Source organism: Kribbella sp. C-35 (assembly GCF_046549195.1).
Lineage (GTDB): Bacteria > Actinomycetota > Actinomycetes > Propionibacteriales > Kribbellaceae > Kribbella.
The window spans coordinates 1-56,345 of the sequence record NZ_JAJPWG010000001.1; the positions used below are offsets into that span (position 1 = coordinate 1).

At 68.8% G+C, this 56,345-nt stretch carries 53 protein-coding genes and 1 rRNA gene (1 of these 54 running past the window's edge); 15 read left to right on the plus strand and 39 right to left on the minus strand.

The genetic code is table 11. The features are described from left to right. The 3 genes from ACLJOO_RS00005 to ACLJOO_RS00015 form a co-directional block, all read right to left on the minus strand. A 16S ribosomal RNA gene (locus ACLJOO_RS00005) occupies positions 1-125 on the minus strand; the annotation flags it as partial. 576 nt (positions 126-701) lie between these two features. Continuing rightward, the gene (gene tyrS / locus ACLJOO_RS00010; RefSeq protein ID WP_410784655.1) at positions 702-1,994 is read right to left on the minus strand and encodes a tyrosine--tRNA ligase; all 1,293 of its coding nucleotides are present in this window, start codon (positions 1,992-1,994) and stop codon (positions 702-704) included. A 60-nt stretch (positions 1,995-2,054) separates the two neighbouring features. Beyond that, the gene (locus ACLJOO_RS00015; protein WP_410784656.1) at positions 2,055-3,092 is read right to left on the minus strand and encodes an App1 family protein; all 1,038 of its coding nucleotides are present in this window, start codon (positions 3,090-3,092) and stop codon (positions 2,055-2,057) included. A gap of 109 nt (positions 3,093-3,201) precedes the next feature. On the opposite strand from ACLJOO_RS00015, the gene ACLJOO_RS00020 reads away from it, so the two are divergent. Then, entirely contained in the window at positions 3,202-4,149 is a 948-nt protein-coding gene (locus ACLJOO_RS00020; protein ID WP_410784657.1) for an LLM class flavin-dependent oxidoreductase, read from the plus strand. A gap of 17 nt (positions 4,150-4,166) precedes the next feature. Here the strand turns inward: ACLJOO_RS00020 and ACLJOO_RS00025 are convergent, their stop codons facing one another. Genes ACLJOO_RS00025 through argC form a run of 8 tightly spaced genes read right to left on the minus strand, consistent with a single transcriptional unit; the run spans position 4,167 to position 11,972 of the window. Next, positions 4,167-4,787 carry a DNA-3-methyladenine glycosylase gene (locus ACLJOO_RS00025; protein ID WP_410784658.1) on the minus strand — a complete coding sequence of 207 codons (621 nt, stop codon included), beginning with the start codon at positions 4,785-4,787 and terminating at the stop codon, positions 4,167-4,169. Positions 4,788-4,797: 10 nt separating this feature from the next. Then, a complete protein-coding gene (argH, locus tag ACLJOO_RS00030) occupies positions 4,798-6,225 on the minus strand; it encodes an argininosuccinate lyase (protein WP_410784659.1) in 1,428 nt (475 codons plus the stop codon). A gap of 10 nt (positions 6,226-6,235) precedes the next feature. Next, positions 6,236-6,745, minus strand: a complete 510-nt coding sequence (locus ACLJOO_RS00035; RefSeq protein ID WP_131296260.1) for an arginine repressor — start codon at positions 6,743-6,745, stop codon at positions 6,236-6,238. After that, positions 6,742-7,674, minus strand: a complete 933-nt coding sequence (gene argF, locus ACLJOO_RS00040) for an ornithine carbamoyltransferase (protein WP_410784660.1) — start codon at positions 7,672-7,674, stop codon at positions 6,742-6,744. Before argF ends, ACLJOO_RS00035 begins: the two co-directional genes overlap by 4 nt. Then, positions 7,674-8,873 (minus strand): acetylornithine transaminase, encoded by a 1,200-nt coding sequence (locus tag ACLJOO_RS00045; RefSeq protein WP_410784661.1) that lies wholly within the window; start codon positions 8,871-8,873, stop codon positions 7,674-7,676. Before ACLJOO_RS00045 ends, argF begins: the two co-directional genes overlap by 1 nt. Continuing rightward, the gene (gene argB / locus ACLJOO_RS00050) at positions 8,870-9,745 is read right to left on the minus strand and encodes an acetylglutamate kinase (RefSeq protein WP_410784662.1); all 876 of its coding nucleotides are present in this window, start codon (positions 9,743-9,745) and stop codon (positions 8,870-8,872) included. The genes ACLJOO_RS00045 and argB overlap by 4 nt, the downstream gene beginning before the upstream one ends. Then, complete coding sequence (gene argJ / locus ACLJOO_RS00055) at positions 9,742-10,944, minus strand: bifunctional glutamate N-acetyltransferase/amino-acid acetyltransferase ArgJ (RefSeq protein WP_410784663.1); 1,203 nt, start codon at positions 10,942-10,944, stop codon at positions 9,742-9,744. The genes argB and argJ overlap by 4 nt, the downstream gene beginning before the upstream one ends. Continuing rightward, a complete protein-coding gene (gene argC, locus ACLJOO_RS00060) occupies positions 10,941-11,972 on the minus strand; it encodes an N-acetyl-gamma-glutamyl-phosphate reductase (protein WP_410784664.1) in 1,032 nt (343 codons plus the stop codon). The genes argJ and argC overlap by 4 nt, the downstream gene beginning before the upstream one ends. A gap of 161 nt (positions 11,973-12,133) precedes the next feature. Here argC and ACLJOO_RS00065 point away from each other — a divergent pair, with 161 nt between their 5' ends. Both ACLJOO_RS00065 and ACLJOO_RS00070 read left to right on the plus strand, forming a co-directional pair. After that, positions 12,134-12,997, plus strand: a complete 864-nt coding sequence (locus ACLJOO_RS00065; protein WP_410784665.1) for an RNA polymerase sigma-70 factor — start codon at positions 12,134-12,136, stop codon at positions 12,995-12,997. Positions 12,998-13,041: 44 nt separating this feature from the next. Then, positions 13,042-13,560, plus strand: coding sequence for a GNAT family N-acetyltransferase (locus ACLJOO_RS00070; protein ID WP_410784666.1), 519 nt, complete (start codon positions 13,042-13,044; stop codon positions 13,558-13,560). Between the two features lie 92 nt (positions 13,561-13,652). On the opposite strand, the gene ACLJOO_RS00075 is transcribed toward ACLJOO_RS00070, so the two are convergent. The 10 genes from ACLJOO_RS00075 to ACLJOO_RS00120 all read right to left on the minus strand — a co-directional run bounded on the left by ACLJOO_RS00075 (position 13,653) and on the right by ACLJOO_RS00120 (position 31,990). Continuing rightward, on the minus strand, positions 13,653-19,379 hold the full coding sequence (locus ACLJOO_RS00075) for an Ig-like domain-containing protein (protein WP_410784667.1): 5,727 nt from the start codon (positions 19,377-19,379) through the stop codon (positions 13,653-13,655). A gap of 103 nt (positions 19,380-19,482) precedes the next feature. After that, positions 19,483-21,711: a hypothetical protein gene (locus tag ACLJOO_RS00080; RefSeq protein WP_410784668.1), complete on the minus strand. Its 2,229-nt coding sequence runs from the start codon at positions 21,709-21,711 to the stop codon at positions 19,483-19,485. Further along, positions 21,708-22,694 carry a glycosyltransferase family 2 protein gene (locus tag ACLJOO_RS00085; RefSeq protein WP_410784669.1) on the minus strand — a complete coding sequence of 329 codons (987 nt, stop codon included), beginning with the start codon at positions 22,692-22,694 and terminating at the stop codon, positions 21,708-21,710. The genes ACLJOO_RS00080 and ACLJOO_RS00085 overlap by 4 nt, the downstream gene beginning before the upstream one ends. A 43-nt stretch (positions 22,695-22,737) precedes the next feature. After that, on the minus strand, positions 22,738-24,279 hold the full coding sequence (locus ACLJOO_RS00090) for a gamma-glutamyltransferase (RefSeq protein WP_410784670.1): 1,542 nt from the start codon (positions 24,277-24,279) through the stop codon (positions 22,738-22,740). A gap of 5 nt (positions 24,280-24,284) precedes the next feature. Next, positions 24,285-26,858, minus strand: coding sequence for a phenylalanine--tRNA ligase subunit beta (locus tag ACLJOO_RS00095; protein WP_410784671.1), 2,574 nt, complete (start codon positions 26,856-26,858; stop codon positions 24,285-24,287). Further along, positions 26,858-27,967 carry a phenylalanine--tRNA ligase subunit alpha gene (pheS, locus tag ACLJOO_RS00100; protein WP_410784672.1) on the minus strand — a complete coding sequence of 370 codons (1,110 nt, stop codon included), beginning with the start codon at positions 27,965-27,967 and terminating at the stop codon, positions 26,858-26,860. Before pheS ends, ACLJOO_RS00095 begins: the two co-directional genes overlap by 1 nt. Before the next feature lie 145 nt (positions 27,968-28,112). Then, positions 28,113-29,078 carry a hypothetical protein gene (locus ACLJOO_RS00105; protein ID WP_410784673.1) on the minus strand — a complete coding sequence of 322 codons (966 nt, stop codon included), beginning with the start codon at positions 29,076-29,078 and terminating at the stop codon, positions 28,113-28,115. Positions 29,079-29,195: 117 nt separating this feature from the next. Then, positions 29,196-29,537, minus strand: a complete 342-nt coding sequence (locus ACLJOO_RS00110) for a hypothetical protein (protein WP_410784674.1) — start codon at positions 29,535-29,537, stop codon at positions 29,196-29,198. Beyond that, positions 29,530-30,441, minus strand: coding sequence for a hypothetical protein (locus ACLJOO_RS00115; RefSeq protein WP_410784675.1), 912 nt, complete (start codon positions 30,439-30,441; stop codon positions 29,530-29,532). The genes ACLJOO_RS00110 and ACLJOO_RS00115 overlap by 8 nt, the downstream gene beginning before the upstream one ends. 25 nt (positions 30,442-30,466) lie before the next feature. Further along, a complete protein-coding gene (locus tag ACLJOO_RS00120) occupies positions 30,467-31,990 on the minus strand; it encodes an MFS transporter (RefSeq protein ID WP_410784676.1) in 1,524 nt (507 codons plus the stop codon). A 56-nt stretch (positions 31,991-32,046) separates the two neighbouring features. Between ACLJOO_RS00120 and ACLJOO_RS00125 the strand changes: the two genes are divergently transcribed. Then, the gene (locus tag ACLJOO_RS00125) at positions 32,047-32,751 is read left to right on the plus strand and encodes a TetR/AcrR family transcriptional regulator (protein ID WP_410784677.1); all 705 of its coding nucleotides are present in this window, start codon (positions 32,047-32,049) and stop codon (positions 32,749-32,751) included. Between the two features lie 48 nt (positions 32,752-32,799). Here the strand turns inward: ACLJOO_RS00125 and ACLJOO_RS00130 are convergent, their stop codons facing one another. The 6 genes from ACLJOO_RS00130 to infC form a co-directional block, all read right to left on the minus strand. Then, positions 32,800-33,507 (minus strand): hypothetical protein, encoded by a 708-nt coding sequence (locus tag ACLJOO_RS00130; RefSeq protein WP_410784678.1) that lies wholly within the window; start codon positions 33,505-33,507, stop codon positions 32,800-32,802. Between the two features lie 165 nt (positions 33,508-33,672). Then, entirely contained in the window at positions 33,673-34,113 is a 441-nt protein-coding gene (locus tag ACLJOO_RS00135; protein ID WP_410784679.1) for a PHP domain-containing protein, read from the minus strand. Then, positions 34,110-34,913 carry a TrmH family RNA methyltransferase gene (locus ACLJOO_RS00140; RefSeq protein ID WP_410784680.1) on the minus strand — a complete coding sequence of 268 codons (804 nt, stop codon included), beginning with the start codon at positions 34,911-34,913 and terminating at the stop codon, positions 34,110-34,112. The genes ACLJOO_RS00135 and ACLJOO_RS00140 overlap by 4 nt, the downstream gene beginning before the upstream one ends. A gap of 20 nt (positions 34,914-34,933) precedes the next feature. Continuing rightward, positions 34,934-35,323, minus strand: coding sequence for a 50S ribosomal protein L20 (rplT, locus tag ACLJOO_RS00145; protein ID WP_131296281.1), 390 nt, complete (start codon positions 35,321-35,323; stop codon positions 34,934-34,936). A gap of 82 nt (positions 35,324-35,405) precedes the next feature. Then, the gene (rpmI, locus tag ACLJOO_RS00150) at positions 35,406-35,600 is read right to left on the minus strand and encodes a 50S ribosomal protein L35 (protein ID WP_130383713.1); all 195 of its coding nucleotides are present in this window, start codon (positions 35,598-35,600) and stop codon (positions 35,406-35,408) included. A gap of 83 nt (positions 35,601-35,683) precedes the next feature. Beyond that, positions 35,684-36,361 carry a translation initiation factor IF-3 gene (gene infC / locus ACLJOO_RS00155; protein ID WP_410784681.1) on the minus strand — a complete coding sequence of 226 codons (678 nt, stop codon included), beginning with the start codon at positions 36,359-36,361 and terminating at the stop codon, positions 35,684-35,686. A 344-nt stretch (positions 36,362-36,705) separates the two neighbouring features. Here infC and ACLJOO_RS00160 point away from each other — a divergent pair, with 344 nt between their 5' ends. Continuing rightward, positions 36,706-37,080 carry a DUF1844 domain-containing protein gene (locus ACLJOO_RS00160; RefSeq protein WP_410784682.1) on the plus strand — a complete coding sequence of 125 codons (375 nt, stop codon included), beginning with the start codon at positions 36,706-36,708 and terminating at the stop codon, positions 37,078-37,080. A gap of 5 nt (positions 37,081-37,085) precedes the next feature. Here the strand turns inward: ACLJOO_RS00160 and ACLJOO_RS00165 are convergent, their stop codons facing one another. Together ACLJOO_RS00165 and ACLJOO_RS00170 are read right to left on the minus strand one after the other, a co-directional pair. Further along, positions 37,086-38,168 carry an FAD-dependent oxidoreductase gene (locus tag ACLJOO_RS00165; RefSeq protein ID WP_410784683.1) on the minus strand — a complete coding sequence of 361 codons (1,083 nt, stop codon included), beginning with the start codon at positions 38,166-38,168 and terminating at the stop codon, positions 37,086-37,088. Positions 38,169-38,170: 2 nt separating this feature from the next. After that, positions 38,171-38,845, minus strand: coding sequence for a TetR/AcrR family transcriptional regulator (locus tag ACLJOO_RS00170; protein ID WP_410784684.1), 675 nt, complete (start codon positions 38,843-38,845; stop codon positions 38,171-38,173). A gap of 88 nt (positions 38,846-38,933) precedes the next feature. On the opposite strand from ACLJOO_RS00170, the gene ACLJOO_RS00175 reads away from it, so the two are divergent. Then, entirely contained in the window at positions 38,934-39,794 is an 861-nt protein-coding gene (locus tag ACLJOO_RS00175) for a phosphotransferase enzyme family protein (RefSeq protein ID WP_410784685.1), read from the plus strand. 116 nt (positions 39,795-39,910) lie between these two features. Then, on the plus strand, positions 39,911-40,285 hold the full coding sequence (locus ACLJOO_RS00180; RefSeq protein ID WP_410784686.1) for a hypothetical protein: 375 nt from the start codon (positions 39,911-39,913) through the stop codon (positions 40,283-40,285). Between the two features lie 67 nt (positions 40,286-40,352). On the opposite strand, the gene ACLJOO_RS00185 is transcribed toward ACLJOO_RS00180, so the two are convergent. The 3 genes from ACLJOO_RS00185 to ACLJOO_RS00195 are packed head-to-tail and all read right to left on the minus strand — an operon-like array spanning position 40,353 to position 43,428. Beyond that, positions 40,353-41,258, minus strand: coding sequence for a carbohydrate ABC transporter permease (locus ACLJOO_RS00185; protein ID WP_410784687.1), 906 nt, complete (start codon positions 41,256-41,258; stop codon positions 40,353-40,355). Further along, on the minus strand, positions 41,255-42,133 hold the full coding sequence (locus ACLJOO_RS00190) for a carbohydrate ABC transporter permease (protein WP_410784688.1): 879 nt from the start codon (positions 42,131-42,133) through the stop codon (positions 41,255-41,257). Before ACLJOO_RS00190 ends, ACLJOO_RS00185 begins: the two co-directional genes overlap by 4 nt. Continuing rightward, positions 42,133-43,428, minus strand: coding sequence for an ABC transporter substrate-binding protein (locus ACLJOO_RS00195; protein WP_410784689.1), 1,296 nt, complete (start codon positions 43,426-43,428; stop codon positions 42,133-42,135). Before ACLJOO_RS00195 ends, ACLJOO_RS00190 begins: the two co-directional genes overlap by 1 nt. An 84-nt stretch (positions 43,429-43,512) precedes the next feature. Between ACLJOO_RS00195 and ACLJOO_RS00200 the strand changes: the two genes are divergently transcribed. Then, a complete protein-coding gene (locus tag ACLJOO_RS00200; protein WP_410784690.1) occupies positions 43,513-44,529 on the plus strand; it encodes a LacI family DNA-binding transcriptional regulator in 1,017 nt (338 codons plus the stop codon). Positions 44,530-44,578: 49 nt separating this feature from the next. Further along, the gene (locus tag ACLJOO_RS00205; RefSeq protein ID WP_410784691.1) at positions 44,579-45,739 is read left to right on the plus strand and encodes a glycoside hydrolase 5 family protein; all 1,161 of its coding nucleotides are present in this window, start codon (positions 44,579-44,581) and stop codon (positions 45,737-45,739) included. Here the strand turns inward: ACLJOO_RS00205 and ACLJOO_RS00210 are convergent. Next, positions 45,736-46,452: a TetR/AcrR family transcriptional regulator gene (locus ACLJOO_RS00210; RefSeq protein WP_410784692.1), complete on the minus strand. Its 717-nt coding sequence runs from the start codon at positions 46,450-46,452 to the stop codon at positions 45,736-45,738. The two genes, ACLJOO_RS00205 and ACLJOO_RS00210, sit on opposite strands and share 4 nt — an antisense overlap. A 139-nt stretch (positions 46,453-46,591) precedes the next feature. Between ACLJOO_RS00210 and ACLJOO_RS00215 the strand changes: the two genes are divergently transcribed. From ACLJOO_RS00215 to ACLJOO_RS00225, 3 genes are read left to right on the plus strand one after another with little or no spacing between them, the layout of a single operon-like run. Then, entirely contained in the window at positions 46,592-47,017 is a 426-nt protein-coding gene (locus ACLJOO_RS00215) for a DUF1707 domain-containing protein (RefSeq protein WP_410784693.1), read from the plus strand. Then, positions 47,014-47,760 (plus strand): ABC transporter ATP-binding protein, encoded by a 747-nt coding sequence (locus ACLJOO_RS00220; protein ID WP_410784694.1) that lies wholly within the window; start codon positions 47,014-47,016, stop codon positions 47,758-47,760. Before ACLJOO_RS00215 ends, ACLJOO_RS00220 begins: the two co-directional genes overlap by 4 nt. Before the next feature lie 60 nt (positions 47,761-47,820). Then, entirely contained in the window at positions 47,821-50,340 is a 2,520-nt protein-coding gene (locus tag ACLJOO_RS00225; RefSeq protein ID WP_410784695.1) for an ABC transporter permease, read from the plus strand. Between the two features lie 65 nt (positions 50,341-50,405). Here the strand turns inward: ACLJOO_RS00225 and ACLJOO_RS00230 are convergent, their stop codons facing one another. Beyond that, entirely contained in the window at positions 50,406-50,915 is a 510-nt protein-coding gene (locus ACLJOO_RS00230; protein WP_410784696.1) for an SseB family protein, read from the minus strand. A gap of 208 nt (positions 50,916-51,123) precedes the next feature. On the opposite strand from ACLJOO_RS00230, the gene ACLJOO_RS00235 reads away from it, so the two are divergent. Both ACLJOO_RS00235 and ACLJOO_RS00240 read left to right on the plus strand, forming a co-directional pair. Continuing rightward, the gene (locus ACLJOO_RS00235) at positions 51,124-51,612 is read left to right on the plus strand and encodes a hypothetical protein (RefSeq protein ID WP_410784697.1); all 489 of its coding nucleotides are present in this window, start codon (positions 51,124-51,126) and stop codon (positions 51,610-51,612) included. Beyond that, positions 51,599-52,273 (plus strand): uridine kinase, encoded by a 675-nt coding sequence (locus ACLJOO_RS00240; RefSeq protein ID WP_410784698.1) that lies wholly within the window; start codon positions 51,599-51,601, stop codon positions 52,271-52,273. Before ACLJOO_RS00235 ends, ACLJOO_RS00240 begins: the two co-directional genes overlap by 14 nt. On the opposite strand, the gene ACLJOO_RS00245 is transcribed toward ACLJOO_RS00240, so the two are convergent. From ACLJOO_RS00245 to ACLJOO_RS00260, 4 genes are read right to left on the minus strand one after another with little or no spacing between them, the layout of a single operon-like run. Further along, positions 52,227-53,021 carry a class I SAM-dependent methyltransferase gene (locus ACLJOO_RS00245; RefSeq protein WP_410784699.1) on the minus strand — a complete coding sequence of 265 codons (795 nt, stop codon included), beginning with the start codon at positions 53,019-53,021 and terminating at the stop codon, positions 52,227-52,229. The genes ACLJOO_RS00240 and ACLJOO_RS00245 overlap by 47 nt on opposite strands. Before the next feature lie 43 nt (positions 53,022-53,064). Continuing rightward, positions 53,065-53,505, minus strand: a complete 441-nt coding sequence (locus ACLJOO_RS00250) for an oxidoreductase (protein WP_410784700.1) — start codon at positions 53,503-53,505, stop codon at positions 53,065-53,067. Positions 53,506-53,551: 46 nt separating this feature from the next. Beyond that, positions 53,552-54,766: an RNA polymerase sigma factor gene (locus tag ACLJOO_RS00255; protein ID WP_410784701.1), complete on the minus strand. Its 1,215-nt coding sequence runs from the start codon at positions 54,764-54,766 to the stop codon at positions 53,552-53,554. A 2-nt stretch (positions 54,767-54,768) separates the two neighbouring features. After that, positions 54,769-55,104 carry a YciI family protein gene (locus ACLJOO_RS00260; protein ID WP_410787103.1) on the minus strand — a complete coding sequence of 112 codons (336 nt, stop codon included), beginning with the start codon at positions 55,102-55,104 and terminating at the stop codon, positions 54,769-54,771. 89 nt (positions 55,105-55,193) lie between these two features. Between ACLJOO_RS00260 and ACLJOO_RS00265 the strand changes: the two genes are divergently transcribed. Continuing rightward, complete coding sequence (locus tag ACLJOO_RS00265; RefSeq protein WP_410784702.1) at positions 55,194-56,078, plus strand: aldose 1-epimerase family protein; 885 nt, start codon at positions 55,194-55,196, stop codon at positions 56,076-56,078. Here the strand turns inward: ACLJOO_RS00265 and ACLJOO_RS00270 are convergent. Next, on the minus strand, positions 56,056-56,345 hold the 3' portion of the coding sequence (locus ACLJOO_RS00270; protein WP_410784703.1) for a PH domain-containing protein. Its footprint extends 244 nt past the window's final position; only the last 290 of its 534 coding nucleotides appear in the window; the start codon falls outside the window, past its right edge — the gene reads right to left on this strand; it ends in the stop codon at positions 56,056-56,058. The genes ACLJOO_RS00265 and ACLJOO_RS00270 overlap by 23 nt on opposite strands.

Below are 56,345 nucleotides of genomic sequence, written 5' to 3' on the forward strand. Positions count from 1 at the left end.
GGTTGCTCACGTGTTACTCACCCGTTCGCCGCTCGTGTACCCCCGAAGGGGCCTTACCGCTCGACTTGCATGTGTTAAGCACGCCGCCAGCGTTCGTCCTGAGCCAGGATCAAACTCTCCGTTGAAAAATATGACAAACCAGAAAACTGGCGAGTCGACACATCGAGTGATCCTTTGAATCAGAAACAAAACCATTACTGGCTATTGTTATCCGTATTAATTTCAAAGGAATCCGCGATAGACAACAAACAACCCCCACCAAAAACCCAGAAAGGTCCCTGGCAAGAAGTCATCCGAAGCCCATGCACGGGGTTACTTCAATTTCGGCATTGACTTTCGGCACGCTGTTGAGTTCTCAAGAATCGGACGCACACCGCAGCTTGACCTTTCGGCCAGGCTCCCGGGGCAACCTGCGTTACTTTACCGGACCAGATCCACCGAGTCAAGACCCGATTTTTCTGACCTTCCACCCGCTTCCAAGCTACCGCCCCGGATCAGACAACCCGGTTCGGCTCAGCTAGCCTTGGGGGGTTCGGAGCGGCCGGCCGCTTTCGCGTCCCGCGCTTCGCTCCAACAAGAAGAACATTACGTGGCCCGCAGGTGACCGGTCAAATCGGCTCCCGGTGGGCTGAATCACAGGCTTGTAATTTGCCTTCGGCAACCCGGTTGTGGGAGTGGAGCCCACTCCCACACCGCAGCCGTCAGCCCTGTGTCTGCGACGCCAGAACCCCTGCAAACGAACGCTTCCCACGGCGCAGCACCAGCACGCCGCCCGGCAGCAGGTCCTCCGCGGCCGGCACGTACTCCGCGTCCTTCACCTTCTCGTTGTTCAGGTACGCGCCACCTTCGGCGACCGTCCGCCGTGCGGCCGACTTACTCGCCACCAGGCCCGACTTCACCAGCAGGTCGCCGTACGTCGGCATCGGTTCGCCGGCGCCCAGCTCCACGTGCGGTGCTTCGCGTAGCGCTGCCACGAGTGTGGAGCCGTCCAGCGACCCCAGCTCCCCCTGGCCGAACAAGGCCTTCGAAGCCTCCTGCACCCGTCGAGTCTCGTCGGCACCGTGGACCAAGGTCGTCACGTCCTCAGCCAGCACCCGTTGCGCTTCTCGTGCCTGTGGCCGTTCCGCGGTCGCCTGATCGAGAGCAGCCATCTCCTCGGCCGTACGGAAGGTGTAGAACCGCACCAGCTGCATCACGTCGCGGTCGTCGCTGTTGAACCAGAACTGGTAGAAGGCGTACGGCGTCGTCAGCTCCCGGTCCAGCCACACCGTCCCGGACTCGGTCTTCCCGAACTTCGTCCCGTCCGCCTTGGTCACCAGTGGTGTCGCGAGTGCATGCGCTTTGCCGGTGTCGGCGCGACGGATGAGCTCGACACCCGCCGTCAGGTTCCCCCACTGGTCGCTGCCACCGGTCTGCAACGTGCAGTTGTGCCGCCGGTACAGCTCGAGGAAGTCCAGCGACTGCAGCAGCACGTAGCTGAACTCCGTGTAGCTGATCCCCTGCTCCAGCCGCGCCTTCACCACCTCGCGGCCGAGCATCCGGTTCACCGGGAAGTGCTTCCCGATGTCCCGCAGGAAGTCGAGCGTGTTGAGGTCCTTGGTCCAGTCGTAGTTGTTGACGATCCGGGCCGGGTTCGGCAGCGACTGGTCGAAGTCGACGAACTTCTCCACCTGGCCGCGGACCTTCTCGACCCACTCGTGGACGATGTCCTTCGGGTTCAGCACCCGCTCGGACGTCTCCTTGGGGTCACCGATCAATCCGGTGGCGCCGCCAACGAGCCCGATCGGGTTGTGGCCGGCCAGCTGGAGCCGCCGCAGCGTCAACAGCTGCAGCAGGTTGCCCATGTGCAAGCTGGGCGCGGTGGGGTCGAAGCCGACATACGAGGTGATCGGTCCCGCCGCCATCGAGGCCCGGAGGGCATCCGGATCGGTGGAGTGGGCGATCAGGCCACGGCTCTCCAGGTCGTCAAGCACCTGAGTGCGGCGTTCGGTCACTAGTTCTCTCCTCGAGTACGTCGGTCAGCACTAGTGTCCTGTACGGCGAGGTGGGGCGACTCAGGTGGGTTCGGGACGCGTCAGCACCGAGCGGAGCTGGGGACGGAGCGCGTGGCCGTCCGGTCCTTGCACTGTGACAGCAGTCGGCCGGTGTGGGTCGTGGGCACCAGGGTCCGGGTTGGGGACCGGCAGACCGTGTGACAGGACCTGCTCGGCCGGGGTGAGCTGGCGGATGCCGATGGCGAGCACGTGGTCCGGATGCGTCTGCGCGAAGTCGCCGTACAGCTGGGGGTCGTGCTGGCCGTCGTCGCCGACCAGCACCCAGCGCACGTTCGGGAACTCACGCGCCAGCCGGCGCAGGGCGGTCCGCTTGTGCTCCTGGCCGCTACGGAACCAGCCGGTGTTGGTCGGTCCCCAGTCCGTCATCAGCAACGGCCCCGGCGGGTACCCGTGCCGTGCGAGGAAGCGAGCCAGTGTCGGTGCGGTGTTCCACGCTCCAGTAGACAGGTAGAACATCGGCGCACCCGGGTGGTCCGCCAGCAACTCCTCGTACAGACCGGCCATGCCTGGTACGACGCGGCGCGCCTGTTCGTCGCGCACGAACGTGTTCCAGGCCGCGATCAACGGACGCGGCAGCATCGTCAGGATCACCGTGTCGTCGATGTCGCTGACGAGACCGAACGTGGCCTCCGGGTCCGGGACGAAGATCCGCGCCCGCGCCTGCCGGTCGCCGTGGACACCCAGCACGACCTCGTGCCAGCCCGGCGGCAGCACCACCGGCACGTTCAGGTCGATGAACCCGCCGCGATCGGTCACCGCGTCGAACGTCTGCCCGCTGACGGTGACCGTCACCGGCACCTTGGTCGCCGGCGCGGTCACGAACGCGCGCCAGCCCCGCATCACCTGGTCCTCGTCGTACCGCGGCTGGTTGCGGGGGTCGCGTCCGAGCACGACCCGGGCCAGCACCCGGACGAACTCGGTGTTGCCGTAACCGACCTGCGGGATGATCCGCTCCTGCCAGCCACGGCGCCGAAGCACCGTCGCAACCCCGACGTTGAACCAGTCCTCGAGACGGGACGAGTAGTGCGGACGGGCCATACCAGAAACCTACCCGCAGCACGGGCCGCTAGTCGTCCTCCCTCGCGGTCCGCGGACACCTTTGACCCGTCCTTCACGAACTGTCGGTCCTCTCCCCTACCGTCTCCCCATGACCGCTCTCGGAATGTGCTTCCCGCGTACCTACCCGGCTGCGCTCGTCACCGACGTGGCACGGCGGCTCGACCGTGGTGGGGCGGACGAGCTATGGATCATCGAGGACTGCTTCTTCACGGCCGGACCGTCGCTGGTGTCGGCTGCGCTGACGTCGACCGAGCAGCTGACCGTCGGGCTCGGGATCGTGCCGGCGGTCGTCCGCACAGCTGCGGTGACTGCGATGGAGTTCGCGACGCTGGAGGCGCTCGGGCCGGGGCGGTTCCTGCCCGGTATCGGTCATGGCGTTCAGTCGTGGATGGGCCAGATGGGGGTCCGGCCGAAGTCGCCGCTGACGGCGCTCGAGGAAGTGACCACCAGCGTCACCCGATTGCTCCGCGGCGAGGAGGTCAGCTTCGAAGGCAAGACGGTCTTCCTCGACAAGGTGAAGCTGGACGCGCCGCCGGCGGAAGTGCCGCCGATCCTGCTCGGTGTCCAGGGCCCGAAGTCGATGGCGCTCGCCGGGCGGGTCGCGGGCGGTGTCGTGCTGGCCGAGCCGGCGACCGCGCCGTACGTGCGTCAGTCGGTGGAGTACGCCGGATCGCCCGAGGGGTTCGTGGTCGCGGTGTTCGCGGCGATGTGCATTCGCGAAGACCGCAAGACGGCGTACGAGTGGACCGCGCCGTGGCTCGGGTGGCGGATCGGTGAGCGGCCGCCGCAGCTGACCGCGCTGCCGTTCTTCGACGAGATGAAGAAGCTGTACGACGCCTCGGGCGAGGCCGGCCTGGTGGGGATGCCGAGCGATTGGTGGACCGCTATCGGGGCGATCGGAACTCTCGACGACGCGGCCGCGCACATCGCCGGATTGGAGGCGGCCGGGGTGCACCACATCGGGCTGTTCCCGGATCCGGAGGTGGAGCACGGGTTGCCGCAGCTGGACTACGTGCTCGAGCTGGCGAACCGCTAGGGGGTGTCAGACGCCCCCTACGCGCGCGGAGGCGCGGCTTGGGCGCGTTTCTTCGGGACGTGGGGGCGGTACGGCGAGACGGTCGGGTCGTCGGGGATCCAGAAGCGCCAGGGGCGGTCGGCGGCCTCGCGCAGGCCGACGCGTGGGCCGGTGGCGGGTTCGCCGTCGAAGCCGGGGCCGTTGAGCAGCTCGACGGGTGAGTTCTTCGCCAGCAGGTCGGCGCCGTTGCCTTCACGTCCGATGCCGAGGGCAACACACAACCGAGCCGGCCCGCGCGCCAGATCGCGATCGGCTGGTTGGTTACGGCGGAGGCGAGCCAGTTCGATGCCTTCGAGCACCTCGCCGGCGCGGAGCAGGACAGCTGACGGCGTACCCTCCGGGCCGGCGACGACGTTCATGCAGAAGTGCATGCCGTAGGTGAAGTACACGTACAGGAAGCCGGCCGGGCCGAACATCACCGCGTTGCGGGGCGTTTGACCCCGATACGCGTGCGACCCCGGATCGTTCGGGCCGTCGTACGCCTCGACCTCGGTCAGCCGAACCGCGACCGTCCCCTCGGAGGTGGTACTGCGCAGCACCATGCCCAGCAACCGAGGCGCCACCTCCAGCACAGGTCCAGCCAGAAGTGAGCGCCGCATGCGCAGCACCTTAAGCGAGACGGGTGGCGTGTTCTGTGGCGCGGGTGCGGAGTTCGGTCAGTTGGGCTTCTACCTGAGGTTGGGCGGTACCGCCGCGGGTGTTGCGGGAGGCCAGTGACCCTTCGACCGTCAGGACCGAGCGGACCTCCGGCGTCAGATCCGGCGAGATGGCGGCCAGGTCCTCGTCGGTCAGGTCCCAGAGCTCGATGCCGCGCTTCTCGCACTCCTGGACGCAGGCGCCGGCCAGTTCGTGCGCGACCCGGAACGGCACCTTCTGCCGCACCAGCCACTCGGCGATGTCGGTCGCGAGCGAGAAGCCCTGCGGTGCCAGCTCCTCCAGACGGTCCGCGTTGAAGCGCAGCGTGTGGATCATCCCGGTGAACGCGGGCAGCAGCACCTCGAGGGTGTCGATGGAGTCGAAGACCGGCTCCTTGTCCTCCTGCAGGTCCCGGTTGTAGGCGAGCGGCTGCGCCTTCAGCGTCGCCAGCAGACCGCTCAGGTTCCCGATCAGCCGCCCGGCCTTGCCGCGAGCGAGCTCGGCGATGTCCGGGTTCTTCTTCTGCGGCATGATGCTCGACCCGGTCGAGAACGCGTCGTCCAGCTCGACGAACCCGAACTCCTTCGTCGCCCAGAGGATCACCTCTTCGGCCTGCCGGGACAGGTCGACGCCGATCTGCGCGGTGACGAACGCGAACTCCGCGACGAAGTCCCGCGACGACGTGCCGTCGATCGAGTTCGCCGACGAATTCGTGAAGCCCAGTTCATGAGCGACAAAGACCGGATCCAGCCCCAACGAGCTGCCGGCCAGCGCACCCGAGCCGTACGGCGAATCCTCGGCAACCCGAGCGTCCCAGTCGGCGAGCCGATCGAGGTCGCGGATCAACGGCCACGCGTGCGCGAGCAGATGATGCGACAGCAGAACCGGCTGCGCGTGCTGCAGGTGCGTCCGACCCGGCATCGCCACACCCAGATGCCGCTCGGCCTGATCCGCGAGCGTGTTGACCTGCTCCAGCAGCAACCGGCCGATGATCCGCCCGTGTTCGCGCAGGTAGCTCTTGAACAGCGTGGCGACTTGGTCGTTCCGCGACCGCCCCGCACGCAGCCGCCCACCCAGCTCGGCACCGAGCCGAACCAGCAGACCGTGCTCTAGGGCGGTGTGCACGTCCTCGTCCTCCGCAGCGGGGAGGAACTCTCCGGACAGTACGTCGGCCAGCAGCGCGTCGAGACCGGCCAGCATCGCGGCCAGGTCCTCGTCCGTCAGCAGACCCGCGCGGTGCAGCACCTTGGCGTGCGCCTTCGACCCGGCGATGTCGTACGGCGCCAGCCGCCAGTCGAAGTCCGTCGACTTGCTCAGCGCCGCCAGCGCATCGGCGGGACCGCCCGAGAACCGGGCTCCCCACAACGCCGAATCCCGGGCGCCGCTCTCTCCAGTACTCAAGACACTTCCTCTACTTCGGTTCGCGGGCGGCGAGGGACAGGAAACGGGCGGCGAGGGCTTCGCCGCCGGTGGGGTTACGGGAGACGACCATCACGGTGTCGTCGCCGGCGATGGTGCCGAGGACGTCGTCCAGCCCCACGTGGTCGATCGCCGACGCGAAGTACTGGGCCGCCCCCGGCGGGGTTCGCAGGATGACCAGGTTGGCGCTGCCCTCCGCCGACACGAGCAGCTCGGAGGCCACCCGCGCCAGCCGGGCCTCGAACGCAGCAGCCTCACCGGCACGCGGCGTACGGTCACCGCCTTCACCTGGTACGGCGTACACGAGCTGGCCGGACGAGTCGCGGACCTTCACCGCACCGATCTCGACCAGATCCCGGGACAGCGTCGCCTGCCCGACCACCAGACCGGACGCGGCGAGCAGATCAGCCAGCTCGGTCTGCGACCGCACCGGCTGCCGCCCGAGCAGGTCCACGATCCGCTGCTGGCGGGCCGTCTTGGTCGTAGGAACCGCGATACTCACGACGAGAAACTCCTTGCCAACAGCCACGACAGCAGCGCCTTCTGCGCGTGCAGCCGGTTCTCGGCCTCGTCCCAGACGACCGACTGCGGTCCGTCGATCACGGCCGCCTCGATCTCCTTGCCACGATAGGCGGGCAGGCAGTGCAGGACGATCGCATCCGGCTTCGCCTTGCCGAGCAGTTGCTCCGTCACGGCGTACGGCACGAACGGCGCCTCACGGTCGGACGCCTCGGACTCCTGTCCCATCGACACCCAGGTGTCGGTGGCAACGACATCGGCACCGTCGACGGCCGCGATCGCATCCTCCGCCCAGGCGACCGATCCGCCGGTCGTCTCGGCGATGACCGCGGCGCGCACCAGCACGTCCGGGTCTGGCTGGTAGTCCGCCGGTGACCCGATGACGACATGCATGCCGGCGGTCGCGCCGCCCAGCAGGTAGGAGTGCGCCATGTTGTTGGCGCCGTCGCCGAGGTACACCAGCTTCAGCCCGGCCGTCGACCCCTTGTGCTGCCGCACGGTCTGCAGGTCCGCGAGGATCTGGCACGGGTGGAACTCGTCGGTCAGCGCGTTCACGACCGGCACCGACGACGCGGCCGCCATCTCCTCGATCCGCGCCTGCCCGAACGTCCGCCACACGATCGCCGCGACCTGCCGGTCCAGCACCCGTGCGGTGTCCGCGATCGGCTCGCCGCGACCGAGCTGCGAGGTCTGCGCGTCGATGACCAGCGGTACGCCGCCCAGCTCCGAGATCCCGACCGCGAACGAGATCCGCGTCCGCGTCGACGTCTTGTCGAAGATCACCGCGACGGTCTTCGGCCCCTCGAGCGGCTTGTGCCCGTGCCGGTCCCCCGCCAACTGCGCGGCGAGAGTCAGTACTTCGTCCTGCTCGACGGGCGACAGGTCGTCGTCCCGCAAGAAGTGCCTGACCATCAGACCTCCACCCGATCGAGCAGCCCCGGAAGGGCCGCGACGAAACTGTCCGCATCAGCCTTGCTGAGGATGTACGGCGGTGCCAGCCGCAACGCGTTCGGAACCGGATTGTTCACCACGAACCCGGCCTCCAGCGCCAGCGCCGCGACCTGGTCCGACACCGGCTTGGTCAACTGGATCGCGAGCAGCAGCCCGCGACCGCGGACGCCCGCGATCAGCGGGTGGTCGAGCGCGATGATCGACGACGCGAGGTGGTTGCCGACGGCATTCACCTGGGCGAGCAGGCCGTCCCGCTCGATCACGGTCAGCACCGCCAGCCCGGCGATCGCCGCGACCGGGTTGCCGCCGAATGTGGTCCCGTGGTTCCCCGGCTGCAGCAGGTCCGCGGCCGCGCCGAGACCGATGCACGCACCAATCGGGATGCCGGCCCCGAGCCCCTTCGCGACGGTCACCAGGTCCGGCGTGATCCCATCGACCTCGTACGCGAACCAGGTCCCGGTCCGGCCGATCCCGGTCTGGATCTCGTCGATCCACAGCAGCGCGCCGTGCTCGGACGTGATCCGCCGGGCTGCCTGCAGGTATCCGGCCGGCGGTACGACGACGCCGTTCTCGCCCTGGATCGGCTCGAGCACCACGGCCGCGGTCTGGTCGTCGACCGCCGCGGCCAGCGCCTCTGCGTCGCCGTACGGGACGAACTCGACGTCACCTGGCAGTGGCGCGAAGGCCTCCCGGTACGCCGGCTTCCAGGTGATCGCGAGCGCGCCCATCGAGCGCCCGTGGAAGGCGCCGACGGTGGAGACGATCTTGGTCCGGCCGGTGCGCCGGGTGATCTTGAACGCGGCCTCGTTCGCCTCGGTGCCGGAGTTCGTGAAGAACACCTTGCCGGGGACGTCGAAGAGGCCGAGCAGCTTCTCGGCGAGCGCGATCTGCGGCGCGGAGGCGAAGAAGTTCGAGACGTGGCCGAGGGTGGCGAGCTGCGACGTCACCGCGGACACCACGAACGGGTGCGCGTGCCCGAGACAATTCACCGCGAGCCCGCCGAGCAGGTCGAGGTACTTGTTGCCGTCGGCATCCCACAGGTACGCGCCCTCGCCGCGGACCAGCACCCGTTTCGGCGCGCCGAACGTGTTCATCAGCGCACCCGTGTAGCGCTCGGTGAGCGCAGCCTGCGTGCCGTCGACGGTCAGCAGTTCACTCATGACGGGATCACCTGGGTTCCAACTCCGGCGTCAGTGAAGATTTCGAGTAGCAGCGAGTGCGGCACGCGGCCGTCGATGACAGTGGCTCGGGAGACACCGGATTCGACCGCGCGCAGGCAGGCTTCCATCTTCGGCACCATGCCGGACGCCAGCGACGGCAGCAACTCCGCGAGCTCATCGGTGTCGATCTGGGTGATGATCTCGTCGCTGTCCGGCCAGTTCCGGTACAGCCCGGCGACGTCGGTCAGTACGACGAGCTTCTCCGCACCGAGCGCGCTCGCCAGCGCCGCGGCCGCGGTGTCCGCGTTCACGTTGTGCGCCAACCCGTCCTCGTCCGGCGCGATCGTCGACACCACCGGGATCCGGCCCGCGTCGATCAGGTCGACCACCGCCTCAGGCCGCACCTCGACCACGTCGCCGACCAGCCCGATGTCGACCTGCTCGCCGTCGACCAGCGCCGTACGGCGTTCCGCGGTGAACAGGCCCGCGTCCTCACCGGACATCCCGACCGCGAACGGGCCGTGCGCGTTCAGCAGCCCGACCAGCTCCCGGCCCACCTTGCCGACCAGCACCATGCCGACGACGTCCATCGCCTCGGGCGTGGTGACGCGGAGCCCGCCGCGGAACTCGCTGTCGATACCGAGCCGGCCGAGCATGTCGCTGATCTGCGGTCCGCCGCCGTGCACGACGACGACGCGCACCCCGGCGTACCGGAGGAAGACGATGTCCTCAGCAAACGCTCTCTTGAGTTTCTCGTCGACCATCGCGTTCCCGCCGTACTTCACCACGACGGTCTTCCCGTGGAACTGCTTCAGCCACGGCAACGCTTCGGTCAGTACGGCGGCCTTCTCGACCGCTTCCGGGAAGATCATGACGAGTACGCCGAGTTCTCTTCGACGTACGCGTGCGAGAGGTCCGTGGTGAGGACGGTCGCCGACGCCGGGCCTGCGTGCAGGTCGATCACCACGTCGATCTCGAGGCCGCTGAGGTCCGCCTCGGAGCGGTCGACGCCCTTGCCGCCGGCGACACAGACGGCAGCGCCGTTCAGCGTGATGTCGAGCAGCGACGGGTCGAACGCGGTCGGGGCGTTGCCGACCGCCATCGCGATCCGGCCCCAGTTCGGGTCGGCGGCGAAGAACGCGGTCTTGCACAGGTTGTCCTCGGCAACGATCTTGGCGGCGGCCAGCGCCTCCGCCTCGGTCGCGGCGCCCTGCACCGTGATGCTCACGTGCTTGGTAACGCCCTCGGCGTCGGCCTGCAACTGCTTCACCAGGTCAGCAGCCAGGGCCGTGAGGGCCGTCTCGAACGCCTCGGGGGTGACCGTGACGCCGGACGCGCCCGAGCTGAGCAGCAGGACGGTGTCGTTGGTCGACGTACCGCCGTCGACGTCGAGCCGGTTGAAGGTCTTGCCGACCGCGTTCCGCAGCGCGTGGTCGAGGTGCGGCTGGTCGAGCACGGCGTCGGTGGTGATCACGCTGAGCATCGTGGCCATGTTCGGCGCGCACATCCCGGCGCCTTTCGCGAACCCGCCGATGCTCCAGCCGTCCTGGTGCTTGAGCGCAGCCTGCTTCGGCACGTTGTCGGTCGTCATCACCGCGGTCGCCGCGGACAGTCCGGCGGCGGCATCGTCGCCCAGCGCTGCGACGGCTTTGTCGATTCCAGGGATCAAAACGTCCATAGGAAGTCGTTCGCCGATCAGGCCGGTCGAGCAGACCCCGATCTCAGCTGCCCCGACGCCGAGCACCTCGGCCAGTTTCTCGGCGGTCTTGTGGGTGTCCTGGAAGCCCTCCGGTCCGGTGCAGGCGTTCGCGCCGCCGGAGTTGAGGACGACGGCCTTCAGCTTGCCGGCGGTCAGGACCTGCTGCGACCAGAGCACCGGCGCGGCCTTCACCTTGTTCGTGGTGAAGACACCGGCGGCGACGTCGGCAGGGCCTTCGTTGACCACGACGGTGAGGTCCGGCGTACCGGCTGGTTTGATCCCGGCGATCACCCCGGCCGCGCGGAAGCCGGCCGGCGCGGTGACCCCGGCGCTCCGATCGACTTGGGTAGCTGGGGTAACTGCGACGGTCACGGGGCTACTCCTACGAGGGGCAGGGCCAGGGTCTCGTCGAGACCGGTGGCCAGGTTCATGCACTGCACGGCGGCGCCGGCGGTGCCCTTGGTGAGGTTGTCCATCGCGGCCACGACGACGGCGCGGCCGGTGCGCTGGTCCAGGGCGATCTGCAACTGCACAGTGTTCGCGCCGAGGGTGGCCTGCGTCTGCGGCCATTGCCCCTCGGGCAGCAGGTGGATGAACGGCTCGTCGGCGTACGCGTCCTCGTAAGCCTTCCGGAGCGCGGCGTAGTCGGTGCCGTCGGCAACCGGTGCGCTGCAGGTCGCGAGGATGCCGCGAGCCATCGGCGCGAGCACCGGCGTGAACGAGACGCTCACCGGCCCGTCGGCGTACGGCGTGAGGTTCTGCTCGATCTCCGGCGTATGGCGATGCACGCCGCCGACGCCGTACGCCGAGGCGGATCCCATCACCTCCGCGCCGAGCAGATGCGCCTTCGGGGCCTTGCCCGCGCCCGACGTACCGCTGACGGCGACAACCACCAGCTGGGTGGCGTCGACGAGCCCGTTCTGTACGGCGGGGAGCAGTGCCAGCGTGGAGACGGTGGGATAACAGCCCGGCACGGCGACCCGGTTCGACCCGCGGAGCTTGTCCCGTTGACCCGGGAGCTCAGGGAGTCCGTACGGCCACGCGCCGGCGTGCTCGCCGCCGTAGAACTCGACCCACACCTCGGCCTCGGTCAGCCGGAAGTCCGCGCCGCAGTCGATCACGGTGACGTCATCTCCGAGCTGCTCGGCAATGACGGCGGACTGTCCGTGCGGCAGGGCCAGGAACACCACGTCGTGACCGGCGAGGTTCTCCGCCGTGGTCTCGACCAGGATGCGCCCGGCCAGCGGCACGAGGTGCGGGTGGTGCACGCCGAGCGCCGTACCGGCGTTCCCGCCGGCGGTCAGCGCGCCGATCTCCACCTCTGGGTGGCTACTCAGCAACCGGAGCAGCTCGCCCCCCGCATACCCACTGGCACCGGCCACCGCCACCGTCACACTCATGTGAATGAGTATGCCACGCCCCGGATGAATATCCAATCCCTCCCCATCGTCCTCGTACCCCAAATCCAACTTTGAGAACCCACCAACCACTTTTCCGCCCGTTTCATGGTTGGTGGGTTCTCAAAGTTGAGGCTGGCGGGGTGTGAGTGGTGGAGTGGGGTATGGACTACACCGAAGCGATGGCGCGCGAGTTCGCCGAGCACCGGTCCGTCCTGGTCGGAGCGGCGTACCGGGTTGTCGGCAGTGTGAGCGATGCCGAGGACGTGGTCCAGGAGGCGTGGTTGCGCTGGTCCGCCATCGATCACGACGACATCCGCGACCCGCGGGCGTACCTGATCCGCATCACCACGCGACTGGCGCTGAACCGGTTGCGCGAGCAGAAGTCCCGGCGGGAGCAGTACGTCGGCCCGTGGCTGCCGGAGCCGCTGGCGACCGACGACGACCCGGCGGCCGCGGTCGAGCTCGCGGACTCGGTCAGCATGGCGATGCTCGTCGTCCTTGAGACGCTCTCGCCGCTCGAACGCGCCACGTTCGTCCTCCGCGAGGTCTTCGATCTGCCGTACGACGAGATCGCGGACACCCTCGGCCGGTCCGAGGCCGCCGTCCGGCAGCTCGCGCATCGGGCCCGCGGGCATGTGCACGCGCGGCAGCCGCGGCATCACGTCGACAAGGCGCGCCACGACGAACTGACGATGCGGTTCATGCAGGCGGCCGGGTCCGGCGACTTCGACCAGGTGGTCGCGCTGCTCGCGCCGGACGCCGTACTGATCAGCGACGGCGGCGGGAAGAAGAAGGCCGCGCTCCGGCCGATCCACGGCGCGGAGAAGATCGCCCGCTGGCTGTTCGCCGTGATCGCGGAGAACCCGACCTTCGAGATCCGGATGGGAACGCTGAACGGAGAGGTCGCGTACATCGCGTACGACGGCGACACGCCGGACACGGTCGCGTTCCTCGAGACCACCGACGGCCTGATCAGCGATCTGTACCTGATCCGGAACCCGGACAAGCTCGGGCGGGTCAGCTGATCGAGCCGTAAGCTATCTGCAACTCAGTCGCAGATGGAGGTGCGGTGAAATACCTGGTGACGGAACCCGAGGAGGCGCTCGGGCCGGGGTTGCGGGCGGATCTGCTGGACACCTGGGTGGCGGCGACGAACGCGGGCGGCGCGGTCGGGTACACCGCGCCGGCGCCGGTCGAGCAGATCGCGGAGAACCTCGACGGCGCCCTCGGCCGGGTCGCGGCGGGGGTCGATCTGCTCGGCGTGCTCCACAACGGTGAGCGGTACGTCGGGATGGGCATGCTGGTGAGCCGCGGCAGCGGGCTGCAGGCGCACTGGCGGACGGTGCTGCGGGTGATGGTTCATCCGGAGTGCCAGGGCACCGGCGCCGGCCGGATCCTGATGGAGGGCCTGCGCGGGTCGGCCGTCGACCTCGGCCTTGAGCAACTGCAACTCACCATCCGCAGCCGCCTAGGCCTGGAGAAGTTCTACGGCCCCCTCGGCTACCGCGTAGTCGGCGCCCACCCCCGCGCGATCCGTGTCGCCGCCGACGACTACCGCGACGAGATCATGCTCGTGCTGGACCTCTAACCAACTTTGGGCCCTCACCAACCATTTTCGAGGCGCAGAAATGGTTGGTGGGGGCCCAAAGTGTGGTGGAAGTGGTTGGTGGGGGCTCAAGGTCACTTGCGGGTGCGAGCGAGGACTACGAGGGTGGCGCCCAGGGCGGCGAGGAGCGTGCCGAGGGTGAGGATGATGGCCGGCGGGCCGCCGGTCGGCGGGAGTTCGGCGCGGTTGAGGGTGCGCGGGTTGTCGGTGGGCTCGGCGCCGACGGTGAACTTGACCGGTGCGGTGGCCGTCTCGCCGGTCTCGTCGGTCCGCTCGTAGGTGACCTTCGCGGTCCCGGTGAAGGCGGCGACCGGCTTGAGCGTGACGGTGCCGTCGGTGCCGACCGACCAGGTGCCCGCGCCGTTCGTGACGCTCTTCGCGCAGGTGCCGTCCGGCGTACGCAGGCAGACCGAGCTCGGCTTGATCGTGCCGCTGTCGTTGAGCAGCGGGTTCACCGCGACCGGGTTGCCCGGCGTACCGGTCGCCGTATCGGGCGCCGCCTTCGCGAGCAACGGTCCTGCGACCGCGACGTCGAGAAGCGCGGTGTCCGACGTACCGTTCACGTCGGTGACGCGGTAGACCAGCGCCCGCGTCGTACCGACGAAGTCCTTCGCCGGCGTGAACGTGACCGAGGTGCCGACCACGAACGTGCCCTCGTGCGGCACCGTCACGGACTTCTTCTCGACCCCGTCCGCAGGATCCCGCAGTACGACGGAACTCGGGCGGAGCGGCGCCGACGGGTCGCCGGCCTTGTCGTTGGCCAGCACGTTCACGTCGACCGCCGTACCGAAGGCCGTCTCCGCGCTGTCGTCGGTGACGACCGGCCGCACCGGATCGACCGTCACGGTGATGGTCGCGCGGGCGGAGTTCTGGTTGCTGTCCTTGACGTCGTACGCCGCCGGTCGCGCGGTGCCCGTGAACGTCGCCTCCGGGGTGAACGTGACCTTGCCGCTCGCAACGACATACGTGCCCTGCCCGGTGATGATGACCCGGTCGACCAGTGCACCGCCAGGACCGACCAGCAGCACCGAATCCGGGTCGAGCGTCGCGCCGGGCCCAGGTTTGTCGTTGGCAAGCGGGTCGATCGTCACCGGGACGTGCTGATTCGTCCGCGCCTCGTCCGGTACGGCGACCGGACGCGCCTGCACCGTGACCGTCAGCGAACCGGACCCGATCGTGCCGTTGCGGTCGGCAACCTGATACCCGACCGGAACCGCCACCCCGGCGAACCCGTCCACCGGCGCGAACCGGATCGCGCCGGACGGCTGCACCGTGAACGTCCCCTCCCCCGGCACAGCTAGCACTGCTAGCGGATCGCCGTTGACCGGATCGATCAGCCGTACCCCGCCCAGTGGCGCGCTCACATCACCTGGCTTGTCGTTCGCCAGCACATCGACCGTGACCGCAGTCTCGTACGGCGTGGTTGCCACGTCGTCCTTGATCACCGGAACGACCGTCGCAACCGTCACCGTGACCGAAGCGCTCGCCTTGTTCCCGGTGGTGTCACTGACCCGGTACGCGACCGACACGACCCCGCGGTACGCCGGCGCCGGATCGAACGTGATCTTCCCGGCCTTCACGGTGAACACGCCCTGCCCCGGAATCACCGCCTTCGGTCCCCACGTCCCGCCGTACACCTGCACCGACGCCGGATCGAGCTGGGCGCCAGTTCCCGGCTCGTCGTTCGCCAGCGGATCGACGGTGACGGTCACGTTCTGCTTGGTTCCGATCGGATCCGCGACCGCCTTCGGTCCCTTGCCGACCGTCAACAGCAGCAGGCCTTCCGCGGTCGTCCCGTTGGCGTCGGCGATCCGGTACGTCGTCGGCGTCGTGACGCCCTGGAATCCCTTGGCCGGCGTGAACTTGACCGCGCCATAGGCATCAACCGCAAAAACCCCTTCACCGGCACGCGTCATCGTCTTGCCGTAGTGACCGGCCGCGTCCTTCACCACCACGCTCGCCGGCTTCAGCGGCGCCGACGCGTCACCGGGCGTGTCGTTCGCCGGCACGTTCACCGTGATCGCATGCCCGTACGGCGTGATCGCCGAGTCGTTGACCGCGACCGGGTTGACCGGTGTCGCGGTCATGCTCAAGGTCGAGGTCGCGTAGTTGCCGTCCGAATCGGCGACCCGATAGCTGACCGGCGTCGCCTTGCCCCGGAACGCCGGCAGCGGGTCGAACTCGATCGAACCGGTCGGCAGCACCGTGTACGTGCCCTGATGCGGCACCGTCACCTTCTTGGATGACCCGTTCAGCCCGACCGATCCCCGCACCAGAGCTGCATCGGTGCCCGGCCGGTCGTTGGACAGCACGTTCACCGTCACGGTCACGTTCTGCAGCGTCGAGGCGTTGTCGGCGATCGCGACCGGCGGCTGGCCGACGGTGACCGTCAACCGAGCGCTCGTCTTCGTCCCGTTGGAGTCGGCCACCTGGTACGTCAACGGCGTACCAGGACCGCGGAACGTCGCTCCCGGTTCCGCGCGAACCGCTCCCCCGGCCGCCGTGTAGACACCCTCGTTCGGGATTCGCACCGTTGCCTTCAGTACCCCGTCGGCCGGATCTACGAGCCGCAGACTGCCCGGCACCAGCTGCGCCGTGGGGTCCCCGGGCTTGTCGTTCGCGAGCACCGGCACCGTGAGGCTCTTGCCGTACGGCGTCCGCGCGGTGTCGTCGGCCGCGACCGGGGTGATCGGCGTGATCGTGACCGTGATCGTCGACCGCGCCGTCTGACCGAACAGGTCGGCGATCCGGTACGTCACCTTGGTCGCCGTACCGGTGAAGCCCGGCAGCGGGTCGACGATGACCGAGCCGTCCGGGTTGACCTGGTAGTCGGCCTGCCCCGGGATCTTCACGACATTCTTCAGCGAACCATCGGCCGGATCTACGAGCGTCAGGCTGTGCGGATCGAGCGCCGTACCGAGGCCTGCCTTGTCGTTGGTGAGCGGCGTCACGCGAAGCGGGAGGTTCTGTTTGCCGCCAGCGGTGTCGGGAACAGCCGTCGGAGCTGGCGGCTTGGCGACCGTGACGGTCAGCGTTGCCGTGGCCGTCGTACCGTTCACATCCGAGACGCGGTACGTGACCGGCGTCGCGGGGCCGGTGAACTTGGGCAGCGGGTCGACCTCGACCTTCCCGTCCGCCGTCGTCGTGTACTTCGCCTGCCCCGGAATCACGAGGGTCGCAGTCGGCAGCTTCGTGGTCGGGTCGATCATCCGCACGGTGCTCGGAACCAGCGGCACCGACGGGTCGCCGGCCGTGTCGTTCGCCAGCACCGGCACGCTGACGTTCGTGTCGTACGCCGTACCCGTGGTGTCGTCGGACGCGTCGGGCTGCACCTTCGTCACCCGCGCGGTCAACGTCGACTTCCCGATCGCATCGTTGCTGTCAGCAACCTGATAGCCGACCGCGGTCGCGTTTCCACTGAACGTCGGCAGCGGCTCGAACAGCACCCTGCCGTCCGCCTTCACCGAGTACTTGCCCTGGCCCGCGATGACGAGCGACAGCACGGGCTGCGTAGGCGTCAGCAGGCGCACGCTACCGGGCCTCAGCGCGGCGCCCGTCGGCCCCGGCTTGTCGTTGGCGAGGACCGCGGCCACCACGGAACGGCCCTGCAACGTGGTGATCGTGTCCGGGTTCGCGACAGGTGGCCCGGGTGCGGCGACGGAGACGGTCAGGTCGGCGCGCGCCGCCGTACCGTTCTTGTCGAGCACCTGATACGTCACCGGCGTACCGACTCCGGTGAAGCCGTGCAGCGGCTGGAAGGTCACCTGCCCGTCGGCGACCAAGTACGTGCCTTGCCGGGCGATGGTCAGCTTGTCGACGAGCTTCTTGCTGACCGGGTCGACGAGGTGCAACGTGGCGGGCACGAGCGGCGCGTCCGGCGATCCCGGAAGGTCGTTGTCGAGCACGGGTACGACGAGGTCGGTGTCGAACGCGGTCGAGACCGAGTCACCGTTGGCGGTCGGCGTCACCGGCGTGACGGTGACGGCGAGCGTGGACTCGGCGGTCTGGTGGGTGGTGTCGGTGACGCGGTAGCCGATCGACGTACCGACGCCGGTGAACTGCGGTTTCGGCACGAAGTCCACGCCGCCGTCGGGCTTCACGACGTACTCGCCCTCGCCCGCGATCACGACCTTCTTCTTGAACGCGGCGTCGGCCGGATCACGCAGTACGACGGAACCGGGCACGAGCTGCACGCCCGCGGCCGCGTGGTCGTTGGCGAGCGGCTTGACGGCGACGCTGACGTTCTGCGGCGTGGTCGCCGTGTCGGGGGTCGCCACCGGACGATCCGGGAGGGACACGGTGAGGGTCAGCTTGGCGGTGGCGGCCGTACCGTTGCTGTCGGCAACGCGATAAACAACCGGCTTGGCCGGACCGACGAAGCCAGGCACCGGCTCGACGCGGACGGTGCCGTCGGGCTTGGCGACGTACTTCGCCTGGCCGACCACGTTCACCATCTGCACGCATTTGCCGCCGTCGACGAGACAGAGGGTCGCCGGCGCGAGCGGCGTCCTCGGGTCGCCCGGCTTGTCGTTGCCGAGCACCGGTACGACGACTGCCGTGTTGAACCCGGTCGTCGCGGCGTCGTCGGTCAGGACCGGCGGTGGCGGCGGCGTGATCGCGAACGGGTAGTCCTCGACCTCGCCGGCATCGGTCGCACCGGTCGGCTTCTCGATCTGAGCATCGGTGTACCCAACCCGCACCCGCGCGTACGACGCTCCCGCCTTCGGGGCGAGCTCAGCCCAGCGCAGTGTGACTGTTGTCTGCTTGGCCGCGAACGGGGTGCAGGCCCGCTCGCCCGAGTCGAAGGTTCCGTTGCCGTTGACGTCGATCCACGCACACGCCCGCCCGGCCTTCGACGTACCGGCGAGCTGCAGGTCGGCCGTGTACGTCGTCTGATTGGTGCGAAGCGGTTTGAAGACGACACCGTCATCGGCCTGATCCGGTGTGGCCGGGCCGGTCGTGCCGTTCGCGACGCCGGCGTTGTCCTCGGTGACATCCTTACCGAGCTGTACGTCGCTCAGCACCGACCACGCCGCGCCGTACGACGCCGGTGCGTCACCGAAGTCCTCAGGGACGGACGCGACGATCGAGAACGCGTCGCCGGACGAGCCGTTGTTCAACGCGGGCAGCTTCGGATGCTTGGTGAACAACGCTGACACGTCGAAGCTGACCTTGGTGACCACGCCGTTCACGCGGACCGATCCGCAGGCAGCGGTTGCGGACGTGTCGAGGCCGGACGGGGACTTGGTGTTCACGCAGTTCGGGCCGGTGTCGTGGCTGGCGGCGGTGACCGTGTCGCTGGTGACCGCGAGATTGTTGCCTGGACCGAGCTTCGTGAGGCTGAGGCCGGCGGTGGTGAGCTTCAGGACCGAGTGCAGTTCGGACTGCGCGGTCGTCCGGCCGTTCACGGTCCGGGTGACGGATCCGCCGAGACCACCGAGGTGCAGAACCGGGTTGCGGACGGGCTGGGAGAACGCGATCGTGACCGTGCCGCGGTCGCCGCAGCCGCCGGTGGACGCGCAGTCGCCGGTGTTCACCACCACGTCCTGCGCCGGAGCGTCCTTGCCGATCGCGGGCTGGTAGGTGGTCGGCGCGACGGTGCGGAAACCGGCCGTCGTCGGGTCGCCTAGCTCGGTCAGCCCGCTCGCGGTGATCGTCTGCCTTAGCCCTGAGCCGGGCATCACGGTGGTCGCGCTGTCTGTGAAGGGTGCCGTTGGCACCTGGTAGGCGGTCGCGGTGATGGTGCTCAGGCTGAAGAGGCCGGTGGCAAGAAGAATGGCCCCCGGTCGGGTTGCCCGCATGTGTCCCGCCCTCCCGAGCAATTCAGGTACATTGCTGCGGCCGCGTGGCGGGCGGGCCTGCGTAGACGTTAACGGTCCGCGCAGACCCAATGTTACGGGACAATCACTCTCCGAGGTCGTAGATCAGGACCTTGCCGACGCTGTGTCGTCGTACGGCGAATTGGTCGAGCGCCGGTGACACGGGTCCGTTGCGGGTGTCGGCGTACAGCCAGCGAACGCCGTACTCGTCGCGCAGCCTCCGCAGCACCTCGGGGGTCGGTGCGGTGAGGGCCTGATCGGCGAGGGCGACGCGGTCCGGCCACGGCGACGGCTGCTCGGTGTAGCGGCGGCCGCCGTCGCCTTGCTTGGCCATCGCCTGGTTCGTGTACGCCCAGCCCTCGAGCAGTGTGCGGCGGCCGGCGATCCCACTGACCAGGTACCCGCGGGCGTCGCATCCTGGCGCGGGCGGGCCCGCCGGACGGCACCAGGTGTTTGTCGCCACCACATCGGTCGGTGCGGAGTTCTGCCCGAGCCAGAGCGCAGCCTCGGCCTCGTCCGGGTACACCCACCAACGCGCGGCCCGGTACGTCGGCGCTTTCTCGGTGTCACCCCGTATGGCGCTCTGTAGGAAGGAGCTGATCGGCGCGGTCGAGAGCAGCACCAGTACGACGAACATGCCGCCGCCGGCTTGTCGCAACGTGAGGCGCCATACGAGCAGGAGGAAGAGCGTGATCCCGAGGACGACGAGCAACATCCGGGTGCTCAACCACAGCTGGCGTCCGGTCGAGGCCGCCGGCACACCACGAGCCCAGACGATCAGACCGGCGTACCCGATCGACAGGACGAAGGCAGCGATTGCGATGGGGACCGGGCGACCAGAGGCGCGCGCACTGGTTGCTGCGAACCAGCCGGCTCCGGCCAGGCTGAACGGTGCCGCGGTGTAGACGAAGTACGACTCGCTCACCGACGGGTGGTCGACCAGCAGGTAGCCGGCCCAGCCCGCGATCATCGCGCCGAGCAGGAACCACGCGACCGGGTCTTTCCGGCCCACGACGCCGAATCCGGCCCAGGACATCGCCTGCAGCGTCAGCAGCAGCCCGAGCAGCAGACTGAGCGTTCCGATCACTTCGCCGTGCGCCAGCGCCGGCAGGATCAGTCCGCCGTCGCCCGGCTGCGTCTTGTCGCCAGTGGCCGCGGTGTACACGGGCAGCGACTTCAGTACGGCGAGGAACTGCAGCCGCGACCCACTGGTGCTGCCAGCCACCGTCAGAAAAGTGATCGCCCCGACGACGAGCAGGACGGCCGTCGCACCGATCAAACGCCACGGCACCCGACGCGTCGTCACGAGGAGGTAGAGCGCGGCAAGCCCCACCCCACCCACCAGCAAAGGCAGCACCGTCGGCTTCGCCCCACCGCCCACACCAGCCACGGCCACCGCCACAACCCAGCCCCACAACTCCTTACGTCCGAAGAGGGCAGTCCTTCGGAAGAGGAGGTCGATGAGGAGGGTGGCGGCTGTGACGGCGGCGACCAGGCCGAACGTCTGCGACGGACTTAGGAGGCTGACCGGAGGTGCCAGGTTCACACTCGTGTCGACCAGTAGGAACAGCTGCGGCGCAGCCAGCGCGAGTGCGGCGAGTACGCCGGTCCACCAGGTGCGGCTGACGACGCGGGCGAGTGTTGCGCAGACGAGCAGCGAAACGACCAGCCACGGCAGGACCCAGAGGCGGAACAGTACGACCATCGGAGTGAGCCGCGTGACGTCGACGGCCGCGGCCATGTCGGCGTTCGCGAACCAGTGGTACTCGAGCCGCTCGTTGACGACCTGCGGAATCTCGGGCGGCACCGTGCGGGTCAACTCCTGCACCATCGACAGGTGGTACAGGAGGTCGGGGTAGTAGGCCTCGCCGTACGGCGGCATCGGGTGGTACGCCATCACGCCGAAGGTGGCTGCCCCGACCATGACCGCCGCGGACACCGCCAACCCGACCGTCCATGCGACCGGCAGCGGTCTGGGCTCAGCGATCCGGAAGTACTGCCGACCGATCAGAGCGAAGCCGATCAGGACGAGCGCCGGCCACACGATCAACCAGCGCTGCCAGCCGAGTGCGGTGAAGATCGCCCAGCCGATCAACTGCCAGGTCGCACCGACGACCGACCCGAGTCCGAGATCCTCAGCCCAGTTGCCGGTACTGCGCCACACGGCCCGCAGCAGCAACGTACCGGGCAGCGCGATCGCTCCGGCGAAATAGACGGCGTACTTGACGAGGGGACCGACTCCGACGTCGCCGAGCGCTATGAACCCACCGACCGCCACCAGAATCGGCAGCAGCCACGGGGCAGCCCGCTTCATCTCTTGGACTGAGTGCTCTCGTGAATGGGCTCCTGGTGCCCGTGGTCCGTGAGGCTGTCGTAGCCGACGAGGAACTGCGGTCTGCGCTGGCTCGACTGGAACAAGCGGGCGACGTACTCACCCAGCAGGCCCAGGCACAACAACTGGATCGCGCCGATCACGCTGACCGCGAGGACCGTCGACGTCCAGCCGGGGATGCTCCGGCCGGTCAGCTTGATCACGAGCGCACCGACCACGAACAGCCCGGACATCCCGCCGCCGAGCAGGCCGAGCCAGGTCGCCAGCCGCAGCGGGGCGGCCGAGAACGCGGTCACGCTGTCGAACGCGAGCCGGACCATCTTGGAGACGCTGTACTTCGTCGTACCGGCGGCCCGCTCCGCCCGGACGTACTTGACCTCGGCGCTCGGGAAGCCGAGCCACGGGATCACCAGGCGGAAAACCCGGCCGTCGTCGGGGAGCGCGTTCACCGCGTCCACCACCCGGCGGGTCACCAGCCGGAAGTCGGCCGCGTCGAACGGGATGTTCTTGCCGACCAGGCGGCACATCAAGCGGTAGTACAGCCGAGCCGACGTACGTTTCGCCCAGGAATCGCTCGAGCGGTCGGAGCGTACGCCGTACACAACGTCGACGTCTTGCTCGCGGACGGCCTGCAGGAACTCGGCGATGACCTCCGGCGGATCCTGCAGGTCGGCGTCGATCGTGACGACGTACTGGCCGCGGGCGCGGCGGAAGCCGGCCGACTGCGCGGCCTGATGACCGCTGTTGCGGAGCAGGCGGACGACCCGGAGCTGCGGCCAGTCCTTGGCGGCGTCGAGGAGCAGCGCCGCGGTCCGGTCCCGGCTGCCGTCGTCGACGACCAGCAGTTCGTAGCTGATCCCCAGGCCGTCGAGCAGCGGGTGCATCCGCTCGAAGAACATCGGCAGCACCTCCTCCTCGTCGTACATCGGTACGACGACGGAGAGCTCGGGGTGGGTGTCCCGCATTAGCTGCCTTTCGGATCCTGGTGGCCTGACCTTACTAGCGGGGTCAGGGAGAGATCGCCACCGCACCGGTGCGACGCGGGTCGCCGACCGCGAGCAGGCCGTCGGCCGGGTCCCAGAGCGCAGCCGCGACGCCGCCGAAGTACATCGAGTGCGGCGGCATCGAGCGGGTCGGCAGCGCGGTCGAGCCGGAAACCGGCAGGTCGTCCTCGTAGTCGACGACCACGTCCTCGCGGACGCGGACGTGCAGCCGCGGATGCTCGACGGCCTCGCGGAGCCGCAGCCCGCCGTGGGTGTAGAGCGCGTACACCTGGGCGAGCGCGGTCGGGATGCGGTCGGATCCGGGTGAACTGATCGCGAGTACAGCGCCGTCGCTGTCGCGGCGGGCGACGCTCGGGGCCATGTTCGAGGTGAGACGAGTACCTGGCGCGAGGCTGTGCGGGCCGCCGTGCAGGAGCTCCTGCTCGCCGAGCGCATTGTTCAGCCAGATCCCGGTGCCCGGCGTGAGCACGCCGGATCCGTAGCCGGACGAGACCGTGATCGCGCACGCGTCGCCCTCGTCGTCGACGACCGAGACGGTCGCCGTACTCGGAGAGGTCAACGCGCGGAGGTCGCCGGCCGCGGCCAGGTCGAGCAGCTTCTGGCCTTCCAGCTTGCGCACGTCCTCCTGATCGAGCTCGGCGAGCCGCTGCCCGAGTACGGCGTACTGGACGTCGATCAGCCGCTCCAGCTCGGACTGCCGCCAGCTGCCGTCCGACGGTACGCCGTCGAGCAGCGCGAGCATCGCGGCGACGGCTACTCCCCCGACCGCGGGCGGCGGGTTGGTGGCGAGGCGCCAGCCGTTCTGGTTGACGATGAGCGCCGGGCGTACGACAGCCTCGTATGCGGCCAGGTCCGCGGCGGTGAGGATGCCTTCGTTCGCGGCCATGTCGTGGATGAGGAGCTCGGCGAGCTGGCCCGTGTACATGGTCTCGGCACCGTCGCGGGCGATGAGTTCGAGCGCTTCGGCCAGCTCGGGGATCACGACCGTACTGCCGGCCTTGATCACCACGCCGTCCTCGTCGTGCACAACGGCGTGGCTCGGCTGGTGCCAGCCGAAGACGATCTCGTGGGTGTAGCCGAGGTAGTAGCCCGAGGTCCGGCTCAGCGGGAAGCCGTTGCGGGCGACGTCGATCGCGGGCTGCACGACCTCGCGCCACGGTGCCTTGCCGGAGCGGCGGTGGGCGAGGTCGAGGGCCTTCATCCCGCCGGGGGTGGCGACGGAGCCGTGGCCGACGGTGGTCGTCGTACCGCCGCCGTAATCGGTAGTGATGTCCCAGACGCTGCGCCCGAACCGGTCCGTCGGCAGGCCACGGCCGGGCATCTCCACCCACCCGTCGATCGTGACTGCGTCCCCACCCGCGACCTGCAGGGTCACGAAGCCGCCCGACGCCGGCGACACGATGCCGACCTCGTTCACCATCGTGACGAGCGTGGCTGCGATCGCGGCATCGACCGCGTTCCCACCGTCGGCGGCCACCCGCACACCGGCCTCTGCGGCTGCCGCATTCGGCGCCGACACCGCCACCCTGGGGTGACCGCCGCTCATGGTTTTCAGCCGACCCGTTGGACTGCGCCGAAGCGGTCGACGGTGACCTGGACCGCGGCCTGGCGGGCGTCGGCGACCTCGTTCTCCTTCAGCGTCCGGTCCGGCGCCCGGAACCGCAGCGCGAACGCGAGCGACTTCTTGCCCTCGCCGATCTGCTCACCGGTGTACACGTCGAACAGCCGGACCGACTCCAGCAGCTCACCCGCGCCCTCGGCCAGCGCCGCCTGCACGTCGGCCGCCGCGACCTCGGCCGGGACGATCAAGGCGACGTCCTCCTTGGCCACCGGGTACGACGAGAACGGGTGTGCCGAAATCGACTCCGGACCCGCCGCGATCAGCGCGTCGAGATCCAACTCGACCGCACTCGACCGAGCCGGCAGGCCGAACGCCTGGCAGACCTTCGGGTGCAGCTCACCCGCATGACCGATCACGGTGCCGTCAACCGAGAACTCCGCGCACCGGCCCGGATGCCACGGCGCGAGCTCCACGTTCTTCACGACCGGCTCGACACCGACCACCGACGCGATCAGCCGCGCGATCTGCACCGCGTCGGCCCATCCGGCCGGGCGGCCCTTGCCCCACCAGCCGGTCGGCGCCAGCGCACCGGTCAGCACCACGCCGACGTGCAGCGGCTGGTCCGGAAGTGCGTCGTAGAGCGACTGGACCTCGGCGTCGCTCGGCCGGTGCGCGACCGACGGGAGCGGTGCGGGCTTCGTCTCCGCTTTCGGCAGGAACACCAGGCCGGTCTGGAAGATCGCCAGGTCGTTCGCGCCCCGGCCGACGTTGCGCTCGGCGGTCCGGAGCAGGGTCGCGAGCAGAGTGGTCTGCATCGACGGCTCTTCGTCGGAGATCGGGTTGACGAGCTTGACCGTCGTACGGCGGGAGTCGTCGGCCGGGAGGCCCATCGCGTCGAAGTCGGCGCCTCCGGTGAACGGGTACGAGACGACCTCGGTCAGCCCCGCACCGACGAGCGCAGTCGCCACCCGCCGCCGTCGGCGCTGCGAAACCGTCAGCCCCTGCCCACCTGGCGCGGCCGGCAGGATCGACGGCACATTGTCGAACCCGAACAACCGGATCGCCTCTTCGGCAAAGTCATTAGGATCCCGCAAATCCGGCCGCCACGACGGCGGTGTCACGGTCAGGAGATCAGCACCCTCGACGTGGGTGGACCCGACGGTGGTGGCACCCACCTCAGCCAACGCAGGAGCATGCGCACCCGCAGCCAACGGAGCCGCGACCGCATCCGCCGCAGCAGCTTCAACCGAGCAACCCACCGAAATCAGGTGCCGAACCGTCTCGTCGAGCGTGATCACCGCACCCGCGACTCGGGCGGCGTGGTCGGCGCGGATCGTGACCGGGGACGGCTTCGGGTGGGTGTCGACGACGGTTTCGTCGGGGAGGATCGTGCCGCCCGCGTACTCGGCCAGCAGGTCCGCGACGCGCTGGGCGGCGTACCGCGGCAGGTTCGGGTCGACCTCGCGCTCGAACCGTCGCGACGCCTCCGACGACAGCTTGTGCCGGCGCGACGCCCGCGCGATCACGATCGGGTCGAAGTGCGCGGCCTCGATCACCACGTCCGTGGTGGCGTCCGAGATCTCCGTCGACGCACCGCCCATCACACCCGCGACACCGATCGGCCCGGAGTCGTCGGTGATCAGCAGGTCCTCGGCGTCCAGCTCACGCGTCTGGTCGTCCAGCGTCATCAGCTTCTCGCCGGCGTTCGCCCGCCGTACGACGATGTCCCCGGACAGCCGCGCCTGGTCGTACCCGTGGATCGGCTGCCCCAGCTCGAGCATCACGTAGTTCGTGACGTCGACCCCGATCGAGATCGGCCGCATCCCACTCGCGAGCAGCCGCTTCTGCATCCACCGCGGCGACAACGCCTTCGCGTCGATCCCAGTCACGGTCCGCGTGACGAACACACTGCACGCCTCGGCGTCGTCAACGCGCACAGGGTAACCGCCCGATCCAGACCCGTTGAGCGGCAGCGCCGCCGGGTCTTTCAGCGGTACGCCGTACGCCGTCGCCGCCTCGCGCGCGACGCCCCGGATCGACAGGCAGTACCCACGATCCGGCGTCACCGCGATATCGAGTACATCGTCTCGCAGCGCCAGCAACTCGATCGCGTCGTCGCCCGGCGTACCCTCACCCGGCTCGAGTACGACGATGCCGTGCATGCCGTCGTCGCCGAGACCGAGCTCGGCGCTCGAGCAGATCATGCCGTTCGACACGTGCCCGTAGGTCTTCCGCGCCGAGATCGCGAACCCGCCCGGCAGCACCGCGCCCGGCAGCACGACCACGACGAGATCGCCGACCTCGAAGTTGTGCGCACCGCAGACGACCCACTGCGGATCGTCCTTGCCGATGTCCAGCGAGCACCAGCGGATCGTCTTGCCGTTCTTCTGCGGCTCGTTCTCGTACGTGAGCACCTTGCCGACCACGAGTGGGCCGGTCAGGTCGGACTCCTCGACGGTCTCCACCTCGAGGCCGGCCCGGATCAGCTGCTCCGCGACCTGGCGGCCGGTGACGTCGGCCGGGAGGTCGACGTACTCACGAAGCCATGACAGTGGGACCCGCATCAGATCTCCATCCCGAACTGGCGGCTGAACCGCACGTCACCCTCGACCATGTCCCGCATGTCCTCGACGCCGTTGCGGAACATCAGCGTCCGCTCCAGACCCATGCCGAAGGCGAAACCGGAGTACCGGTCGGTGTCGATGCCGTTGGCCCGCAGGACCCGCGGGTTCACGACGCCGCAGCCGCCCCACTCGATCCAGCCCTCGCTGCCGCAGGTCCGGCACGGCCGGTCCGGGTTGCCGACGGACGCGCCGCGGCAGACGAAACACTTCAGGTCCACCTCGGCCGACGGCTCGGTGAACGGGAAGAAGTTCGGCCGCAGCCGCGCCTCCAGGCCCTCACCGAACATCGACACGACGAAGTGGTCGAGCGTGCCCTTCAGGTGCGCGAGCGTGATGCCCTCGTCCACGACCAGGCCCTCGACCTGGTAGAAGACGGGCGTGTGCGTCGCGTCCAGCTCGTCGGTGCGGAACACCCGGCCCGGGCAGATCACGTAGATCGGCGGCTTCCGAGTCAGCATCGACCGCGCCTGCACCGGCGACGTGTGCGTCCTCAGGACCTTGCCGGAGCCGGCCGGCTCGACGAAGAAGGTGTCCTGCATCTGCCGCGCCGGGTGGTCGGGCTGGAAGTTCAGGGCGTCGAAGTTCAGCCACTCGGCCTCGACCTCGGGGCCTTCCGCGACATCCCAGCCGAGCGCGGTGAACACGTCCGCGACCTGCTCGGAGATCAGCGACAACGGGTGCCGCGCGCCGAGCTGCGGGGTGTGCCACGGCAGCGTCACGTCGACACGCTCGGTGTCCAGCATCCGCTCCTCGTGCTCGGCCTCGAGCACCGCGAGCCGGGACGCGAACCCCTCGTTGATCGCCTTCCGGGCCGCGCCGATCCGCTGCCCGGCCTCTTTCCGGGCCTGCGGCGGCAACGCGCCGATCTCCCGATTGGCGAGCACGATCGGCGATTTGTCGCCGAGGTGCACGGTCTTGGCCTCCTGCAAGGCAGCCAGATCAGCCGCCCCGCCGAACGCCGCCAGCGCCTCGTCGCGGGTCCGCTCCATCTCTTCAGCATGCAACGGCGTCACTTCGACCGGGTCGTAATCAGTGTTGGGACCGGACATGGCTCGCTCTCGGGTTGGTACGTCTGCGGATTGCAGTCTAGAAACCCCAGGCCCCAGACCGTGAATCGGCCGTCCACAACCGCCCGCTCCGAGAGGTTGGGGAGGGTTGTGCACCCGGATCGGCACGAAATCCTCCCCAACCCCGCTAGCTGGTCAGGGGGCAGGTGGGTGAGCAGGGGCGCGGGGAGCCGGTCCAGCCGCGGAACCGCAGGGCAGCCACCACCTGCGCCGCCGCAGCGCATGGTTCGCTGACGAGTTGGTAGCCGAAACGCAGCGTCAGATTGCCGCTCGTGGCGGCGGCGTTGTCCCGGGTCATGTCACGCCAGCGACTGGCCGAGTCCAGATGTCCCGCCTGGCCGTCCAGTTCGACGATCACGTCGTACGGCGAATACTCGGAGTCTCGGTAGACGACGGCACCCGCATCGACGGCGCGAACCTGACGCCGCGCGCGCGGCAACCCATGTGCGCGCTCGACGCGTCGGAGGTACGCCTGCTCGAGAAACGACTGAACGCCTTCGGCCGCCTCAGCCAAGATCCGCTGGAGGATCCTGCGGCCCGGCAGCTCGGGGAGCGAGTCCAGCTCCGCCAGCAACCGGGCCGGCGTCGTCCGGCGCTGCCGGCACGCATCGAACAGTACTGCGGCCCGCCGCGAAACGTCCTCGTCCGCGGCGGCGGTGACCAGTAGCGCGACCTCCAATCGCACCGTCGGCGGTTCGCGAGACGCCTGCACGAGCGAGGACAGGTGGCGATGGCGGGTGACGACGATCCCGGACTTCGGCTCGAGGCGCCGCGAATGCGGTACGGCGAGATGGATCATCTCGTCCCGCCAGATCCCGGCAACGCCGTACCTGCGGAGCGCGGTCGGTCCCGTCAACGCCGCCTCCGGACCACACGACAGCCACGCCGCCCACATTCTCGTCTCCCACGGCAGCGGCCCGGTGAAATCGACGTACACACCTCGATGGACTCGCTGCAGTTGCCGGGCCCGGCGCCGCCCGAGCAACACCTTGTCGGTGATTCCGTGTGCCCGCGCCTGGGCCCGAGTGAATGCACCCGCCTGCCGCCCGCGCAACTCCGCGAACGAACCTCGCTCTTCGTTTCTCTCCTCCACCTCCAAGAACATGCACTCGTCCCACCACCCTCCGACCGGCCTGTTCCTCCCCTGTGGACAGGCGACCTGGGGAGGGTTCCTTCCCAATTCGGGACGGGAATCCTCCCCAAGTCGGGGTTAGCCGAGGCGATGGCGGGCGCGGGTTACGCCGATGAGGACTCCGGTGGCGGCGAGGAGGGCGGCTATGCCGATGGGGAGGAAGAAGGTGGGGTAGTCGACGACTGCGGCTGGGTCGTTCCAGGGCTCGTGGCCCGGTTCGGGTTCGGCGAGGATCAGGTAGACCGCGCCGGCCACGTCGTATGCGGTCGCCAGGACGATCGTGAGGATCGCTAGGCCGCGCGCCCACTTCAGGACGAAGCGGTTCCCGCGGGACCGGCCGAACAGCATCGTGCCTAGTGCGAGCGGGAGCAGGATGAACAGCGACATCAGGACCAGGTTCGCGATCTCCTGATCAGACACGGGTCCTCCAGCGGAGCGCACGCACCGCCCAGGTCAGGGTGAGCAGGCCGATCAGCAAGGCGCCGAAGCCGATCGGGAAGAAGAACCTCGGTCCGTCGTCCCAGACATCGGCCGGCGCCTCGTAGGTGAACAGGTCGACGGCTCCGGCCAGCAGGTAGACCACCATCAGGAGCGTCATCAGCCCGCCGGCCGCGACTCCGGTGACCGGTGCGACCACTTCCGCGCGGACCCTCTCGCGCCGGACCAGCACCACCATCACCACGGTGGCCACGGCCGGGCCGGCGACCACCGCGATCCACGCCAGCCAGACGAGCAGGATGTTGTCGTCTCTGTGGATCCCGCTCGCCATGAGCACCATGTACGCCAGGTACGACAGAACTGTGCACACCGCCGCGGTCGCGATAGCCAGGCCCGCCCGCAGCGCAACGCGCTCCAGCCGGATCCGTCCGAGCAGGACGGCGAGTACGGCGAACGGGACCAGAACCAGCGCGGTCCAGAGCAGCAGGTTGAAGGCCGATTGCTCCGTGCTCGCGTACTGCGGCTGGATGCGCGCGAGCTCCCGCTGACTCAGACCGGATCGGCCGGCCCAGGCAAGATCAGCCGGGTCCATCTCGTCGATGCGGGCCAGGTTGGCGGTCGCCGCGATCCGGCGTACGGCGTCGTGCTCGCCGGACTCCCGCATCAGGTGCCCGACCGCGCAGTGCCGGCCGTCCGCGTCGACGAAGTACGGCGTACTGCGCAGGCCGGTGTCGTTGCGCGGGAAGGCACGACTCTTGCGGTAGGCCCGCAGTACGTCGAGATTCCGCAGCCGCTCGGGATCGGCAGACGAACGGTGGCGGATCTGGAACTCCGCCGACCAGAGATGGATCCGGGTCGGGAGGTCGATCAGCCACCGTCTCGTCATACCTGAATGCTGTCAGCGCACAGTGTCAGCGCAGTGCGTCATCAACCACCGGAGCGGCGTCCTGCACCTTCTTCTCGCCCTTCGGGAGGACCGCCAGCGCCACCACTGCCCCGGCGACCGCACCGATCGCGCCGACCGTCATCGCGATCCCCATGGCGTCGACGAAGGCGTGCTTGGCCGCGCCGAGGAAGTCCGGACCGAGCGCGAGGGTGTCGGCGATCGACTTCCGCGCCGCTTCCGGGACAGAGTCCGGCAGGGCCGACGAGTACGCCGCAGCGAGCACACTGCCCAGTACGGCGACCGACAGCGCGGCACCCGTCTGCTGCACGGTGTCGTTCATCGCCGAGCCGACACCGCGGTGCTCCGGCGGAACGGCCTGCATCAAGAGCGTGTACGCCGCCGGACCGGCCAGGCCACCGCCGATCCCCATCACCAGCAGGCCGATGATCAACAGCCCGTACCCGCTCGTGTCGGACACCTGGGTCAGGATGGCGAAGCTGCCCGCGATGATCAGCAGACCGATCGAGATCAGCGTCCGGTCCGCGACCTTCTTCCCGAGCGTCGCGCCGAGACCGTTGAACAGCGCCGCGGACAGGGCATACGGGATCAACGCCAGCCCGGCCTTCAGCGGCGTGTACCCGAGCGCGAACTGCAGGTACTGCGTCAACGCCAGCAGCAATCCACCCGCGGTGAACGACAGCAGCACGATCGAGAAACTCGTACCGCTGAACCGCCGGTCCTTGAACAGCGCCAGCGGCACCATCGGATGCGCACTCCGCTTCTCCCACAGCGCGAACGCGGTCAACGCGACCACACCGACCACGAGCGCGCCGATCACCCGGCCGGAACCCCAGCCGTGCAGCGGGATCGACACGATCGCCCAGACGATCGACGCCATGCCGACGATCGTCAGGACAGCGCCCGCCGGGTCGACGTCACGCGCCGGGCCCTTCGACTCCGGGATCAGCGCCAGCGTGCCGATGATCGCCAGGACCGCGATCGGCACGTTCAGCAGGAAGATCGAGCCCCACCAGAAGTGGTTCAGCAGTACGCCGCCGACCGTCGGGCCGGCCACCACGCCCACCATCGCGACCATCGACCAGCCCGCCATCGCCTTGCGCTGCTCCTCCGGCGGGAACACCGTGAACAGCAGCGACAGCGTGCTCGGCATCAGCAGCGAACCGCCGACGCCCATCAGGCCGCGGCAGGCGATCAGCTGCCACGGGTTCTCGGCCAGGGTCGCCAGCATCGACGCCAAGCCGAACACGATCAGCCCGAGCAACAGCATCTTCCGCCGGCCGAACCGGTCGGACAGGCTTCCGGCGGTCAGCAGCAGGCCCGCGAACGCCAGGATGTACGCATCGATCACCCACTGGATGTCTGCGGGAGTCGCGCCCAGATCGCGCATCAGCGACGGGATCGCCAGGTTGAGCACGGTGTTGTCGACCACCAGCACCATCAGGCTCAGACACAGGATCAACAGGATCCACCAGCGCCGGGGGTGCCCCTCGGCGGTGGCGGCTTCAGACTCGAACGGTGTACTAGTCACTCGCACACTGTACGACGAACTCGAACGCTGTGCGAGTCCTGAGTAGGATGAACCTTATGAAGGACTGGATCTGGACCCGGGAACGCAAGGCGGCACCCGCGCGGGAAACGCTCAGCCGGGAGCAGATCGTGGCCGCGGCGATGACGATCCTCGACACCGAGGGCATCTCCGGCCTGAGCATGCGCAAACTCGGCACCAAACTGGCCGCCGGCGCGACCAGCCTCTATTGGTACGTCGACACCAAGGACGACCTGATCGACCTGCTGATCGACGAGGTCTGGGGCGAGATCGACGTACCCGAGCCGGAGCTGGCCGGGTGGCGGGCGGGTGCACTGCTGTTCGGGCACAGCCTGCGGTCCGCCGTACTGCGGCACCCGTGGCTGCCCGAGGTGATGTACACCCGCCCGAGCATCGGCCCGAACGCGATGTCGATGGGCTCCCGCGGCTTGGTGCTGTTCGGGGCCGCCGGCTTCTCCGAGCACGAGATCGACCTCGCGATGGGCAGCGTGATGTCGTACGTCCTCGGCACGGTCAGCGCCGAGGTCGCCACCCGCGAGATGGTCCGCAAGTCCGGCCGCTCGGAGGAGAACTGGGTCAGCGACATCCTGGAACAGGCCCAGGCCGTCGCCGGCGACTACCCGGAGATGCAGAAATCCGTCCGCCGCCGCACCTCGGTCGACCTGGACTCCGGCCTCACCGAGAACTTCGTCTTCGGACTGGACGCCCTCCTCGACGGCCTCCAGTCCCGCGTCAAGGAGTAAGTCGGCCCGGCCTCCCCGCCCCCGATCAAGTCGGCCGGTGCCGAAGTCTCAGCTGGTCAGGCCGAACCAGGGGCCTTTGGCCAGTTCTTCTTCCAGCACTTTGCGGTCGCCTTCCTCGGCGACACGCTCGGTCAGCTCGCGGGCCCGATCCAGCTCGGCGCGTGCCGCGGCCGGCTCCCCGGTAGCTGCCAGCGCACGAGCCAGTGCCTCCCGCGCGAACGGCTCGTCCCAGTCGGCCATCTGCTCCGGGAACGCCTGCACGAGTTCGAGACAGCGGCGGGCGTGCTGCAGCCCGATCTCGGTCCTGCCGATCCGCAAAGCGACCCGCGCGATCAGGTGCTCACCCCGCGCGTGGTTTGCCTCGTTCCCGGCTTCGAGCCAGTGCAGGCAGGCGGCGTACGCGCCGTACAGCAACCGCTCCTGGTCGAGCAGCGGACTGCTCTCATCGATCTGCTCGAGCAGATCCCAGGTCTCGTTGTTGAGTTCGACGCCGAAGTAACGGTGCAGCTCCCGGCCCTCGACGAGCTCCGTGGCCACCTTCTCCATCAACTCCGGCCAACTGGCCAGCCCGTACTCACGGGCGATCGTCAACTGCGCATCCCGCAACGTGAAGCCCGCCTCGTCGTACGCCGGGTGGTGTGCGCGGGCCCGCTCGATCGCGTCCGGCCGCCCTTTGACGACCGCCTTACGGAGCTCCTTCGCCCGGGCGCGCAACTGACTGAGGCTCGCCTTCGCGGGCAGCGGCATGGTCGACATCGACAGTCCTTCCAGGACAACCCGCTCCGCTGAACCAGGCCGTCCCGAAGGGATCATCGGCCATCTTCGAAGGTCTTGCCGTTCCAGGTGCACTCGGTGCTTGCCGCGGAGAGGAGGCGCCCTGGCGCGCGCTACGCAAACGCTGACATGCCGCCCGGCCCGACGTCAACTGCGGCCGAGGTGGATCGGGTTGGTCCAGGCGCGGTGGCCGGTGGCGTCTTCGGTGGTGATTCGGCAGTGGGTGTTGCGGAACAGGTGGAGAGGGAACGTGCAGTCGGTGAGGTCGGTGCCTTGGGCTCCTTCGGCGCCGGGGTGGCCGCCGGTGAGGAGGATCTTGGTGGCGGGTGAGCAGTGGACGGCGATCTCGTCGCCTTCGATGCGTACGTCGTACAGCTCAGGCCCGGTGCTCGAGTAGAAGTGGCCGGCCCGCGTGTCCGTCATCGGGAACCCGTGCTCCGCGCGGAAATGATCGGTGATCGCCACGAAGTCGTACCCGGCGTCCCGATAGACCTGCGCGGTCTCGGCCGGCGACAACGCTCCGTCGGACAGGTTGGAGTGCGTGTGTAGATTGCCGCGCCAGAACCGTCCCGGCAGATCGAAGATCAACGCCGTTGCGCCCGGGCTGAGGCGTACAGGCAGATCGCGGCGGCGGTGGCCAGGTTGAGGGACTCGGCGCGGCCGTAGATCGGGACCTTCACCGAGTGGTCGACGAGCGCGTTGATGCCGTCCGGCAGGCCGTGGGCCTCGTTGCCGAACAGCCACACGGTCGGCTTCGCGAGCGTGCCGTCGTCGATGCACGTGTCAAGGTCGGTCGCGCCGTACCCGTCGGCGGCGAGCACCTGCAGGCCCTGCTCGCGCCAGGTCTGCACCGCCGCGACGATGTCGACGTCCGTGCTGATCGGCACGTGGAAGATGCTGCCGACGCTGGCCCGGACCGCCTTCGGGTTGTGCGGGTCGACAGACTCCGACGTGAGTACGACGGCATCGGCGCCGGCCGCGTCCGCCGTACGGATCAAGGTGCCGACGTTGCCGGGGTCGCGGACCTGGACGCCGGCGGCGACGAGCTTGAACGAGCTGTCCGGCAGCGGAACGGTCACCAGCGAGCAGACCGCGACGACCCCCTGTGAGGTGACGGTCTCGCTCAAGCTCTCGACAGCGGCACGGTCGACCTCGAACCACGGGACGCCGGCCGCCACCGCGAGGTCGTAGAGGTCACGATGCCGGCTCGCCAGCGCGGGTTCGGCGTACACCTCGATGACGAGCTCGCGATGTTCGAGGGCCTCCCGGACGGCCTGCGGGCCCTCGACCAGGAACCGTCCGGTCTTGCGCCGGAACGCACGAGTGGCGAGCCGCCGGGCCTGTTTGATCCGCGCGGATTGCGCGGTCAGCAGACCGGGACTCGCCACTTCGCAGCTACGGGTGTTGCTCAGGCCGCGTCGGTCTTCGGCGCGTTCACGTCCGCCGGCAGGGCGGCCTTGGCCACCTGCACGAGCGCGGAGAACGCGGCCGGGTCGTTGACGGCGAGGTCGGCGAGGATCTTGCGGTCCACCTCGACCTCGGCCAGGCGCAGACCCTGGATGAAGCGGTTGTAGGTCAGGTCCTCGGCGCGGACCGCGGCGTTGATGCGCTGGATCCACAGCTTCCGGAAGTCGCCCTTGCGCGCCTTGCGGTCACGGTAGGCGTAGACGAGCGAGTGGGTGACCTGCTCCTTGGCCTTGCGGTACAGCCGCGAGCGCTGGCCGCGGTAACCGCTGGCCTGCTCGAGTACGACCCGGCGCTTCTTGTGGGCGTTGACTGCCCGCTTCACGCGTGCCATGAGGTGTTACTCCTTGTATTTCTGCGCCGGAGACAGGATTGCCCACGCGGCGGGGGATGTTCGGAGGGGCGAGGCGGGGGCCTCAGATGCCGAGAAGCTTCTTGGCCTTCTTGACGTACGCCGGGGCGACCTCGACGGTGCCGGACAGGCGGCGCTTGCGCTTCGAGGACTTCGCCTCGGCGAGGTGGCGGACACCGGTCTGCTCACGGCGGATCTTGCCCGACCCGGTGACCCGGACGCGCTTCTTCATCCCCGAGTGGGTCTTCATCTTCGGCATGGCTGTTGTGCTCCTGATTTTCTTCGTTGACTCGATCGTCGGTACGACGGGCTCCGGCTGCCTCGGGCGGCCGGAGCGTTCCGTCACTCCGGGTCGAGGTTGTCGGCCGGACCCTTCGGCTTCTTGGTGACGCCGGCGGCGCGTTCGGCCTCGTGGGCCTGGGCCTGCTCGGCGCGTTCCGCGCGCTCCGCCTGCTCATCGGCCTCGCGCTCGGCCTTGCGCTGCGCCTTCTCGGCTTCCACGTCCACGCGCGCTTCGGACTTCTTCTTGTGCGGTCCGAGCACCATGATCATGTTCCGGCCGTCCTGACGCGGCGACGACTCGACGAAGCCGAGTTCGGTGACGTCTTCGGCCAGCCGCTGCAACAACCGGAAGCCGAGCTCCGGCCTGGACTGCTCACGACCGCGGAACATGATGGTGATCTTGACCTTGTCCCCAGCCTTCAGGAACCGCACCACGTGACCCTTCTTGGTCTCGTAGTCGTGCGGGTCGATCTTCGGCCGCAGCTTCATCTCTTTGATGACGGTGTTGGTCTGGTTCCGGCGGGACTCGCGCGCCTTCTGCGCGGTCTCGTACTTGTACTTGCCGAAATCCATCAACTTGCAGACCGGAGGCCGGGCGGTCGCGGCGACCTCGACCAGGTCGAGATCGGCTTCCTGGGCCAGCCGAAGTGCGTCCTCGATCCGAACGATGCCTACCTGCTCACCGTTCGGTCCGACCAGCCGCACCTCGGGAACGCGGATGCGCTCGTTGACGCGCAAATCAGTGGTGATGGGTCCTCCTGGGTTGAACTCGTACTGGGTGCCACCTCGCGATCGCCGCGGGCCCCGTGAATGTGCTTGGAAAACACGAAGGCCCTCGTGCGATCACACGAAGGCCCAATTCCCAGATGTACGACGGTCCAACCTTGCGGCTGGTACGCCGTACTGTCGCTGTGATCCTCCGGATGTCCTCCAGTGGCTCTCAGCGTGACCGGGACCCGCCGACTGTTCATCGACTGGGTGGGAGGTGGCCCTCCGCTTAGACTCGAACCACTGACTGTCCTGAACTATTCCGCTCAGGGGTCACCAATGGACCGGGTCGGTCGCCATGCAAGAGTAGCAGCATGACCGACGCAGATGCCACCTCACAGCCCGACCCCCTCTCGACCGCGTCCCGCGACATCGCCGAGGTCCCCGCCGTGGAGATCATCTCCACCGCCGCACTGCACCTGATGAGCGCCGCCGCGGTCAACCTCGGCCTGGCCGCGGACCTCCCCGACCACAAGGACCTCGACGAGGCCCGCTCGCTCATCGACTCGCTGGCCGGCCTCCTCGACGCCGCCGCCCCCTCACTCGGCCACCACCACGCGGCGCCGCTGAAGGATGGTCTCCGCTCCCTCCAACTCGCCTTCCGCGAAGCCAGCACCATCCAGGACGAGCCCGGCCAAGGCCCCGGCGAGAAGTACACCGGCGCGGTCTACCCCGCCACCCGCGCCTAGGCAGCTCAGCTCATGCCGGCGAAGAAGTTGAGGATGCCGGCGGGGGCGTCGAGAGCGAAGGAGATCTCCAGGTTCTGGGCGGATTCGGCGGCGGAGACTTCAGCTCGGGGGAAGAGCGCTGATTCGTAGGTCGCCAGCGCGGCCTCGGTGTCAGACATGGTGATGAGGGCGGCAGCAAGTTCGGCTCCGTCCTGCATCGCCAGATTGGCGCCTTCGCCGGCGAACGGCGACATCAGGTGGGCGGCGTCGCCGAGAAGGGTGACGCCGGGAACCCGGTCCCAGCGGTGTCCGATCGGCAAGGCGTGGATCGCGCGGGGCGTCAGATCGCCGTCAGCCTCGCGGACGAGCCGGAGGAACCGGTCGTCCCAGTCCTTGAACTCGGCCAGAACGGTCTCCTTCGTGACCTGGTCGGCCGACCAGTCCGCATCCATTCGTACGGCGGCGTACACATGCAGGCGGTCGGGCTCACGGTGCGCCAGGAAGCCGCGCCCGTCGCCGAGGGCCATCATCATCCCGCCACCGATCAGCACTGCGCTCTCGGGGTGCCGCGCCTCGGGATCGAGCAGATTCAGCTCGGCGAAGGAGAGACCCAGGTACGCCGGGGTTGCGTCCGAGACGAGTGGCCGGACCTTGGACCACGCACCATCCGCGCCGACGACCAGGTCGGCGGTGAACGTGCTCCCGTCAGCCAGCCGAACCTCTCGTGCGGCGGTGACCTCGACGACCTTCGAGCCCCACCGGATCATGCCGTCCGGCAGGCTGCCGATCAGCAGATCGCGCAGGTCCCGGCGATGCACCTCCGGGCGGCCCCGGCCCTCGTCGCCGTCCTCCGCGAGACGCAGTACGCCGTCGCGGTCGTAGATCCTCATCGACTCGGCGCCGGGCAGGATCAGCCGGAGGAAGTCGTCGTACAGACCGGCCGCGCGCAGCGCCTGCTGGCCGGAGTCTTCGTGGATGTCGAGCATGCCGCCCTGCGTGCGGGCGGTCGGTGACTCGTCCAGCTCGTAGACAACGGCTTCGATGCCGTTGACGTGCAGAATCCGGGCCAGCGTCAAACCGCCGAGACCGGCGCCGATGATCGCGATCATGCTCATTCTCCTTCTGTGCGTGGAGTGGTGAGCACTCCGTTGATCAGTGCGCGGACGCCCCAGGAGGTCCGGTCCGGTCCCGCTCCGCTCAGCAGGTCCTCCCCCAGGGCCGCGATCCGCGGATGCGTCTCGGGCCGGACCGCCCGCAAGGCGGCGGCCACGGCGTTCCATGCCTCCGGGTCGTCGCCACCCGCGTGCTCGGCAGCGGTCGAGGTGGCCAGTTGCAGCAGCAGGTCGATTCCCCAAGACGCCTGGCGGGGTGGCACGTCGCCCTCGTCGAGCAGCGCGAGGATCGACTCGACCAGCCTCAGATAGTTCTGGCCCGACGGCCGAGCGCTCACGGCCGACTGCGCGAGGCTCGGATACTCGAACAGCACCAGCGTGTACGACGCCAGCACCGCCTCGAGCCGATCCCGCCAGTCCCCGTCCGCGTCGACGGGTGACAGATCCACCGACCCGAGCAGCTCGTCGAGTACGGCGGCGTGCAGCTGGGCTGCGTTGCGGAAGTACACGTACAGCGAGGCAGGCCCCGTGTCGAGCTCCTTCGCCAGCCGCCGCATGGTGACCCGACCGAGCCCTTCGGCGCGCATCACGTCGACCGCCGCCGCCACGATCCCACGCCGCGTCAGCGCCCCCTTGGCCGGCCGCTCGCGTCGACTCTTCGGCTCATCCGTCATGTCCCCACAGTAACGAACATGTTCGTTACGAACAAGTTCGTCGAATGCGATGGTGGCGCGGCGGTCGTCCCGGGTACGGTCGGCAACCGTGGCTGCCGATGAGATTCCCGGTCCGGTTGCGAAGCTCGATGCGCGGCAGTTGCTGGTGGAGGTCAATCAGGCGAGCGGTGCTGGGCTGGAGTTCATCGGGCCGGCGGGCGGGGGCGAGGTCGGGGCCGCGTTCGTGCGGTGGCCGGACGGGCGGGACGGCGTACTGACGCGCGGATTCGGTTCCCTCGGCGACCTTCGGCGTACGGCGGAGGTTCTCGAGGCGGCGCGGCGCGGTGGGCTGCCTGTTCCGCAGTACCAGTTGCTCGCCGAACTGCCGGACGGCGTCGGCGTCGTGCAGGAGCGGCTGCCGGGCCGGCCGCCCGAGACCGTCGACCGAGCCTTGCTGGAGTCGATGATCAACCTGACCGAGCAATTCACCGGTCTGGCGCCCGATCTGGCCGTCCCGTCGATGTACCTGCTCGAGAGCGGTCCCGGCTTTTGCCTGCATGAGTCCCTTCAGCGGTACGACGACCGCACGCGGAGGCTCCTGAACTGGATCCACGAGGTCGGCCGGGACGAGCCGAGCGGCATGACCGGCGACGATCTCGTACACCTCGACTTCCACACCGGCAACGTGTTGACCGACGCCGGACGCATCACTGGCATCGTCGACTGGGACGGCATCGGCCGCGGCGACCGCCTGTTCGCACTCGTCACCCTGCGGTTCGACGCCCACGTCCGTCTCCCCGACGCAGACCTGACCTGGTACGACGAACTCCTGGACAACACCCTCAACCCCGCCGTACTGCGCCTCTACTGGGCCCACATGTCGCTACGTCAGGTCGACTGGTCGATCCGCCACCACACCCCCGCCGACACCACCCACTGGGTCGACTTCACCGAGACCTGGATGCGCTGACAACCCATTTCGGGCCTGGCCGAAACAGGCTCGACCGCGGTTCCGGCGACCCAGTTCGCGAACTAGCTTCGGTGGTGGGTCTTCACTCGGGGGGCCCTTAAGGTTAAGGGGAAACCATGCGCAAGTTTGCGATGACTGCCGCTGGAATCGCTGCCGCTGTGATCGGTACGGGCGTGGCACTGGCACCGACTGCCAGCGCGGCGACGGACGCGGCGGAGGCGACCGCGGGTACGACGGCGACCTGCCCGTCGGGCGCGGTGTGTCTGCGGGAGCCCAACGGCAGCATCCTGAGCAAGAACATCTGGTACAGCTACGGCGCGCACAACCTGTCGAACGTGACCGGGTACAAGACGACGATCAACAGCCAGACCGGCGGCGCGGGCTTCAAGATCTGCACGGCTACAACGGCACCAACTGCGGCCCGGTCTACCGCGACACCGGCGAGTACCTCCCGCACGACTACACGCCGATCAACTCGATCGTGCTCGTGAAGTAGCCGGACAACAACGAACCGGCTCCGACTTTGCAGGGTCGGAGCCGGTTCGCCGTACTGAAAAGCTAGCCCTTGACCGCGCCTTCCTCGACGCCCTTGAAGAAGAAGCGTTGCAGGGTGGCGAAGACGATCACGATCGGGATGAACGCGATCATCGTGCCGGCCGCGATCAGTCGCGGGTTGTTGCTGAACGTGCCGGACAGGTACTGCAGGCCGACGGTCAGTGTGTACTTGTCCGGATCGGTCAGCACGATCAGCGGCCAAAGGAAGTCGTCCCACGCGCCGATGAACGCGAAGATCGCAACGACGCTGATCGTTCCGCGCACCGACGGCAGACCGATGTACAGGAACCGTTGCCACGCGTTCGCCCCGTCCACGACCGCCGCCTGATCGACTTCGACCGGCAGCGACCGGAACGCGTTGTACATCAGCAAAACGTTCAGCGCACCGATCATCCCGGGCAGCGCGACCCCGAAGAGCGTGTTCGCCAGCCCGAACTCCCGGACCGTCACGTACTGCGAAATGATCGTGACCTCACCCGGCAGCACGAGTGTCGCCAGGAACAGGCCGAGGACGATCTTGCGGCCACGGAACTGCAACCGGGACAACGCGAACCCGGCCAGCGACGCGCCGATCACGTTGCCGCCGACAACCAGGAAGGCGACCACGAGCGAGTTCCGCGCGTAGTCCCAGACCGGGATGGTGTCGGTGACCTCCTTGTAGTGGTCGAACGTCGGTTGCGCCGGCAGCAGCCGCGGGATCCGGGTGTAGATGTCCTCCCCGGATCCCTTCAGCGACGTCGACAGCTGCCAGAGGAACGGCCCGATCGTGATCAGCAGCACGAACACCAGCAGGACGTACCGCGCGACCTTCTCCCGCGGCGACACCGAGTTGAACCCGGACGAACGACGCCGTCGTACCGGCGCTTCGGTAGCCACGGTCTGTTGCGGCCGATCGGTCACAGTCGTCATGCTTCGGCTCCCCGGCGGTTGAGACGGGCCAGCACCAGCATCGGTACGACGGTGACGAAGAACAGCACGATCGACAACGCCGACGCGTACCCGAGGTTGCCCTCGAAGCCCTGGCTGTACTGCTGGATCAGCATCACGACCGAGTTGTCCCGGCCACCCGGACCGCCCTTGCCGCCGCTGAGAATGAACAGTTCGGAGAACACCCGCAGCGCCGACACGGAGATCAGGATCGAGATCAGGATCATCGTCCCCCGTACGCCGGGAACCGTCACGTGCACGAACCGCCGCAACGGCCCCGCGCCATCGACCGCGGCCGCCTCGTGCAGCTCACGCCCGACGTTCCCGAGGGCGGCCAGGTAGATGATCATGTAGTACCCGAGCCCCTTCCAGATCGTCAGACTGATTGCGCTCAGCAACAACAACCACTGGTCGGACAGGAACGGCAGCGGCCCGGAGATGACCCCGAGCTTCTCGGCCAGTCCGTTGACCAGGCCGCGGTCGTCCAGGATCCACTGCCAGATCAGCGCCACCACGACCGCGGACGCCACCACCGGCGTGTAGAACGCCGTACGGAAGAACGTGATCCCGGGCAGCTTCTTCTCCACCAGTACGGCGAGGAACAGCGGCAGGATGGTGAGGAACGGCAGGCAGACCACCATGTAGATGACGCTGTTCAGCAGCGCCCACCGCAACTGCTCGTCGTGCAGCAGGGTCTCGAAGTTCTTCAGCCCGACGAAGTGGCCGCCGCCGATCGGCTTGGCGTTCGTGAACGACAGGATGACGGTGTTGATCGACGGCCACAGGTTGAAGATCAGTAACCACGTGAGTGCTGGAATCACCAGCACCCACGGGGTGAACCAACGGTTGTACCGCATTACTGCGTGAGGAGCTGGTTGGCCTTCGCCACCGCCGCGTCGAGGGCTGCCTGGGACGAGATCTTGCCGGAGATCGCCAGCGAGATCTGCTGCCCGATGAAGTCGTTGGTCGCGCCGCTGATCACCGGCGGCTGCAGCACCTTGGCCTTGGCCAGCGACTCGAACGCGAGCACCTTCGCGTCACTCTCCGGCGTACCGTCGGACTTCGAGAAGTACGGGTCGGAGGCGGACGCCTTGGTGGACGGGAAGATGTTCACGATCTTCGCGAACGCGGCTTGGTTCTCGGCGTTGGTGACGAACCGGGCGAGCGCGATCGCCGCGGCCTGGTTCTTGGTCTTCGCCGAGACCGACAGACCCTGCACGTACAGCGGCGGGGTGTCCAGCGCCGGCGACGGGACGACCTTGCCCTTCAGCGACGGGTTGTCCTTCATGAAGTCCTGGATCGCGTTGCCGCCGCCGGTGGTCCAGGCGACCTTGCCCTGGGTGAAGAGCTTGGAGTTGCCCAGGTACTCGTTGGTCAGGATGTCGCGCGGCATGTACCCGGCCTTGTAGGCGTCGCGGTACTTGTCCAGCAGCGCGGCGGCCTCGGGGGTGTTGAAGGTGAACTTCTTGCCGTCGTCGGAGAGGATCTTGATCCCGGCGTTGGTGAAGTCGCCGATGCCCGGCAGCCGGCTCATCAGGTATTCCTTGCCGCCGGTCTTGTCGTGCATCGTCTTCGCGGCCGCGAGCAGCTCGTCGAACGTCTTCGGCGGGTTCTTCACGTCCAGGCCGGCCGCGGCGAACTTGGTCGCGTTCCAGTAGTCGATGTCGGTGTTCAGGTACCACGGGTAGCCGAACGTGCCGTCCATGCCCTGGTACTGGTACGCCTGCACGCCGCCCTCGACGTACTCCTCGTTGATCTTCGGGTCCGCGGCGGCGACGTCGAGCAGCATGTTCTGCTTGGCCAGGCTGAGGGCGAAGTCGGGCGGCAGGTTCGTCACGTCCGGCAGCGAGCCGGCGGACGCCTGGCTCAGCACCTTCTTGTCGTAGCCGTCGCCGGGCTGGTCCAGCCAGGTGACGTGCGTGCCCGGGTACTTCGCCTCGAACGCCTTGATCACGCCTTCGACGTACGACGTGAACTTGGGCTTCAGCGCCCAGGTCTGGAAGCTGACCTCACCGGTCACCTGGGCGTTCGCGTCGACGGTCGGCTTGGCGCCGCCGCTGCTGCCGGAGTCCTCGGAACCGAGGCCGCAACCTGCGAGGGTGAGGGCGGCGGCGGCAAGACTTGCCACGAGCGCCGGACGGCGTCTACGCATGGGATCTCCTGGAATTGATAAACCGGTATAGCTCCCGAACTATCCACATCGTAGAATCCGCTGTCAAGGGCAGGAGGTATCACGATGGCGAGACCGACGATCGCTGACATCGCGACCAGGGCCGGGGTGTCCAAGGGTGCGGTGTCGTTCGCGCTGAACGGCCGGCCGGGGGTCAGCGACGCCACCCGCGAGCGGATCCTGAAGATCGCCGAGCAGATGAGCTGGCGGCCGCACAGCGCGGCGCGCGCGCTCGGGGCGTCGCGGGTCGACTCGGTCGGGATGGTGATCGCGCGGCCGGCGCGGACGCTCGGGGTCGAGCCGTTCTTCGCGCACCTGCTGTCCGGCGTGCAGTCGGGGCTGTCGGCGGAGTCGATCTCGCTGCAACTGCTGATCGTCGAGGACACCGCGGCCGAGATCGAGGTGTACCGGCGGTGGGCGTCGGAGCACCGGGTCGACGGCGTGATCCTGGTCGACCTGACCGTGAAGGACCCGCGGGTCGACGCGCTCAAGGCGCTCGAACTGCCGGCCGTGGTGATCGGCGGCCGCGGCGGCAAGGGCGCGCTGGCCTCGGTCTGGGCCGACGACCGCGACGCGATGCTGTCGATCGTCGAGTACCTGGCCGCCCTCGGTCACCGCCGGATCGCCCATGTCGCCGGTACGCCGAACTTCCAGCACACGCAGCGCCGGATCCGCGCCGTCCGCGACGCCGCGCCCCGGCTCGGACTGCTCGACGCCCCCTCGCTGACCACGGACTTCAGCGACGCTGAGGGCGCCGCGATCACCCGCAAGCTGCTGTCCCAGTCCGATCGCCCGACCGCGATCGTCTACGACAGCGACGTGATGGCGGTCGCGGGCCTCGGTGTCGCGATGGAGATGGGCGTCTCGGTGCCCGGCGACCTGTCGATCGTCGCGTTCGACGACTCGATCCTCACCCAGCTCATGCACCCCGCGCTGACGGCGCTGTCCCGCGATACCTTCGACTTCGGCCGCCAGGCCGCCGAGGTCCTCCTCGAGACCATCGCCGACCCCGCCGTCGTGGTGAACCGCCGCACCCCGGACCCGGTCCTCACGGTCCGCGAGTCCACCGCGCCTCCCAGCTGATCCGGACCGTAGTTGCTCTTGTGGCCTAAACCGATTTAGCATCCTCGGCATGGCTTCGGAGACCGTCACGCCCCGGTTCGGCGCGAACTACGTTCCCTCGGCGGGATGGTTCTACAGCTGGCTGGACTACGACGGCGACGCGGTACGGCGGGACTTCGCGGACCTGGCCGGGATGGGCCTGGACCACGTCCGGGTGTTCCCGGTCTGGCCGTGGATCCAGCCGAACCGGGCGATCATCCGCGAGCAGGCGATCGCCGACCTGCTGGACACGATCGACGCCGCCGCGGAGCACGGCCTGTCCGTCGCGGTCGACCTGATCCAGGGGCACCTGTCCAGCTTCGACTTCCTCCCGTCGTGGGTGCTGACCTGGCACAAGAGCAGCCTGTTCGAGGACAGCACGGTCCGCGACGGTCTCACGGCGTACGTCGAGGCCGTGGCGGGCGCGGTCGCGACGAAGCCGAACGTCTTCGCGATCACGCTCGGCAACGAGGTCAACAACCTCTGGCCGGACAGCTCCACCACGCCCGAGGCGTCGACCGCGTGGGCGCAGGAGTTGCTGACGACGGTGAAGAAGGCGGCACCCGACGTACTCGCCCTGCACTCGGTCTTCGACGACGCCTGGTACAAGGGCGACCATCCGTTCCACCCCGCCGACGCGGTGGACCTGGGCGACCTGACCACTGTCCACTCGTGGGTTTTCAACGGGGTCTCACGAGTGGACGGTCCCCTGGGTCCGGCCACGCTCACCCACGCCGACTACCTGATCGAGCTCGCGAAGTCCCTCGACCCGCAGCGGCCGGTCTGGCTCCAGGAGATCGGCGTACCTGGGCCGGACATCCCCGTCGACCTGCAGGCCGAGTTCACCCGGCGGACCGTCGAGACCGTCCTCCCTAACCCGGCCCTGTACGGCGTGACGTGGTGGTCCTCGCACGACATCGACCGGCGGCTGCTCGACTTCCCGGACCGCGAGTACGACCTCGGCCTGTTCACGGTCGACCACCAGCGCAAACCGGCCGCACAGGCGCTCGCGGACGTGATCGCCGAGGTGCGGGCGAACGGCGTACTGCCGCAAGAAGCCGGCACGCTGACCGGGCCGATCAACCTGCGCACCGAGCCGGAACGTCGCGCGGAAGTTGCCCCCGGCAGCGAATTCCACCTGCAGTGGGTCGATGCCCGCAGCAACGGACCGGTGCGGATCGCCTTACCCTAGGGCGTCTTCGCGATCAGTACGTCGATGCCGTCGAGGATGCGGGCGAGACCGAACTCGAGGTCGTCGTCGAGCTCGTCCTCGTACTCCTGGTTGAGATAGAGCGACACCAGTGTCGGATACCCGCCCTCCATCAGCCGCGGGACGAGGAACTGACCGACCTGCTCCGCCTGCACCGGCGCGTGATCGGCCGCCCCGAGCTGCCGCGCCAGGCCGGCGTAGTTCCGCGCGTACCCGTCCAGCAGGACCAGGCACCCGAGGTTGTCGTGCTGACTGAGCCCGGTCTCCGCTAGCGCCGCTAGCATCACCTCGACCCAGCGCAACAGGTTCGGCGTGACAGGCGCGCCGCGGATCGGTACGTCGAGCAGCCACGGGCGCTCCTCGTACAACTTGACCTGCGCGTCCACCCACGCGATCGCCGCCGCACGCCAGCCGGACGGCAGCTCCGGGGGCAGCCCGACCGCCTTGTCGTGGACCAGGACGATCAGCTCTTCCTTGGACCGGACGTAGCGGTACATCGCGTTCGTGGTGACGCCCAGGTGCGCCGCGATCCGCTGCAACGAGATCGCCTCGAACCCGTACCGGTCGCCGAACTCGATGCCGGTGGCCACGATCTGCTCGATCGACAGCGCCGGCTTCGGCCCGCGCCGCTGCACCGGCAGCACGCCCCACGAGAGGGCGAGCCCCGGCGGCAGTTCCCCGCGGTCCTCGGTCATACCTCCCATCCTGCCTGATGTACCCCCAGGAACAGGGGTGCTAGCACCACCTCGAAACGGGTCCTGAGCACCGCGCGGGGATAACTGTTCAATCCTTACGCTGTTTTGTGTCAGAACAACCCCGAAAGGACCTCCTCTCATGAACACGATCCTCGAAGCCCTGTTGACGCCGGACCAGGTCCAGCTCACCGACGCCGACCGGCGCGCCGCGATCGCCAAGCTGGACAGCGCCGTACGGCAGGCCGCACTCACCCCGTCCCAGGCGAGTGACCGGCACGAGCAGGTGCTCGCGGCCCGGACCCGCGGCGAGCTCCGGGGCATCCTGTCCGGCGTCGCGAACGCAGCACCTCCCCGCGGGCTGACGGTGGCACTCCAGGCCGTCACTGGTGTCTGGCTGGTCGCCTGTGTGGTCCAGTTCGTGGTCTGGCTGGCGCTGGCGGTCTTCGGTCACTTCGACGGCCCGTGGTGGCTCTGGTCGGACCTCGGCCTCGGTGCGATCGTGGCGATCCTGTGGTGGACCAACGAGACCTACCACCGCAAGACCGACGTACTGGTCGCACCGTGAGCGCCCCGGTGCAACTGGACGATGTCCGTAAGGTCTACGGCACCGGACCCGGCGCGGTCGACGCGCTGGCCGGTGTGACCTACGGCTTCGTCGCCGGCAGCTTCACTGCGGTGATGGGCCCGTCGGGCTCCGGCAAGAGCACACTGCTGCACTGCGCGGCCGGTCTGGACACTCCGACGGCCGGTGACGTCCAGCTGGCCGGCCGGTCGCTGCGCGGCCTCGACGAGACCTCGCTGACCGAGCTGCGCCGCGAGCACGTCGCGTTCGTCTTCCAGTCGTTCAACCTGATGCCGGCGCTGACGGTGCGGCAGAACGTCGTACTCCCGATGACGCTGGCCGGCAAGCAGCCGGACGACGCCTGGGTGACCGAGGTCATCCGGCGGGTCGGCCTCGGCGAGCGCGTCAAGCACCGGCCGAGCGAACTGTCCGGCGGTCAGCAGCAGCGGGTGGCGATCGCCCGGGCCCTCGCCGGCCGGACCGCGATCACGTTCGCCGATGAGCCGACCGGCGCACTGGACACCACCACCGCCCTCGAGGTCCTGACGCTGCTCCGCGACCAGTCCCGCGAGCTCGGCCAGACCATCGCGATGGTCACCCACGATCCCGTCGCAGCGTCGTACGCCGACCGCGTCGTGTTCCTCGTCGACGGCCAAATCGTCGCCGAAACCACCCACCCCACCCCCGAAACCGTCGCCGCCGAACTCGCCCACCTGAGCACCACCCGCCGCCCGAAGCCCGCCTGACTCACCCACCGCACCCTGCGTCTCGTCCAGCTAACCCACCGCACCGAGGGAGACCAGCTCATGTTCCGCCTCGCCGTCACCACGCTCCGGTACCGGACCGCCGCCTTTCTCGCGATCTTCGTCGCGGTCCTGCTCGGCGGGGCGCTGCTCAGCGCCGCCGGCGGGCTTCTCGAAACCGGCCTCCGCCTGAACGCCCCACCCCAACGACTGTCCGCGGCCCCGATCGTGGTCACCGGCGACGCCGCCTACCACCCACCCAACGGCAGCGGCTCCGCCCCTTTCCCGGAACGCCACCGCATCGACCCCACCCTCGTCACTAAGCTCGCCGGTACGCCAGGAGTACGAGCGACCCTCGCAGACCGCTCCTTCCCAGCCGTCGTCACCTCGACCACCCCGGGCACGCCCAGCCGATCCGGAACGCCTCGCGGAACCACCACCCCCGGCTCGGGTGGCGCGGGTGCGGTGCTTTCTGGGCACGCGTGGAGTTCGGCTGCGCTCACGCCGTACCAACTGACTACCGGGCGGGCGCCGCGGGCTGGGCAGGTAGTGCTGGACAACCGGTTGGCGGGTGCCGCGAAGCCCGGCGATCGGGTGACTGTGACCGTCGGCGGCGAGCCGCGCACCTTCACCCTCGCAGGCATCGCGGTCGCCCAGCACCAGGTCGACGTACCGTCGATCTTCTTCGCCGACGCTGACACCCCGGAGGGCGTGGATGCGATCGGGGTGTTCCCGGCGGACGATACGTCGGTACGGGAGCTCGCGAAGCGGCTCGATCTGCCGACAGGCGTGAAGGCGTACACGGGAGACGAGCGCGGCGTCGCGGAGTTCTCGGGGATCGCGACGGGTCTGCCGCTGATCATCATGTCCGGCGTCTTCGGTGGGATGGTGGCTGTGGTGATGGCGCTCGTGATCTCGGCCACGATCGGGCTGTCGGTGCGCCAGCGCCGCCGCGAGCTAGCGCTGCTCCGAGCCAGCGGCGCGACCCCGCGGCAGGTCGGCAAGATGGTGATCGCCGAGACCATGGTCGTCGGTGTGATCGGGCTCGTCCTCGGCCTGCTGTGCGGCCGGATCGCCGGTACCTGGATCTTCGGAATGCTGGCCGACGGCGGGATCGTGCCGTCACAGCTGCGGTTCGACCAGGGCCCGCTCCCGTTCGCCGGTGCCACCGTGCTCGCGTTCGCCGTACTGCGGGTGACGGTCGGTTTCGCCGCCGGACGGGCCGCCCGGATCCGCCCGATCCAGGCGCTGGCCGAGGCCGCCGTACCGAACGTGGCGCTGAGCCGGGTGCGGATCATCATCGGTCTCGTCTTCGCCGGTGCGACAGCGGCGATCGCGTTGTCCACGCCGTTCATGGGCCCGGCCAACGCTGCGGCGATCGGCGGGCCGGCCGGCCTCACCGGGTCGATCGCGGTCGCGGTCCTCGCGCCGCTGGTGATCCAGCGGGCGCTGCTCCCCCGCATCACCCGGCTGGTCGAGAAGCGCGGAACCAGCGGAACGCTCGCGGTCATCAACCTGCGGGTCCGCGCAGTGCAGTTCGGCGCGATCCTGGTCCCGATCACCATCGCGACGGCGATTGCCATCGGCAACATCTACTCGCAGACGACCCAGCAGCAGGCCGCCGTCGACGCGTTCACCAAGAACCTGTCCGGCGACGTGGTGATCACCTCCACCTCGGGCGGTATCCCAGCATCGCTGACCGACGCGGCCCGGTCGATGCCAGGAGTCACCGCAGTGTCGGAACTGGTCCGCAGCAAGGGCTGGATCGAGGAGCCGTACGACAAGTCGCACACCAGCGACGCCTGGCCGCTGCTCGGCCTGAGCGGTCCGGTGTACACGGGAAAGGTGAAGCAGGGTTCGCTGGACGACCTGACCGGTGACAGCGTGGCGCTCCCGCCGGGTACGGCGAAGAAGCTCAAGGTCGGCGTCGGCTCGGAGATCGGGGTCCGCCTGGGTGACAACGCCCTCGTCAAGGTCAAGGTTGTCGCCCTTGTCGAGGGACCGTCCGGCTACGAGTCCCTTCTGCTCCCGGCGCCACTGCTGGCCGCCCACACGACCAGCGGCCTGCCGAGCCAGCTCCTGCTGAAGACCAGCACCAAGCTGCACCCGGACCTGTCGAAGTGGCCGGGTACGACGATCGGTGGACGCGAACTGCTCGGTGAAGGCTTGGACACCGGGCTCGGCGTGGACGCCTGGATCGGCTATCTGCTCGCCGCCATCGCGGTCGCGTACACGGCGATCGCGTCGATCAACACGATCGCGGTCGCGGTGCTGGACCGGCGGCGCGAGTTCGGACTGCAACGGCTGACCGGGTCGACCCGGCGGGAGGTGTCGTGGATGCTGACGCTCGAAGGGTTGCTGATCGCGGCGCTCGGACTGGTCGCCGGGCTGGTCACCGCAGCGTTCACCGTGTTCCCGATCGCGCTGGCGACCCGCGGCTGGCCGATCCCGTCCGGACCGGTCTGGATCCTGGTCGCCTGGATCGCGGTGGTTCTGCTCCTGGTGCTTCCGACCACCGCGATTACCGGCCGGATCGCGATGCGCCCGAAGCCCATGGACGCGCTCAGCTCCCCAGTGGGCTGACCTTTCCGGAAAGAAAACGTCACCTGGCGACAGATTGTTTCCGGAAAGAGGGCGTGCCGGTCGGCTCAGGTGCTGGAGGGGTCTGAGCCGGCCGGTTCGATCCACGCGTAGCCGCCGTCTTCCAGTCGGACTACCTGGAGGCCGGCGGCCAGACGTCGTACGTCGTCGGTCTCGATCACGCTCGCGGCCGGGCCGGCGATGTCCAGCACAATCGCGGCCGCGCCTTCCTGGATCGCGGCGGTGGCGACCAGCTGCGCCTGAGCCGGCATCGGGCGCGCGTCCGGACTCCAGCGGGTCAGTGCCTCGGTGCCCGTGAACGCGAGCAGCGCGTTCCGCCCGTCCTGTCCCTGGAGCAGCGCGACGGCCATGTCCGACGTCTTGTCGTGCGCCAACCCGTTCTCGTCGTACTCGACCTCGCCGAGCATCGCGACCACCGGCACCAGCAGCCGTGCCTTGGTCAGCGCCGCCAGCACCGCTCCCCCGTCCCCGCCGGCGAGCGCGTGAGCCAGCGCCGGGTCCGCCGACCCGTCGTCGTTGTCGAACCCGGTGAACGCCAGTCGCCGCTCTGGTTGCATGCCTGCATTGTCGCCGGACCCGGACCGCCGCCACTCATCAACCCCCGGATCTCCAGGCCATCACAACTGCGCGACGCAAGCGGTTGCCGCGCTCACGCCGGGGTCCGGGCGCCGATTGTGATGGCCTGGGGATCGGCAATCCTCTTTCAGGGGTGGGTCAGGGCTGTTCCCCTCTTGGATCGCGCGCCAACTGTGCGAGCCTGGGTATGTGCCTGACTTCAACGATTTGACGCTGCTGCCGTTCTGCGTAGGCCTCACGCTGCTCGGTCTGATCGGCTCGTGGTTCGCCTGGCGGCGCCGCGGGATCGCGGCCGGCACGCGCGGTGTGGCCTGGTCCCTGCTGCCGGTCTCGCTGTACCTGACCGGTCTGCTGGAACTGGTCTGGGACGTGGTCCGCTCCTCCGTGAGCTGGGTCACCCACCTGATCTTCTCGCCGACCGTGTGGTCCGGAGTCGCGCTGTTCGGCGTCTCGGTCGTGCTGTACGTCGTCTCGGGTGTGGCCCGGGGCCGCGGCGGGAACCAGAAGGCACAGAAGAAACCCGCCTCGCCCGCGGGAGAGCTGACGTCAACAGGCCCGGAGCCCGCGTCGGCCACCACCGCCAAAGCTGCCAAGCCGTCAAAGGGGAAGGCGAAGCAGCAGGAATCGTCGGAGTTCGACGAGATCGAGGACATCCTGAAGCGCCATGGAATCAACTGACAAGGCCCTTGACCAAGGCCCGAACCCCCTGACCATCGACTCGCTGCTGGACAACGTCCAGGCCGGTGCGCCGCGCCTCGGCAGGACCAGGCTGATCGGTATCGACGGCCCCGCCGGATCCGGCAAGACCACCGTCGCCGCCGCCCTCGAGGCCCGCGCCAAGGCCCGCGACCTGAACACGTACGTCATCCACATGGACGACCTGTACGACGGCTGGGCCGGAGCCGAACGCGGCTTCGCGCTGCTCCGCGATCACGTCCTGCAACGGCTGGCCGACGGCCGCGAAGGACGGTACCGGCGGTACGACTGGTACCAGGGCGCGTACGCCGAGCTGCACGTCGTACCGAACACCGTGGACCTGCTGATCGTCGAAGGTGTCACCGCCTGCGACCGGGACGCGGCGCACTGGCAGGCATTGCGGCTCTGGGTCGAGACGTCGAACGAGGTCCGCCTGGACCGCGGCATCGAACGCGACGGCGAGGCCCTTCGCGACCACTGGCTCGAGTGGATGCGCTGGGAACGCGACCACTTCGCCGACCAGGCCACCCGCTCCCGCGCCCACGTCATCGTCGACGGCGACCCGTCGACACCTTTCGACCCGGCGCTCGAACTCGTCACGAAGTCGGTCGCGCTACCGCCTCACGACTCAGCCGCTTCCTGACTGAGATCAACCGCGCCCGCGGGTGGTGTGTCCACTCGCCCGCAGGCGCTTCCGCGAGGAACTTCGCGCGGAGTTCCGCGATGTAGTCGTCGCCGCGCGCCAGAGCGAGCGCGCGCAACGGGCCGGCGTGGTTGGCGGCATCGAAGTACGCCGCCGCGCCGGGATGGGTCATCGGGAACGGAAGGTGTACGTCGCGCTCGATCAGCGCACCGTCGAGGGCCGGGATCAGACCGTCCTCCCAGGAACTGTCACGCCCGGCGTCGATCACCTTGTCCAGAACGGCGAACGGACCGGTGTCTTCCGTGTTCACGGGCCAGTAGACGACGCACAGGCGGCCGGCGGGCCCGAGTACCTCGTACCAGGACCGGATCGCGGTGACAGGATCGGGGAGCTGCTGGAGGCCGAAGACGGAGACCACAGCCGCGGCAGACCAGGCTGGGTCCAGCGTCATGGCATCTCCTTGGACGACCTCGACCAGCGGGTTTCCGGCAGCCCGGAAGCGGGCCAGGCGGACCATCCCGGCGGACAGGTCGATGCCGACGATCCGGCGGCCGGGAAACCGTGGCGCTAGCAGTGCTAGCTCGGGAAATGTCCCGCAGCACGGCACCAGGATCGGACCATCCGGTACGTCGTGGAGCTCGTCGACGGCGGCCCGGACCCAGGGGGCGAAGCGTGGGACGAAGTACGTTTCGTAGCCCTCGGCCGCCTCGTCCCAGCTCCGGGCGAGACGCGCGAGGCGGTCCGTCACGACGGCAGCCCGTCCCAGCTGTGGGCCCGCGCGCGGCGGTCCGTCACAGCTGGAGTCCGTCCCAGGACCAGCGCGGGACGGGCTGGTCGTCGGTGATGTCCTCGGTGCGGTGGCGGTACATCGTGTTGAAGGTCGCCCAGGCGAAGTAGTCGTGCAGCGCGGACCGGGTCCGCTCGTCGTCGATGCCGGCCGCGATCACCGCCTCGTCGAAGCAGGCGATCGCGCGGTGGTTCATCTCGACGTGCTCGCCGTTCCCGGCATGCAGGCGCTGCACCGACGCCTCGTCGCCGTACGCCTCGGTGTAGGCAGGCGGTCCGCCCAGAGCTTCGCCCCAGTACGCCGCCAGCCGCTCGGTGTGATCCGGCTTCGCCCCGCCGTGGAACGCGTGGCTGACAACCTCGTCCGCCATCACCCGCTCGTGCCACTCAGCCGCCAGCCGTACCATGCCTTCGGCCCCACCCGCCGCTTCGTAAACGGTCTCCATACGACGCAACAGTGCCGCAGTCGTCGCGACCTGACAATGGCGCTACTCAGATGGCATCGAGGCGGCGGCGGACCAGGTTGCGTTCGGGTTCGGAGCCGGCCAGGGCGAGGGCCTGCTCGTAGGCGGTGATTGCCTCTGGCAAACGTCCGAGGCGTTGCAGCAGGTCGGCGCGGGCCAGCGCGAACGGGTGGTAGTCCTGGAGCCGAGGTTCCGCTGCCAATTCTGCTAGCAGTGCTAGCCCCGCCTCGGGGCCGTCGCGGAACGCGATCGCCGCCGCACGATTCAGCGCGATCACCGGCGATGGGTCGATCTCCAGCAGTACGTCGTACAGCTGGACGATCTGGGGCCAGTCGGTGCTCTTGAACTCGGCGGCCTCGTCGTGGAGGGCGGCGATCGCGGCCTGGACGGCGTACGGTCCGGGCGGGCCACCGGTGAGGGCGGTGACGACCAGGTCGCGGCCCTCGGCGATCATCTCGTGATCCCAACGGCTCCGGTCCTGGTCCTCGAGCAGGACGATCTCGCCGTCCGGACCGGTGCGGGCGTCGCGGCGGGCGTGGATCAGCAGCATCAGCGCGAGCAGGCCGGTGACCTCGCGCGCGCCGGGGAGCAGGCGGTGCAGGATCCGCGCCAGGCGGATCGCCTCCTCGGCCAGGTCCAGGCGTTGCAGGTACGGCCCGGAGCTGGCGGCGTACCCCTCGGTGAAAACCGAATAGATCACCTGCAGTACGCCGGGAAGTCGCTCCGGCAGCTCGTCCGGGCCGGGGACGCGGAACGGGATCCGTGCCTCCCGGATCTTCTTCTTCGCGCGGACGATCCGCTTCGCCATCGTCGCGGTCGGGACCAGGAACGCCCGCGCGACCTCCGGCGTGGTCAGCCCGGCGAGGCACCGCAACGTCAACGCGCCGCGGTCCTCGGTGGCGAGCGCCGGGTGGGCGCAGGTGAAAAACAGCTGCAGCCGCTCGTCGGGCAGTTCGTCCCCGGTCGCCTGCGGCGTCGGGCGGTCCGCCTCGACCTGGAGGATCGCGAGTTTGGCGGCGTACACCTGGTCCCTGCGGAGCCGGTCTACCGCCTTGCGCCGGGCGGTGGTCATCAACCAGCCGCCCGGGTTCGGCGGTACGCCGTCGACGGGCCAGCGCGTGAGCGCCGCCTCGATCGCCTCCGACGTGACCTCCTCGGCCAGGTCGAGGTCCCCGAACCGCCGAGCTAGCGCTGCTAGCAAACGGCCGCGCTCCTCCCGGAAGACCGCCTCGACCTGGTCCATCGTCAGAACTCCGCTACCGGCCGCACGATCACCGAGCCGCCTCCGCGGGATCCGGGGCACCTCGCGGCCCAGTCCAGCGCGACGTCCAGATCCGGTACGTCGATCACGTAGAACCCGCCGAGCACCTCCCGGGTCTCCGCGAACGGCCCGTCGGTCACGGTCCGCTTGCCGTCGTTGGCGACCTCGACCCGGGTCGCCGTGACCAGATCGGCCAACGACTCGGACGCGACCACCACGCCCGCGTCGGTGATCTCCTTGTCGAACCGCATCCAGTCCTCCGGCTCACACCCCACCGGCGCGTCCTGCAGATCCAACTCGCCGGCATTGATCAACAACATGTACTTCACGTCGTACCTCCCGTCACCGTGTCTACAGCATCACCACGAACGGGGTCGCCCCCGATGGACCGGTCAGTCAGGATTAGGTCATGAATGTTTTGCCTTCGGGTGAGCAGTGGGTCCTTCGTGGTGGCGGGTTCGAGGGGACGGTGGTGAGTGTCGGCGGTGGGCTGCGGGAGCTCACGTACGACGGGCGGCCGGTCCTGCTCGCGTACGGCGAGGACGAGGCGGCGCATGCCGGTCTCGGCCAGCACCTGTTCCCGTGGCCGAACCGGATCACGGACGGGCAGTACACGTTCGAGGGCCTCGACCAGCAGCTCTATCTCACTGAACCGGCCCGCCAGAACGCGATCCACGGCCTCACCCGCTGGGCGAACTGGCAGCGCGTCGACGACGGGTCCGATCCGTCGACGGTGGTCGCCGGGCACCAGCTGTTCGGCCAGCCCGGGTACCCGCACCAGCTCGAACTACGCCTGAACTACCACCTCACCGATCACCTGACCGTGACCGCCACGGCCACCAACATCGGCCGGACCGCGGCGCCGTACGGCTATGGAGCGCACCCCTACCTCAGCGTCGGCCGCCCGATCGACGACTGTCTCCTCGACTTCACCGCAGCCCAGCGGCTCGAGGTGTCCGCGGACCGGATGTCCCCGACCGGCCTGACGCCGGTCGACGGATCGCCGTACGACTTCCGCGAGCCCCGGCTGATCGGCTCGACCTCGATCGACAATGCGTTCACCGGTCTGAACGGCGAGTGGTCCGTGTCGCTGACCGATCCGGACAGCGGCGCGCGGTCGGTGCTGACGAGCGACACACCGTGGATGCAACTGTTCACCGGCGAGGCAGTCGGGCGTACGGCGCTCGCGGTCGAGCCGATGACCTGTCCGCCGGACGCCTTCCGCAGCGGTCAGGACCTCGTCGTACTCAAGCCCGGCGACTCACACTCGACTAGCTTTCAGGTGTCCGTTTAGACGGACCGGCGCCGTGTTCGCGGGCGACCGCTGCCAGCTGCTTGGCGGCGCGGCTCGCCCGCGCACCCTCGGCGGCCTGGACCGCGAGAATGCCGATCCGGTTGTCATCGGCATCGAACAGCTGCAGCCACGCGTCGCCCGGCCGGAACCGCAGCGCGGTGACCTCTGACCACTGCAGCGTGTACGACTTGAACACGTTCCGGATCCGCAGCCGATCCGCGTACGCCGTGACGCGCAGCGTCGTCATCCGGTACAGGATCCACAGAA

Excerpts from the sequence above, each read along its gene's own strand:
- argB (WP_410784662.1), bottom strand. The coding sequence starts at position 9,745 with ATGATCTTCCCGGAAGCGGTCGAGAAGGCCGCCGTACTGACCGAAGCG.
- ACLJOO_RS00225 (WP_410784695.1), top strand. The coding sequence starts at position 47,821 with ATGTTCCGCCTCGCCGTCACCACGCTCCGGTACCGGACCGCCGCCTTT.
- ACLJOO_RS00215 (WP_410784693.1), top strand. The coding sequence starts at position 46,592 with ATGAACACGATCCTCGAAGCCCTGTTGACGCCGGACCAGGTCCAGCTC.
- ACLJOO_RS00165 (WP_410784683.1), bottom strand. The coding sequence starts at position 38,168 with ATGATCGCGATCATCGGCGCCGGTCTCGGCGGTTTGACGCTGGCCCGG.
- ACLJOO_RS00190 (WP_410784688.1), bottom strand. The coding sequence starts at position 42,133 with ATGCGGTACAACCGTTGGTTCACCCCGTGGGTGCTGGTGATTCCAGCA.
- ACLJOO_RS00085 (WP_410784669.1), bottom strand. The coding sequence starts at position 22,694 with ATGCGGGACACCCACCCCGAGCTCTCCGTCGTCGTACCGATGTACGAC.
- ACLJOO_RS00255 (WP_410784701.1), bottom strand. The coding sequence starts at position 54,766 with ATGGACCAGGTCGAGGCGGTCTTCCGGGAGGAGCGCGGCCGTTTGCTA.
- ACLJOO_RS00020 (WP_410784657.1), top strand. The coding sequence starts at position 3,202 with ATGACCGCTCTCGGAATGTGCTTCCCGCGTACCTACCCGGCTGCGCTC.
- ACLJOO_RS00230 (WP_410784696.1), bottom strand. The coding sequence starts at position 50,915 with ATGCAACCAGAGCGGCGACTGGCGTTCACCGGGTTCGACAACGACGAC.
- argF (WP_410784660.1), bottom strand. The coding sequence starts at position 7,674 with ATGGTCAGGCACTTCTTGCGGGACGACGACCTGTCGCCCGTCGAGCAG.
- ACLJOO_RS00025 (WP_410784658.1), bottom strand. The coding sequence starts at position 4,787 with ATGCGGCGCTCACTTCTGGCTGGACCTGTGCTGGAGGTGGCGCCTCGG.
- ACLJOO_RS00195 (WP_410784689.1), bottom strand. The coding sequence starts at position 43,428 with ATGCGTAGACGCCGTCCGGCGCTCGTGGCAAGTCTTGCCGCCGCCGCC.
- ACLJOO_RS00130 (WP_410784678.1), bottom strand. The coding sequence starts at position 33,507 with ATGTCGACCATGCCGCTGCCCGCGAAGGCGAGCCTCAGTCAGTTGCGC.
- ACLJOO_RS00080 (WP_410784668.1), bottom strand. The coding sequence starts at position 21,711 with ATGAAGCGGGCTGCCCCGTGGCTGCTGCCGATTCTGGTGGCGGTCGGT.
- ACLJOO_RS00125 (WP_410784677.1), top strand. The coding sequence starts at position 32,047 with ATGAAGGACTGGATCTGGACCCGGGAACGCAAGGCGGCACCCGCGCGG.
- argC (WP_410784664.1), bottom strand. The coding sequence starts at position 11,972 with ATGAGTGTGACGGTGGCGGTGGCCGGTGCCAGTGGGTATGCGGGGGGC.
- ACLJOO_RS00200 (WP_410784690.1), top strand. The coding sequence starts at position 43,513 with ATGGCGAGACCGACGATCGCTGACATCGCGACCAGGGCCGGGGTGTCC.
- ACLJOO_RS00180 (WP_410784686.1), top strand. The coding sequence starts at position 39,911 with ATGCGCAAGTTTGCGATGACTGCCGCTGGAATCGCTGCCGCTGTGATC.
- ACLJOO_RS00185 (WP_410784687.1), bottom strand. The coding sequence starts at position 41,258 with ATGACGACTGTGACCGATCGGCCGCAACAGACCGTGGCTACCGAAGCG.
- ACLJOO_RS00265 (WP_410784702.1), top strand. The coding sequence starts at position 55,194 with ATGAATGTTTTGCCTTCGGGTGAGCAGTGGGTCCTTCGTGGTGGCGGG.
- ACLJOO_RS00065 (WP_410784665.1), top strand. The coding sequence starts at position 12,134 with ATGGACTACACCGAAGCGATGGCGCGCGAGTTCGCCGAGCACCGGTCC.
- ACLJOO_RS00240 (WP_410784698.1), top strand. The coding sequence starts at position 51,599 with ATGGAATCAACTGACAAGGCCCTTGACCAAGGCCCGAACCCCCTGACC.
- ACLJOO_RS00170 (WP_410784684.1), bottom strand. The coding sequence starts at position 38,845 with ATGACGGATGAGCCGAAGAGTCGACGCGAGCGGCCGGCCAAGGGGGCG.
- rpmI (WP_130383713.1), bottom strand. The coding sequence starts at position 35,600 with ATGCCGAAGATGAAGACCCACTCGGGGATGAAGAAGCGCGTCCGGGTC.
- ACLJOO_RS00045 (WP_410784661.1), bottom strand. The coding sequence starts at position 8,873 with ATGAGTGAACTGCTGACCGTCGACGGCACGCAGGCTGCGCTCACCGAG.
- ACLJOO_RS00160 (WP_410784682.1), top strand. The coding sequence starts at position 36,706 with ATGACCGACGCAGATGCCACCTCACAGCCCGACCCCCTCTCGACCGCG.
- ACLJOO_RS00015 (WP_410784656.1), bottom strand. The coding sequence starts at position 3,092 with ATGGCCCGTCCGCACTACTCGTCCCGTCTCGAGGACTGGTTCAACGTC.
- ACLJOO_RS00095 (WP_410784671.1), bottom strand. The coding sequence starts at position 26,858 with ATGCGGGTCCCACTGTCATGGCTTCGTGAGTACGTCGACCTCCCGGCC.
- ACLJOO_RS00250 (WP_410784700.1), bottom strand. The coding sequence starts at position 53,505 with ATGGAGACCGTTTACGAAGCGGCGGGTGGGGCCGAAGGCATGGTACGG.
- rplT (WP_131296281.1), bottom strand. The coding sequence starts at position 35,323 with ATGGCACGCGTGAAGCGGGCAGTCAACGCCCACAAGAAGCGCCGGGTC.
- ACLJOO_RS00115 (WP_410784675.1), bottom strand. The coding sequence starts at position 30,441 with ATGACGAGACGGTGGCTGATCGACCTCCCGACCCGGATCCATCTCTGG.
- ACLJOO_RS00075 (WP_410784667.1), bottom strand. The coding sequence starts at position 19,379 with ATGCGGGCAACCCGACCGGGGGCCATTCTTCTTGCCACCGGCCTCTTC.
- ACLJOO_RS00090 (WP_410784670.1), bottom strand. The coding sequence starts at position 24,279 with ATGAGCGGCGGTCACCCCAGGGTGGCGGTGTCGGCGCCGAATGCGGCA.
- pheS (WP_410784672.1), bottom strand. The coding sequence starts at position 27,967 with ATGTCCGGTCCCAACACTGATTACGACCCGGTCGAAGTGACGCCGTTG.
- ACLJOO_RS00260 (WP_410787103.1), bottom strand. The coding sequence starts at position 55,104 with ATGTTGTTGATCAATGCCGGCGAGTTGGATCTGCAGGACGCGCCGGTG.
- ACLJOO_RS00205 (WP_410784691.1), top strand. The coding sequence starts at position 44,579 with ATGGCTTCGGAGACCGTCACGCCCCGGTTCGGCGCGAACTACGTTCCC.
- ACLJOO_RS00210 (WP_410784692.1), bottom strand. The coding sequence starts at position 46,452 with ATGACCGAGGACCGCGGGGAACTGCCGCCGGGGCTCGCCCTCTCGTGG.